We start from the raw sequence: 57288 nt of genomic DNA, 5'->3' as shown, positions 1-57288 counted from the left end.
CCGGAACGAGGCGCATGTGTTCGTCGGCGTCTCCATCGCCAGGCGGGAGGAGGCCGACAAGCTGGCCCGCAGCTTCGAGAAGCACCGTTTCCCGACGGTCGACCTCACCGACGACGAGCTGGCGAAGCAGCATGTACGCCACATGGTCGGCGGCCGGACCGAGCTCGCCGAGAACGAGCGCCTGTTCCGCTTCATCTTCCCCGAGCGGCCCGGCGCGCTGATGCGTTTCCTCTCCAGCATGAGCCCGGACTGGAACATCAGCCTCTTCCATTACCGCAACCAGGGCGCCGACTACGGCCGCATCCTCGTCGGCCTGCAGGTGCCCAAGCGCGACGGCAAGGCGTTCAAGACCTTCCTCGACCAGCTGAACTATCCGTACACCGAGGAAACCGACAACCCGGTCTACCGCCTCTTCCTGCGCTGAACCGGATTGGCGCGTGAAGCGGCCGTGATCGTGCGGGCGGCCGGCCCGCGGCGGTGATGGCTCGACACCACCCGCTGCCCCACGGACAGGGGGCAGGCGACGAGCGGCGGGGCAATTGCCGATGGCCGCCGCGCGACGCGGCCTGAGAATGGCGGTCCCCATGTCCACTCATCAGTCCCTCATCTCGCCGACAGCCAACCCGGAGCTGGAGCGCGCCCTGCGCCAGCGCCTCGAGCGCCGCTGCGCGCTGGCCGGCCGGCTGGGCGAACTCGAGCCGCTCGCCGTGCGGCTGGGCCTGATCCAGGCCACGCAGACGCCCAAGTTCCGTGATCCGACGCTGGTGCTCTTCGCCGCCGACCACGGCCTGGCCGTCGACGGCATCGCCCTGCCCAATGGCCGCAGCACCCGCGAGCAGGCGCTCCTCGCGCTGCAGCACCGGCTACCCGCCACCGTCTTCGCGCGCAACCAGGGCATGCATGTCACCGTCGTCGACTGCGGCATCGCCGAACCGCTGAGCCCGCAGCAGCGCCTGCTGGCGCGCAAGATCGCGCACGGCACCCGCAACTCGCGCGCCGGACCGGCGATGACGCTGGACCAGGCCCATGCGGGCGTGCGCGTCGGCATGGAGATCTCGGACAACCTCGCCGGCAACGTGATCGCGTGCGCGGGCCTCGGACAGGGATCACTGGAAGCCTCGGCGCTGGTGCTGTCCCGCCTGATGGACATGCCGGTGCAGGACTTCGTGATCGCCGGCCCGGACATGCCGCACGAAGAACTCTCCCACCTGATGCTGGTGCTGCAGGGCGCGCAGGCCCGTCACCGGGACGTTCAGGAGCCGATGGCCGTGCTGGCGGCATTCGGCGGCTTTGAACTGGCGGTCATGGTCGGCGCGATGCTGGTCGCCGCCTCCAAGCGCCAACTGATCCTGGTCGATGGCATTCCGGCTTGCGCGGCGCTGAAGGTGGCCTCGATGATCGCGCCGCCGGTGACCGACTACGCCGTCTTCTGTCGCAGCACCACCCATCGCGGGCTGGACGAGGCCTTGCAGCTCTTCCACGCTGCGGCGCTGCTCGAACTGGGCATGGAATGCGGTGACGGGACCGGCGCGACGCTGGCCTGGCCGCTGGTGCGCTGCGCGGCGGCGCTGCTGACGGAAGTGCAGGACCTGCCCGAAGGCTCGATCCACAGCCGGCCGTCCGACCTGCGCGAGACCGGCTCGAGCGCGCCGGGTGCCCTGCCCTCGGGCGCCGGTCGATCGACGCTGGGCAGCAAGTACTGAGCCCCGGCTCGCGCCGGTCCTACTTGGTGGGGTTGGCGCTGCCGTCGCCCGGCGCTGGCTGAGGCAGCGCACCGCCGATGGCCGTCGGCGGCACGATCCCTTCGGGCCCCGGCCCGCCGGCCTGCGGATGACCGGGGTGCGACCCGAATTGCGGCGGCGGCATGGCGCCCGGTGGCATCTGGCCCGGCAGCGCTTCGGCGCCGGCAGCGCCGGGCGCAAGACTCAGTCTCACCGTGACCGCGTCGCCAGCGCCGAGACCGACGTCCCGCCGGTTGATCTCGATCAGCTTGAGGTCGCCATCGACGACCTGTCCCACGCGCACCGGCTTGGGCAAGCCGCCGGCGACGACGATCAGCGCAACGCCTTCGCCTGGATGGCGGGCATTCATCGAGGGCGCCACGACGCCCAGCAACTGGTAGCGCGAGGAGGCGGCTTCGACCGGCGCCTCCGCGGCCTTGGCGGCGGCGAACAGGCGGGTCCAGTCGGCAGGCGCGCCGTCGGCGATCGCCGGACGCGTCATCGCTGGCGCCTGAGGGCCCTTGGCCATCAGCATCAGCGCCCAATACGCGAGGCTGGCCGCCAGCAGCGCCCAGACGACGAAGCTTAACCATCGTGCATGCATCCGACGATTATGATGCAGCGCGATAGGCCGCCGAGGGCGGCTCCGCGAGGATTCCCACACCATGCGCCGACCCCTGTCTCCGCGCCGCGCGCGCGGCTTCACGCTCATCGAACTGATCGTCGCCATCACCATCGTCGCCGTCATGGGCGCGGTGGTCGTTCCCGCGGTGATGAACCACGTCTCCGAAGCCCGCCGCACCGCGGCCCGGTCCGACGTGAACACGCTGATGCAGGCGCTCAAGCTCTACAAGATGGACAACGGCCGCTATCCGAGCAGCGAGCAGGGCCTGGGCGCCCTGGTGACCAAGCCGACCAACGGCCCGGCCGCGCCCAACTGGAAGGTCTACATCGAGAAGCTGCCCAAGGACCCCTGGGGCAATCCTTACCAGTACGACAACCCCGGCCTGAAGGGCGAAGTCGACGTCTACAGCCTGGGCGCCGACGGCAAGGCCGGTGGCGAAGGCAACGACGCCGACGTCGGCTCCTGGGAGTGAGCGCACGGGTCGCCGCGCGTTCCACGTCCCCACCGCCCCGCCTCTCCATCGACCGCTCCGAGCCGTGCGCGCGCGTCCGTCCGGCCGCCCCTCCCAGCGCGGCTTCACGCTGATTGAACTGATCGTGGCGATCACCATCGTGGCGATCGCCAGCGCCACCGTCGCGGTCGCGGTGCGGGACCGCGCCGACGTGCAGCTCGAGCGCGAAGCCCTGCAGCTGGCCTCGGTGCTCGAGACCGCCCGGGCCGAGGCCCGCGCCGCTTCGCTGGACGTGCGCTGGGTGCCGGACTCCGGCAATGACGCCGGCCGCTACCACCTCACTGGCCTGCCCTCGCCGCTCGTCAGGCGGCTGGGCCTGGAGCGGCCTTGGCTGGGCGACACGCCCATCGTCGAGATCCAGGGCGCCGCCGCCAACGGCCGCACGCTACGCCTGGGGCCGGAGCCGCTCATCGGCGCGCAGCGCGTCACGCTGATCCGCGGCGATCACCGGATCACCCTCGCCACCGATGGACTGCGTCCCTTCGCGATCACGAAGGGAGGCGCATGAGCGGCACCCCCAGACCCGGCCGGCACGGCCTGCTTGCGCCTGTCCCCGGGCGCGCCTCGCGTGCTGCCGGCTTCACCCTCATCGAGGTGCTGGTGGCGTTGACGATCGTCGCGTTGTGCCTGGCGGCGGGCTTGCGGGCGGCCGGCGCGATGACCTCGAACTCGGACCGGCTCGCCATCAACTCGCTCGCGCAGTGGTGCGCCGAGAACGAGCTGACCGAGATGCGCCTGACCAAGACCTTCCCCGGCGTCGGCGACAACAGCGCCAGTTGCACCCAGATGGGCCGCGATTTCAACGTCAGGCTGGCGATCCGTTCGACGCCCAATCCCAATTTCCGTCGTGTCGAGGCGCAGGTCTTCGACGACCGCGACCGCCCGCTGCTGACGCTCACCACCATCGTGGGGCGCAACTGATGCGGCGCCCGGGTGGTTCCTCCTTCCGGCGCGCGGCGCGCGGATTCACGCTGATCGAGGTCGTCGTCGCGCTGGTCGTGATGGCGGTGATGTCGGTGATGGCCTGGCGCGCGGTGAGCGCGCTGACCACCAGCCGCGAGCACAACGAGGTCGCGATGGAGCGCGCCGAGACGCTGCAGACGCTGATGCGGCAATGGGAACTGGACCTGCGCGAGGTGCAGGACAGCGGCGTGGTGACGTCGGCGCTGGCCTTCGACGGCGCGACCCTGCGCCTGACCCGGCGCCGCGAGACCGGCCTGCAGCTGGTCGCCTGGCAGCTGAGGGACGGCCGGCTGTCGCGCTGGGAGTCGGCGCCGGTGGTGAACCGGGACGACCTGCAGGACGCCTGGTTCCGCAGCCAGCAGCTGAGCGCCGAGGAGCTGCGCGCGATGCCGGGCCTGGACGGCGTGGTCGGCTGGCAGATGTTCTTCTTCCGCGGCAACGCCTGGTCCAACGCGCAGTCCAGCGGCGAGCTGGTGCCGCAGGATCCGGCCGCCTCGTCGCCGACTGGCCCGAATTCGCCGAAGCAGCGCGTCGCCGTGCCGCAGGGCGTGCGGATGCGACTGCAGTTCGGCGAGGGCAGCGGCTATCGCGGCGAACTGGTTCGCGAAGTCGCGGTGGAAAGCAACGGCTCATGAACGCGCCCGCCCTGCCGTCTCGCCCGACAGCCCTCCCGATTCCGCGCCGGGGGCGGCGCTCGCCTCGCGGCGCCGCCTTGCTGACCGCGCTGCTGATCGTGGTGCTGGTGACGACGCTGTCGGCCGCCATGTTGTGGCGGCAGGCCCGCAGCATCCAGATCGAGGCCGCGGACCGCGGCCGCGCCCAGGCCGACTGGGTGCTTCAGGGCGCGCTGGACTGGGCGCGGCTGATCCTGCGCGAGGACAAGCGCAACAACATGAACTCGCGTGACGGCAAGCCGGCCTCGGATGACCTCACCGAGGTCTGGTCGGTGCCGCTGGCCGAGGCGCGTCTGTCGAGCTTCCTGTCGCAGGACGAGAACAAGTCCGCCGATGCGGGGCCGGATGCCTTCCTGTCCGGTCACATCGAGGACGCGCAATCGCGCTTCAACCTGCGCAACCTGGTGGACAACCGGCCCGAAGAGGTGCGCGCCGCCGCCCAGCTCTTCCAGGCCGCCGGCCTGAGCACCAACCTGGTCGAGCAACTGCGGCTCAGCATGAACTACGCGGCCGTGCCCGCCAGCGCGCCGCCGGGGGAGGTGCCGCTGCTGCCGACGCGGCTGGCGCAACTGCGCTGGCTCGGCCTGAACGACGAACAGATCCGGCGCCTGAGCACGCTGGTGGTGATCCTGCCCAGGCGCACGCCGGTCAATGTGAACACCGCGCCGCGCGAGGTGCTCGCCGCGGTGCTGTTCACCGACACCGGCTCGGCGGACCGCATCGTGCGCCAGCGCCAGGTCAAGCCCTTCCGGAGCTTCGAGGACCTCAAGCCCTTCGTGCCGCAGGAGCCGGCGCTCAGCGCCGAGCGCACCGCCTTCACCAGCGACTTCTTCTTCGTCGAGGGCCAACTGCGCATGGACGATCGGGTGCTGGCGCAGCGCTCCCTGGTCGAGCGCCGCAACCTCGAGATGGTCGTGCTCGACCGCGAACGCCTGCAACGGCTGTCCACGCTGCCCGGCACCGCCGCCGGCTACGGGGCCACGCCTTGAACCCGTCGACGCAGGAGCGGCCGCAGGGCCGCCGCGGTCGGCGCCGACACGACTGGACACAAGAGGGACGGGATGCATGGACTTGTAAAGCCTCGACTACGGGCTTCTTCGGGGGCGTGCGGCGCCGAACCGTCATGCAAGCCCTCCTAGAATCCGCGATCTCATGAGTACCCTGCTCATCCTGTTGCCGGCCCACCCGCCTCAGAGCGGCACCGCGCAAGACTACGAATACTGGTTCAGCCACGACGCGCAAGCGCCGGCCCACGCGCGGGGGCACGGCGAGCGCGCGCCGCTGTCCGCCCTGCCGCGCGCCGACCGGGTGATGGCGCTGATCGGCGACGACCAGCTCAGCTGGCTGCCGGCGCAGTTGCCCAAGGTCAAGGGCGGGAAGCTGCGCGGCGCCGTCGTCGGCGTGATGGAGGACCAGCTGCTCGAGGATCCCGAGCGGCTGCACTTCGCGCTGCTGGACAGTCCCGATGCCGACGGCCGCACCCACTGGGTCGCCGTGACCGCCCGCGAGCCGCTGCGCGCGCACCTGCAGGCGATCGAGGCGGCCGGGCTGCTGGTCGAGTCGCTGCTGCCGCTGTCCTGGCCGCAGCCGGCCTCGGGCAGTGCCGACGGCGGCTATGTCCACGCCGGCGCCGACGGCCGCGCACGGCTGCGGGTGTCCCGCGCCGACGGCGTGGCGACCTTCCCGCTGGACAGCGGCGGCCTGCGCAACTGGCTGGGCGAGGACTGGTGGCAGCAGGCCCCGGTGAGCGCCAGCCCCGCCGCCGCGGCCGAGGCCGAGCAGTGGCTCGGTCGTCCGGTGCGGGTGCTGAGCGACACCGACCGCGCCTGGGCCGCCCGCCAGGCCCCGGTCAACCTGCTGCAGTTCGACCTCACCCCGCGCCAGCGCGGCTGGCAGCGCCTGTACCAGGCCTGGCAGACGCTGCAGACGCCGGCCTGGCGGCCGTTCCGCTGGGGCGTCGTCGGCCTGGTCGCGGTGCAGGTGATCGGCCTGAACGCGATGGCCTGGCAACAGGGCCGCGCCATCGACGCGCGCAAGGCCGAGCAGGAAGCGCTGCTGCGACAGAGCTTCCCGCAGGTGCGCGTGGTCCGCGACGCCCGCGCGCAGATGGTGCGCGAGACCGAGGCGCTGCGCGGCGGTGCCGGTCAGGTCGGCCCGGGCGATCTGGAAGATCTCCTTGCTGCCGTCGCCCGCGCCACGCCGCCGGGCGAACCGCCGCTGCCGGGCCTGCGCTTCGAGCCGGGCCGATTGCAGTTGTCCGGCCTGAGCGCGCCGCAGCGCGCGCAGCTGCGCGACCGGCTTGGCCGCGATCCGGCGCTGCGGGTCGCCGAGGACGGCGACGCGCTCCAACTCAGCCTGCGACCCGAGAACCGATGAACAGCTTCACGACGATGCGCCGGGACCTCGACGCCCGCTGGCAGGCGGCCGCGCCGCGCGAGCGCCTGATCGCGCGCCTGGCCGCGGTCTTCATCGGCCTGCTGCTGCTGTGGCTGATCGCGCTGGCGCCGGCCTGGAGCACGCTGCGCAAGGCGCCCGGCGAACTGGACCGGCTCGACCGCGAGCTGCAGCAGATGCGCGCGATGGCGCTGCAGACGCAGGCGCTGAAGCAGGCGGTGCCCGTCTCCGCCGAGCAGTCGGTGGCGGCCCTGCGCGCCGCGACCGCGCGGCTGGGCCCGGCCGCCGAATTGACGATCACCGGCACCCAGGCGCAACTGCGCTTGCGCGGCGTGCCCGGCGGCGCGCTGGCGATGTGGATCGGCGAAGCGCGCCAGGGCGCGCGCGCCCGACCGCAAGAGGCCGAGCTGCAATCCGGTCCGCAGGGCTACAGCGGCCGCCTGACGCTGCTGCTGCCCGCCGCGGCAGGGAACTGAGCGATGGCCCGACGATCGAGCGCCCGGCTCACGACCTCGACGGCGAACGCCGCCTCGACCACCGGTTTCGTCCGCGCCTTCCGCTGGGCCGAGCTCGGCGCGGTGCTCGGCCTGGTGACGGCGGTTGTGGCCTGGGCCCCGGCGGCCTGGCTGGCCTCGGCGGTGTCCTCGGCGACCAACGAGCGTCTGCTGCTGGCCGACGCCCGCGGCACGCTCTGGAACGGCAGCGCCCGCCTGATCCTGAGTCCCGGTCCCGGCAGCCGTGACGCCAGCGAACTGCCGCAGCGGCTGGGCTGGACGATGCGACCGGGCTGGATCGATGGCGGGCTGGGCCTGCGCCTGACGCTGGACCAGTCCTGCTGCATCAAGCCCGCCGCGCCGCTGACGGCGAGCTTCGGCCTCGACCGCCTCACCGTGCGGCTGCCCGACGCGACGCCGGAGCAGCCGTGGATCCGCTGGCCGGCCGGCTGGCTGTCGGGCCTGGGCACGCCGTGGAACACGCTGGCGCCGGACGGGCTCATCGCGGTCAGCGCGCAGGGCTTCGTCTTCGAGGGCCGCGGGGCCGCGGTCAGCGTGACCGGCGCGGCCCAGGTCGAACTGCGGGACTTCTCCTCCCGCCTGGCGCAGGTGGCGCCGCTGGGCAGCTACCGGATGGGGCTGGTGGGCGGCGGGCAGACGCCGCAGCTGATCCTGACGACGATCCAGGGGCCGCTGCAACTGAGCGGCCAGGGCAGCCTGGGCGCGAAGCGGTCGCAGTTCCGGGGCGAGGCGACGGCCGCCCCGGGGAGCGAGGCCGCCTTGGCCAATTTGTTGAACATCATCGGGCGCCGCGAGGGCGCGCGCTCGATCATCTCGGTGGGATGAGCATGAACAAGCACATGATGCGACCGACGGCGCTGGGCATGGCGATCAGCCTGATCGCGGGCAGCCTGCCCCTGCAGGCCGGCGCACAGTCGAATCAGCAGCAGAACCGCCGACAGCCGGCCGTGCGCGCGAGCACGCCGGTCACGCTGAACTTCGTCAACACCGACATCGAGGCGGTCTCGCGCGCGATGTCCGCCGCGCTGGGCAAGCCGATCCTGGTCGATCCCCGGGTCAAGGGCACGATGACGCTGACCGCCGAGCAGCCGGTGCCGGTGCAGGAGGCCTACCTGAGCTACCTGGCGGCGCTGCGCGGGATGGGCTTCTCGATGGTCGAATCCGGCGGGCTGCTCAAGCTCGTGCCCGAGGCCGAGGCCAAGCTGCAGACCGGCGCGGTCACGATCGCCGGCGAGGCGCGCGCCCGCGGCGACCAGGTCATGACGCAGATCTTCAAGCTCAACCACGAGAACGCGAACAACCTCGTGGCGGTGCTGCGGCCACTGATCACGCCCAACAACACGATCAATGCCAACCCGGGCAACAACAGCCTGGTGATCACCGATTACGCCGAGAACCTGCAGCGCATCAGCCGCATCGTCGCGGCCCTGGACCAGCCGTCCAACACCGACATCGAGGTGATCCCGCTGCGCAACGCGGTGGCCTCGGACATCGTGCAGCTGGTGCAGCGGCTCTCCGACGGCGGCAGCGGCGCGCAGGGCGTGGTGACGCCGCAGGGCGGCGCGGGCGGCGGCAGCAGCAGCGTCATGGCCGATCCGCGCAGCAACGCGCTGATCGTGCGTGCGGCCAATCCGGCCAAGCTGATGCAGCTGCGCGCGATGATCGCCAAGCTCGACCAGCCCAGCACCGACACCGGCGGCAGCATCCGCGTGATCTACCTGAAGAACGCCGACGCGGTGCGCCTGGCCACGGTGCTGCGCGCGGCCTACACGAACAATGCCGGCCCGGGCGCCGGCGGTGGATCGAACAGCAACTCGGGCAGCGGCACCGGCAGCTTCGCCGGCGCGCAGACCGGCAGCGCCGGCACCAGCGGCGGCTTCGCCGGCAACAGCTCGTCCTTCGGCGGCAACTCGTCGAGCTCCGGCAGCAGCGGCTCCTCGGGCAGCGGCAGCGCGTCGACGCAGGTCAGCCAGACGGCGCAGGTCAACACCGGCGGCTTCGTGCAGGCGGACCCCGCGACCAACTCGCTGATCATCACCGCGCCCGAGCCGATGTACCGCCAGATCCGGGCCGTCGTCGAGCAGCTCGACACGCGCCGCGCGCAGATCTACGTCGAGGCGCTGATCGTCAAGGTCGACGCCTCCAAGGCCGGCCAGTTCGGCGTGCAGTTCCAGCAGCTCTTCGGCGAGGGCGCGATCGGCACCAACTTCGGCACCGGCTACGCCAACATCCTCAACCTGACCGCCGCCACGGCCGGCGGCACGACCGGCGTCAGCACCGCGATCCAGAGCGGCCAGATCCCGACCGGCCTGAATGTCGGCATCATCAAGAAGGTCGGCAGCCTGTACACGCTGGGGGCCATTGCCAATGTGCTGGGGTCGGTCAGCGGCACCAACGTGCTGTCGACGCCGTCGATGATCGTCCAGGACAACGAGGAAGCCGACCTGCTGATCGGCAGCAACGTGCCGGTGCTGACCGGCAATTCGACGACCACCTCGGGCACCACCACCAGCCCCTTCCAGACCTTCGAGCGCCGCGACGTCGGCTTGCGGCTGAAGGTGCGCGCGACCGTCGGCGAGAACGGCACGGTGCGCATGAAGGTCTACCAGGAGAATTCCAGCGTCGTCGCCTCGGCCAACTCGGCCACGCAGGGTCCGACCTTCGACAAGAGCGCGGTGGAGACCTCGGTGACGCTGGAGGACGGCCAGGTGCTGGTGCTCGGCGGCCTGCTCAAGGACGAGTACACCGACGGCGAGGACAAGGTGCCGGGCCTGGGCGACATCCCGCTGCTGGGCAACCTGTTCAAGAACCAGACCCGCAAGCGGACCAAGTCCAACCAGATGATCTTCCTGCGGCCGGTGCTGTTGCGCACGCCGGAGAGCGCGATGGCGCTGACGATGGACCGCTACGACGCGATCCGCGCCTACCAGCAGGAATCGCAGCCCAAGCAGTCGATGGTGCTGCCCGACACCGGCGCGCCGATCCTGCCGGAGAAGCCGGCGTCCGCCCCGGGCACGACCAATCCCCAGCAGCTGCCGCTGCCGGTGTATCCCGCCTCCTCGCCGGTGCCGGGCCCGGCCGCGCCGGCCAGCGCGCCGCAGGGCCGCTGAGCCGGGAGCCGCCATGGCCAGCCGACATCCCCTTCCCTACGCCGTCGCCAGGTCGCAGCAACTGCTGCTCGAGGACGACGGCCAGCAGCGCACCCTCTGGGCGACGCCGGCGCTGTCGCTGCCGGTGCTGTCGGAGCTGCAGCGGGTCTACGCGCCCTCGCGCATCGAATGCCTGAGCGTGGCCGAGCTGTCGCAGCGCATCCAGGCGGCCTACGCCGGCGGCGAGGACAGCGCCGCGCTGGTGGTGGGCGAGGTCGAGAGCGCCGTCGACCTGTCGCGCCTGATGCAGGACCTGCCGGCGGTCGAGGACCTGCTCGAGACCGCCGACGACGCGCCCATCATCCGCATGCTCAATGCGCTGCTGACGCAGGCCGCCAACAACGGCGCGAGCGATATCCACATCGAGCCCTATGAGCGCGAGAGCTCGGTGCGCTTCCGCGTCGACGGCACGCTGCGCGAGGTGGTGCGCCCGAACCGCGCGCTGCATGCGGCGCTGATCTCGCGGTTGAAGATCATGGCGGAGCTCGACATCGCCGAGAAGCGCCTGCCGCAGGACGGCCGGATCTCGCTGCGCATCGGCGGCCGCGCGATCGACGTGCGGGTGAGCACCCTGCCCTCGGCGCACGGCGAGCGCGCGGTGCTGCGTCTGCTCGACAAGTCGGAGTCGCGCTTCACCCTGGCGGCGCTGGGCATGGACGGCGAACGGCTGGAGCGCTTCCAGCGCCTGGCGCAGCAGCCGCACGGCATCGTGCTGGTGACCGGTCCGACAGGCTCGGGCAAGACGACGACGCTCTATGCGGCGCTGCAGACGGTCGACACCTCGACGACCAATGTGCTGACCGTCGAGGACCCGATCGAGTACGAGCTGCCCGGCATCGGCCAGACCCAGGTCAACGCGCGCATCGACCTGACCTTCGCCAAGGCGCTGCGGGCGATCCTGCGGCAGGACCCGGACGTGATCATGATCGGCGAGATCCGCGACTACGAGACCGCGCAGATCGCGATCCAGGCTTCGCTGACCGGTCACCTGGTGCTGGCGACGCTGCACACCAACGACGCGGTCAGCGCGGTGACGCGCCTGACCGACATGGGCGTGGAGCCCTTCCTGCTGAGCTCCTCGCTGCTGGGCGTGCTGGCTCAGCGGCTGGTGCGCAAGCTCTGCCCGGTGTGCAAGTCGCCGGAGCCGCTGCCCGAGGGCGGCACGCGCTACCACCCGGTCGGCTGCCCGGCCTGCGCGAGCAGCGGCTACAAGGGCCGGACCGGGGTGTACGAACTGATGGTCTGCGACGACACGATCCGCGGCCTGATCCACAACCAGGCGGCGGAGTCCGAGCTGCTGGCCGCGGCGCGCGCCAACGGCCTGCGCTCGATGCGCGAGGACGGCGACCGGCTGGTGGCCGCCGGCGTGACGTCCGAAGAGGAAGTGCTGCGGGTCACGCGCGAGTGAGCGCGGCGGCTCCCGACCGCGCGCCCTGACGCCGCACGAAGCAGTCAATCACGAGGTTCCCAGCGATGCCCGCCTTCAAGTACGACGCCCTCGACGCGTCCGGCAAGTCCCAGCAGGGTCTGCTGGAGGCCGACACCGCGAAAGCCGCGCGCACGCAGCTGCGCGCGCAGGGGCTGGTGCCGATGGAGGTGAAGCCGGTGGCGGCGCCGGCCGGCAAGCAGTCCCGCTGGTCGCGGCGCGCCTTCAAGCCGGCGACGCTGACGGTGTGGACGCGGCAGCTCGCGGGGCTGGTCTCGGCGGGCCTGCCGCTGGAGCGCTCGCTGTCGGCGCTGGCCGACGAGGCCGAAGACCCGCGGCAGCGCGAGCTGATGTCGCAGCTCAAGTCGGAGGTCAACGCCGGCTCGTCCTTCGCCCGGGCGCTGGCGATCGCGCCGCGCGAATTCGACGACGTCTACCGCGCGGTGGTCGCCGCCGGCGAGCAGAGCGGCGCGCTCGGCCCGGTGCTGGAAAGCCTGGCGGACGACCTCGAGGAGCAGCAGCGGCTGCGCTCGGAGCTGTTCGGCGCGCTGGCCTATCCGGTGATCGTCTGCATCATCGCGGTGCTGGCGGTCAGCTTCCTGCTGACCTACGTCGTGCCGCAGGTGGCGGCGGTCTTCACCCAGACCAAGCAGACGCTGCCGCTGCTGACGCGGATCATGATGGGCCTGTCGGACCTGATGCGGACCTGGGGCCTGGCGATCGTCGCGGTGCTGGCGGCGGTGTTCTTCGGCATGCGCCAGATCCTCAAGCGCGAGGGACCGCGGCAGCGCTTCGACGCCGCCTGGCTGAACCTGCCGCTGCTGGGCCGGCTCTCGCGCGGCTACAACGCGGCGCGCTTCTCGGGGACGCTGGCGATGCTGGCCGGCGCCGGCGTGCCCATCCTGAAGGCGCTGCAGGCGGCGGCCGAGACCCTATCCAACCAGGCGATGCGGGCCGACGCGCTGGACGCGCTGGCGCAGGTCCGGGAAGGCGCGCCGCTGGGCGCGGCGCTGGCCGGGAAGAAGCGCTTCCCGGGGCTGCTGTCGATGTTCGCGCGCCTGGGCGAGCAGACCGGCCAACTGCCCGACATGCTGCAGCGCGCCGCGCGCCAGCTGGGCAACGAGGTCAAGCGCCGCGCGATGACGCTGGCGACACTGCTGGAGCCGCTGCTGATCGTCGCGATGGGCGGCGTGGTGATGCTGATCGTGCTGTCGGTGCTGCTGCCGATCATGGACATGAACAAGCTGGCGGCGCAGTAGGCGACGCGGGCCCCTCGCCGCCTATCATCCGGACCCATGCCAGCCTCCCTCGACGGCCGCCTGGTGGTGGCCCTTTCCTCCCGTGCGCTGTTCGACTTCGAAGAGGAGAACCAGCTCTTCGAGAACAGCGACGACCGCGCCTACATGCGGCTGCAGCAGCAGCGCCTGGACGAGCCGGCCAAGCCCGGCACTGCCTTCTCCCTGGTGCGCAAGCTGCTCGCCTTCAACGCCCTGGGCGAGACGCCCCGCGTCGAGGTCGTCGTCCTGTCCCGCAACGATCCGATCTCCGGCATGCGCGTGTTCCGCTCCGCGCAGCACTACGGACTGACCATCGAGCGCGGCGTCTTCACCCGCGGCCAGAGCCCCTGGCGCTACCTCAAGCCGCTCAAGGCCCAGCTGTTCCTGTCGGCCAACGAGGAAGACGTGCGTTCCGCGCTCGCCGCGGGCGTGGCCGCGGCCCGTGTCTTCCCGCAGTCTGCCCGGGCCTCCGCGGCCTTTCCCGATGAACTCCGCATCGCCTTCGACGGCGACGCGGTGCTGTTCTCCGACGAGGCCGAGCAGATCTACCAGCGCGACGGCCTCGACGCGTTCCAGGCCCATGAGCGCGAACGCAAGCTCACGCCGCTGCCCGCCGGCCCGTTCAAGCAGGTGCTGCACGAGCTGCAGCGCCTGCAGGCCGCGCCCGCCGCGCCGATGCGGCTGCGCACCGCGCTGGTCACCGCCCGCAGCGCGCCCGCCCATGAGCGCGCGATCCGCACGCTGATGGACTGGGAGGTCGAGGTCGACGAGGCGATGTTCCTCGGCGGCCTGGCCAAGGGCGAATTCCTGCGCGAGTTCGAGCCCGATTTCTTCTTCGACGACCAGCATGGCCATGTCCAGAACGCGGTGCCCCATGTGCCGGCCGGGCATGTGGCCATGGGGGTGACGAACCGCTGACGCCCCGCTCGGCGCCAGAATCCGCGCCGCATGACTTCCGGCTGCCGTCCGGCCGGTTCCCTTCACGTTCCGACGCTCCGTCCCCGGACTCCCACAAGGAAGACCTCGATGCGCATCACGCTCCGCCGCCTGGCCATCGCCTCGGCCTGCTCGATGGCCACCCTCGCCATCGCCGCCGAATCCACCGCCACCTCGGCCGCCGTCCTCGGCACCGCCGACGCCGTCGCCCGCGGCGCGGCTGCCCGTCCGGCGGTCGTCGATCCCTCGCTCGGCTTCTACCGCCAGCCGGCGCTGCGCGGTGACCGGCTGGTCTTCGTCGCCGAAGGCGACCTGTGGCAGGCCTCCGCCACCGGCGGCACCGCCCAGCGCCTGACGACCCACGGCGGCGTGGAGACCTATCCCGCCCTGTCCGCCGACGGTCGCTGGATCGCATTCACCGGCCAGCAGGAAAGCGCCAGCGACGTCTTCGTCATGCCGGCCGCCGGCGGCGTGCCCCGCCGCCTGACCTGGGACACCGGCGCGGTCCGGGTCTGGGGCATCACCGCGCAGAACGAGGTGCTCTACACCGGCAACACCGAGCGGGGGGAACCCGGCACGCAGCTGCATCTGGTCGACATCGCCACCGGCAAGCACCGTGCGCTGCCGGTCGGCCAGGCCAGCGACGGCGCGCTGAGCCCCGACGGCAAGACCCTGTACTTCACCCGCAACGGCCTGCGCGGCGACAACGCCCGCCAATACCGTGGCGGCGCCCTGGCCCGGCTGTGGGTGATGGACCTCTCCGGCACCGCCGAGGCCCGGCCGCTGATCCCCGAAGGCGCCAACGACCGCCGGCCGATGCCCTACACCGACGCCGGCGGCAATGCCCGGGTCGCCTTCCTGTCCGACCGCGACGGGACCTTCAACCTCTGGTCGGTCAAGGCCGACGGCTCCGACCTGCGCCAGCACACCCGCCTCAAGGGCTGGGACATCCGCCACGCGAGCCTGGACGGCGCGCAGGCCGTCTTCGCGGTGGGCGCCGACCTCTACCGCCTCGACCTGAACGGCGGCGCCGCCGAGCAGAAGCTGTCCATCGCGCTGGGCGGCGACTTCGACCAGCAGCGCAAGCGCTGGGTCAGCCGCCCGCAGGACTTCCTGACCGGGGTCTCGCTGTCGCCCAATGGCGAGCAGGTCGTGCTGACCGCGCGCGGCCGCCTGGCCACGCAAGGCGTCGGCCCGCTGCGCCGCGCCGAACTGCCGGTGCCGGCAGGCCTGGGTGACGCCGGTCGCTGCCGCGACACCGCCTTCAGCAGCGACAGCCGCGATGTCTTCGCGCTCTGCGACTACAGCGGCGAGCTGGAGATCTGGCGCCTCGCCGCCAACGGTGCCGGCCAGCCGCGGCAGATCACCGAAGGCGCCACCGCGATGCGCCGCAGCCTGTCGCCGTCGCCCGACGGCCGCTGGATCGCCCATACCGACAAGGAAGGCCGCCTCTTCCTCACCGACCTCAAGAACCCCAGCCGCGCCGCGGCGACCCGCGAGGTCGACCATGACACGCTCGGCGACGGCGCCACGTCGCTATCCTGGTCCGCCGACGGCAAGGCGCTGGCCTTCGTCCGCACCACCAGCAACCCCTACCGCGAGCAGCTGATGCTGCTGACCGTCGCGGACGGCAAGGTCCACCAGCTCGGCAGCGATCGCTACGCCGCCACCGCGCCGGCCTTCAGCCCCGACGGCCAGTGGCTGTACTTCCTGTCGCGCCGCACCTTCAACGTGACCGGCAACCCAGGCCCCTGGGGCGACCGCAACATGGGACCGTTCTTCGACAAGGGCTGGAAGGTCTATGCGCTGGCGCTGCAGCCGGGCCTGCGCTTCCCGTTCGCGCAGCCGGATGAGCTCCAGGGCCTGAAGGCGAAGGAGGAGGCCGAGGTCCGCGAGCAGGAGAAGGACAAGCCCGACAACAAGGAATCGAAGCAGAAGGTCGACCAGGCCAAGGCCGCCGCGGTGAAGGAAGAGAAGCCCTCGGCCAAGGACAAGCCCGGCATCCAGATCCCTGGGCTGTCGCTGCGCCTGTTCGAGGTGCCGGTCGCCGCCGGCAACTACAGCGGCCTGGCCGTCGACTCCAAGCGCCTGTACCTGCAGGAAGCCACCACCTTGCGCCAGCTGCCGATCGGCCCGGGCGAGACCAGGATCGAGACCTTCGCCGAACAGGTCACCGCCTTCGACCTGAGCGCCGACGGCAAGAAGCTGCTGATCCGCCGCCCCGCAGCGCCGGGCGCCGCGCCGGAGATCCTGATCGTCGACGCCGGACCGAAGATCCCCGGCGACCTGGACAAGTCGCGCGTGCGCTGGACCGACTGGCAGATCGCCGTCGATCCCAAGGCCGAATGGCGCCAGATGTTCAACGACGCCTGGCGCATGCAGCGCGACTTCTTCTACGACAAGGACATGCACGGCGTGGACTGGACCGCGATGCGCGCCAAGTACGCGCCGCTGGTGGAGCGCGTCACCGAGCGCAGCGAACTGGCCGAGGTCATGGCGCAGATGGTCGGCGAACTGAGCCTGCTGCACAGCCAGGTCGCGCCGGGCGAACTCCGCAAGGGCGCCGAAGAACCGGGTTTCGCCGGCCTGGGCGCGCAGCTCGAGCGCGACACCAAGGGCTGGAAGATCGCCCGCATCTTCAGCGGCGATCCGGAGCTGCCGTCCGAAGCCGGCCCGCTGGCCGCGCCCGGACTGAACATCCCGGTGGGCAGCGTGATCACGCAGATCAACGGCCGCGACGCGACCCAGGTCCCCGATCCGAGCGAGCTGATGCGCGGCCAGGCCGGCAAGCAGGTGCTGCTGCAGCTGCGCGAGCCCTCGGGCAAGGAACGCCCCGTCGTCGTCACGCCGGTCGACCTGCGCCGCGAAGGCCAGTTGCGCGTCAACGACTGGCGCTACGGCCGCGCCCGGATCGTCGATACCGCCAGCAACGGCAAGATCGGCTACCTGCACCTGCGCGCGATGACCCGCGACGACATCGGCGACTTCGCCCGCGAGTTCTACGCGCAGAGCGAGCGCGAGGGCCTGATCATCGACGTCCGCCACAACAACGGCGGCAACATCGACAGCTGGATCCTGCAGACGCTGCTGCGCCGCGCCTGGGCCTTCTGGCAGCCGCGCTCGCCGTACGGCAGCAAGCCCTATCCCAACATGCAGCAGGTGTTCCGCGGCAAGGTGGTGGTGCTGGCCAACGAGGAAACCTACTCCGACGGCGAGACCTTCTCCGAAGGCTTCAAGCGCCTGGGCCTGGGGCCCGTCATCGGCAAGACGACCTCGGGCGCCGGGGTGTGGCTGTCCGACCAGAACCGGTTGATGGACAACGGCCTGATGCGCGCCGCGGAGAACGGACAGATCACCGTCGACGGCCAGTTCCTCGTCGAGGGCAAGGGCGTGACGCCGGACATCGAGGTCGACAACCCACCGCGCGCGACCGCCAATGGCCAGGATGCGCAGCTGGACGCCGCGATCGCCTGGCTCAAGGACGCGATCGCGAAGGATCCCGTCAAGATGCCGAAGCCGGGGCCGTATCTGCGGCCGATCAAGCAGTAAGCGCTGCTTGGCGCCGCCGTGGCCGCGGCCGGCGCTGCGCGACTGCGCGGCCGCCAGCGCGGCCCATCACAGGGTAGGAGGCCTCGCGTCCGCGAACCTCCCACCCTGTTCCGGGCCCAGGGACACTCGCTGACTGCAAGCAAAACGGGAGGCCTTGGCCTCCCGTTCTTCGTGGCGCGATGTCGCGCTGCGCGGTGCGCGGTGCGCGGTGCGGATCAGGTCAGCGTGACGCGGGCGAACTGGCGCTTGCCGACCTGCAGCACCATCGTGCCGGCCTCGACCTTCAACGCCTTGTCGCTGATCGTCACGCCGTCGATCTTGACGCCGCCCTGGTCGATCTTGCGGTTGCCCTCGCTGGTCGAGGGCACCAGGTTCGCCGCCTTCAGCAGCGCGGCGACGCCGATCGGCGCACCGCCCAGCGCGATCTCGGGAATGTCGTCCGGAATGCCGCCCTTGGCGCGGTTGTTGAAGTCGGCCTCGGCCTCGTCCGCCGCCTGCGCGCTGTGGAAACGCGCGGTGATCTCCTTGGCGAGCATCACCTTCGCTTCCTTCGGATTGCGGCCGCCCTCGATCTCGCGCTTCAGCGCCGCGATCTCCTCGATCGACTTGAAGCTCAGCAGGTCGAACCACTTCCACATCTGCACGTCGCTGATCGACAGGATCTTGGCGAACATGCCGTTGGCCGGCTCGGTGATGCCCACGTAGTTGTTCTTGGACTTGGACATCTTCTCGACGCCGTCCAGCCCCTCAAGCAGCGGCATCGTCAGGATGCACTGGGGCTCCTGTCCGTACTCGGCCTGCAGGTGGCGCCCCATCAGCAGGTTGAACTTCTGGTCGGTGCCGCCCAGTTCCAGGTCGGCCTTCAGCGCCACCGAGTCGTAGCCCTGCATCAGCGGGTAGAGGAACTCGTGCACCGAGATCGGCGTGCCGGCGGCGTAGCGCTTGGTGAAGTCGTCGCGCTCCATCATGCGGGCCACCGTGTACTTCGCCGCCAGCTGGATCAGGCCCCGCGCGCCCAGCGGGTCGGACCATTCGCTGTTGTAGCGGATCTCGGTCCGCGCCGGATCCAGCACCAGGCTGGCCTGCTTGTAATAGGTCTCGGCGTTGTGCTTGATCTGTTCCGGCGTCAGCGGCGGGCGCGTGGCGTTGCGGCCGGAGGGGTCGCCGATCATCGAGGTGAAGTCGCCGATCAGGAAGATCACCTGGTGCCCCAGGTCCTGCAGCTGGCGCATCTTGTTCAGCACCACCGTGTGGCCGACGTGGATGTCCGGCGCCGTCGGGTCCAGGCCCAGCTTGATCCGCAGCGGCTGGCCGGTCGCCTCGGAACGGGCCAGCTTTTTCAGCCATTCATCCTGCGGGAGCAGCTCTTCGCAGCCGCGCAGCGATTGCTGCATCGCATGACGGACCCGGTCGGTGATCGGAAATTCGGGGGCCGACGGGGACTGGGTTCGAATGTCAGACATGGCACTTCGGAGCCCGCACGGGCTTACGTAAAGTCTTGATTTATCGGGTTTTCTAGCACTCTCAACCCGGGCACGCCGGTATACTGCCGGCTGTTTTTGCGGGGCGCCAAGAGGGCAATTGACATGCCTGACGGGACGCTGCAACGCAAGACGGCGATTCTAGTGGACGCTCCCCCCAGCATCAGGACGCCTCCGGGCGTCCTTCGCTTGCCGGCGCGTCGAATCGCCGGCCCGGGCCGCCCGGGCCACGCCCTGCGGCGTGGTGACAGGCGGCGCTCCTCAGGCTCCAGAAAGAAGGTCTTCGGCGCGTGATGAATTGGACTGACGAATGGCAGCGCGTGCAGCGCACGCTCGCTCGCGCCGAATCCTTCGCGGCCAAGCACCCGCGTACCCTGACCGGCACCGTCGTCGGTGTCCTGAGCTGCTTCGCGGTGACCGCCTTCGGCGTCGCCCCGATGGCCCCTGATGCCGCGGACCTGCCGCAACGCATCGTTTCCGAATCCATCCCGCTGCAGTCGCTGGACGAGCAACTGGCCGAGCTGGCCGCGTTCGATCCGGGCCTGTCGCGCAGCGACGTCACCCGCGCCGCCGACACCGCCGACTCGCTGCTCAAGCGCATGGGCGCGGCCGACGTTGCCGCCGCCGCCTTCCTGCGCAGCGACGACACCGCCAAGAAGCTGCTGACCGGCCGCGTCGGCAAGCGGGTGCAGGTCGTCGCGACCGCCAGCGGCGAGGTGCAGTCCATCGTCGCCCGCTACGCCGCCGAAGCCAGCGAGCAGCAGGACACCCACTTCACCCGCCTCAGCATCACCCGCGAGGGCGACAAGTTCGTCTCGAAGCTGGAGACCGTGCCGTTCGAGACCCAGACCCGCCTGGGCAGCGGCTCGATCCAATCCTCGCTGTTCGCCGCGACCGACGAGGCCAACGTCCCCGACGCGATCGCCACCCAGCTGGCGGACATGTTCTCCGGCGACATCGACTTCCACCGCGAACTGCGCAAGGGCGACCGCTTCTCGCTGGTCTACGAAACCCTGACCGCCGACGGCGAACCGATCACCTGGGGCAACCGCGCCGGCCGCCTGCTGGCCGCGGAGTTCGTCAACAACGGCAAGAGCTACCAGTCGGTGCTGTTCCGCGACCCGACCAGCGGCAAGAGCAACTATTACGGCTTCGATGGCGAGAGCAAGCGCCGCTCGTTCCTGGCCAGCCCGATGGAGTTCTCCCGCGTGACCTCCGGTTTCGCGATGCGCTTCCATCCGATCCTGCAGACCTGGCGGCAGCACCAGGGCATCGACTACGGCGCCCCCACCGGCACCCCGGTGCGCAGCGTCGGCGATGGCAATGTCGAATTCGCCGGCTGGCAGAACGGTTTCGGCAACGTGGTCCAGCTCAAGCACAGCGGCAACCGCATGACGGTCTACGCCCACCTGAGCCGCATCGACGTCAAGAAGGGCCAGAAGGTCGACCAGGGCCAGAAGATCGGCGCGGTCGGCTCGACCGGCTGGGCCACCGGCCCGCACCTGCACTTCGAGTTCCGGGTGAACGGCAAGCAGCAGGACCCGCGCGTGATCGCGCGCGCCTCGGAAGCCGTCACGCTGCCCGCGACCGCCAAGGCCGCGTTCAAGGCCCAGGTTGCCAGCGCGAAGATCGCGCTCGACGCCGCCTCGTCCATCCACGAGGGTGTCGTCGGCGAATGAGCCGACGGTCGCCCGCGAGCTTCGACAGGCCACGCGGCGATGACGATGTCTGGTGCGGAGCTCTACATCGGCTTGATGTCCGGCACCTCGCTGGATGGCGTCGACGCGGTCCTGCTGCGCGCCGACCCGGCGGGGCAGGTCCAGGCCCTTGCACATGAATACCAGCCCTTCGGCGCCGAGTTGCGTGCCGAACTGCTGGCGCTGAACAGCCCCGGCGAGAACGAACTGCAACGCGCCGCCCTCGCCGGCAACGCGATCGCGCGGGTGTATGCGACGGCTTGCCGCGCGTTGCTCAATGCACAGCGCCGGGTCCCGCAGGAGATTCGCGCACTCGGTGCGCATGGCCAGACGGTCCGACATCGCCCCGGCGACTTCGACGGCACCGGCTTCACCTTGCAGCTGCTGAATGCGGCGTTGCTCGCCGAACTCACGGGCATCGCCGTCGTCCACGACCTGCGCAGCCGAGACCTCGCTGTCGGCGGTCAGGGCGCACCGCTGGTGCCGGCGTTCCATCGGGCGGCGCTGGCCCAGCCGGGGAGCGATATCGTCGTGCTGAATGTCGGCGGCATCAGCAACGTCAGCCTGCTCTGGGCCGACGGCCGCTGCGGGGGTTTCGACTGTGGTCCTGGCAACTGCCTGATGGACGGTTGGATCCATCGGCATCAGGGCGCGAGCTACGACGCCGGCGGCCAATGGGCCGCGCAGGGGCAGGTGCATGCCGGATTGCTCGCCGCGCTGCTCGCCGAGCCCTACTTCCATCAGGCGCCACCGCGCAGCACCGGGCGCGACCTCTTCCATCTCGGATGGCTGGATGAGCGCATTGCGGCGCATGCGCCGGAAGCCTCCGCGGTCGACGTGCAGGCCACGCTGCTCGAGTTGAGCGCGCGCTGCGTCGCCGACAGCCTGGCCGCCCATGCGCCGGGCCGCTGGCAAGAGCTGCTGGTCTGCGGCGGCGGTGCATTCAACGACGCGCTGCTTGGACGCCTGCACGCGCTGCTGCCCGGCGTGACGGTGGCGACCACCGATCACCGCGGACTGCCGCCGATGCAGGTCGAGGGCGCCGCATTCGCCTGGCTGGCCATGCGCCACGTGCGCGGGCTGCCGGGCAACCTTCCTGCCGCGACCGGCGGCACCGGTTTCCGCGTGCTGGGCAGCTACACGCCTGCCTGAGCCAGAAACGACAAGACCGCCCGAAGGCGGTCCTGGTCTTGGGGCCCGACACGTGCGTCGGGCGGTGAAGGGATTGGCGGGCGATCAGACCGAGAAGCTGGAACCGCAACCGCAGGTGGTTTGCGCGTTCGGGTTCTTGATCACGAACTGGGCGCCTTGCAGGTCTTCCTTGTAGTCGATCTCGGCGCCGACCAGGTATTGCAGGCTCATCGCGTCGATCAGCAGCGTCACGCCGTTCTTGGCCATCTGCGTGTCGTCGTCGTTGACAGCCTCATCGAAGGTGAAGCCGTACTGGAAGCCGGAGCAGCCGCCGCCCTGGACGAACACGCGCAGCTTCAGGTCGGGATTGCCTTCTTCCAGCACCAGCTCACGCACCTTTTCAGCCGCGCTGTCGGTGAAGACCAGCGGAGCCGGCATGTCGCCCATGCCGGTGGTTTGGGTTTCGAGGACTGCGCTCATCGTGGATCCTGTTGTGTCGGAGGAATGGCGGGAATTATCTCAAAGCCCCCGCCGGGTGGGCAGGCACTTGGAGATAGCCCCTTCGGCAGGATGTGCAGCCCGCCAGATAAAAAACAAGGCCGCTGAAAACAGCGGCCTTGCCTTGCTTTCGCCGTTGGCGGAACCCCAACCCGGATTCCACCAGCGAACGGAAGTCGATCAGCGCTTGCTGAACTGCTTCCGGCGACGGGCGCCGTGCAGACCGACCTTCTTACGCTCGACTTCACGCGCGTCACGCGTGACGAAGCCAGCGCGGCTCAGTTCGGGCTTCAGGGCCGCGTCGTAGTCGATCAGCGCGCGGGTGATGCCCAGACGCACCGCGCCGGCCTGGCCGGACTCGCCGCCGCCGTGCACGTTGATCTTGATGTCGAAGGCCTCGCCATTGTTCGTCAGCAGCAGGGGCTGGCGCGAAATCATGATCGAGGTCTGACGGCCGAAGTACTGCTCGATCGAGCGGCCGTTCACCGTGATTTGGCCGGTGCCCTTCTTGATGAAGACACGTGCCACCGACGACTTGCGACGGCCGGTACCGTAGTTCCAGTTTCCGATCATCACGGCTCCTTAGATTTCCAGCGCCTTGGGCTGCTGGGCGGTGTGCGGATGCGTGTCGCCCGCGTACACCTTCAGCTTCTTGATCATCGCGTAGCCCAGCGGACCCTTGGGCAGCATGCCCTTGACGGCCTTCTCCAGGGCACGGCCCGGATGCTTGGCTTGCATGTCCTTGAACTTGGTGGCGTAGATGCCGCCCGGGAAGCCCGAGTGACGGTAGTACACCTTGTCCGTGGCCTTGTTGCCGGTGACACGCAGCTTCTCGGCGTTGATGATGACGATGAAGTCACCGGTGTCGACGTGAGGCGTGTAGATGGCCTTGTGCTTGCCGCGCAAACGGAGTGCCACTTCGCTGGCAACACGTCCGAGCACCTTGTCGGTGGCGTCAATCACAAACCACTCGTGCGTCACTTCGGCCGGCTTGGCGCTGAAGGTCTTCATGAGATTCTTTCAAAAGGCTGAACTTCGGGCGATCTGCCCCCGTACGTTCGGTGCACGCTTGTCGGCGACGTGAATCGCGCGGCCTCTCACGGACGTTCCCCCGCTGCCTTGGAAACGGGAAAGCCGGCGAGTCTAGCAGAACCGGCTGAAAAGGCCAAATCCAGGCGCCCGCCGGCCCGGCGCATGCGCTGCAGCGCCGGCTTTCCACCTCGGTTCCGGGACGAATTCGGCCCCGGGCGGAAGCCCCGCCACCCGCTTTCCCCGCTAGCATCCGAGCCCATCCGCCGCCGCGCCATGACCACTCCGCCAGATTCCCGGCCCGCCCCGACGCCCGACCCCACGCCGGACGAGGCACCGCGCTCGCGCTGGCATCCCCGCGCGATGCTGGCGCGCTGGACCGGCTGGGTGCCGATCCGCTCGCTGGGACGGCGCCATCGCAAGCGCATCCTGCAGCACCTGCTGGCGCTGGGCGAACGCGACCGCTACCTGCGCTTCGGCTACCCGGCGCGTGACGAGCAGATCCAGAAATACGTGGCCGGCCTGGATTTCGTCCGCGACGAGGTCCTGGGCATCTTCAACCGCCGGCTGCAGCTGATCGCGGTGGCCCACCTGGCCTACGCGCCGGCGCCGCAGATCAAGGGGCGGCCGGCGATGGCCGAGTTCGGCGTCTCGGTCGCCACCACCGCGCGCGGCAAGGGTTTCGGCGGCCGCCTGTTCGAGCGCGCCGCGCTGCACGCCCGCAACCGCGGCATCGACACGCTGTTCATCCACGCCCTCAGCGAGAACGCCCCGATGCTGAAGATCGCCCGCAACGCCGGCGCGACCGTCGAACGCGACGGCGGCGAATCCGAAGCCTGGCTGCGCCTGCCGCCGGACTCGGTGTCCTCCCATGTGGACGAGGCGCTCGAGCGCCACATGGCCGAATGGGACTTCCAGTTCAAGCGTCACATGCGCACCGTCGGCGAATTCCTGGACGGCGTGGCCGAGGTGAAGTCCCGCATCCGCAAGGTCCGTGACCGGTCGGACGACCAGTCCGCCGACCCCGGATCGAAACGCTGATCGCACAGTCGGCGGCGGAATTCCGCTGCGGCCCACCCGATTCCAGGGGGGCGTCCGGATGCATTTTGTAACGCCTTTCCGCTACATTCGCCCGATTCGCCGGTCCGCTGCGCGCTGTCCTCGCCGCCTCCGAGCGACCCTCGGCGCCCCGTTGCGCCATCCGTCCGGTCCGTCCAGTTCGTTGGGATATGCAGAACCTGCTTCCGTGGATCATCGCGGGACTGTCGGCGCTGGCGGTCCTGGGACTGCTCGCCGCGCTGCTGCTGCGGCGCCCCCGGCGCGAGCGCAAGCCCCTGCCCACCGAGTGGTCGCTGAGCCCGCGCCCGGTCTTCAGCGCGGACGAACGCCGCGTCTTCCGCCTGCTGCGCGAAGCCCTGCCGCACCACGTCGTGATGTGCAAGCTGCCGATGGTGCGCTTCTGCCAGCCGACCGAGGCCCGCGATGTGCGCTACTGGTATGAACTGCTGGGCGGCATCAGCGTGAATTTCGCGATCTGCAGCCCCAATGGCCGCGTCCTGGCGGCGATCGACCTGGAAACCGACCGTCCCGGCTCGTCCCGCAGCCTGCAGATCAAGCAGGCGGTGCTGGCCGCGTGCCGGATCCGCTACCTGCGCACCTCGGTCGACCACCTCCCGAGCGCGACCGAGCTGCAGTTGCTCGTGCCCTACAGCAACCAGGGCAGCCGCGCCAGCATGGCGCCGATGCCGCGCGCCAGCTCGCATCCGCCCGTCACGAGCGCCGCCGCACCGCGCCGCGCCGCGCCGGTGGCGCCGGCCGCGCGCAACACGCTGTGGAACGACTCGCCGGTCTTCAGCGATTCCTTCTTCGCACCCGACAGCCGCTATGACGCCTTCGGCGGCGGCGAGTCGATGCAGGCGCCGCTGTCGTCGATGCCCGCGCCGATGTCGACCACGATGGCGCCGCTGCCGCCGGCCGAGCCCCGGGCCCGCGGCTACCGGCCGCGCGCCGGCATGCAGGAGGCCAGCGGCTTCCGCGACTCCCAGCTCGGCCGGGATTCCCAGTTCGGCCACGACTTCCCGCCCCTGCCCGGCGAAGCGCCGGACGCCGACATCGGCGGGGTGGTCGTCGATTCGCCGCGCTACGGGCGGCGCTAAGCTACGCGCCTGCTCCGCTTCCTCGAGGACACACGACGGCGCTCCGGCGCCGTTTTCGTTGCCTCCGCGACTCCATGACTGACACGACGGCCGGTTTCGGCCTCCTGACGCCCGAGCTGATGCTCGATGCCCTCGAGCATGCCGGCCTGCGGCCCGACGGCCGCCTGCTGCAGCTCAATTCCTACGAGAACCGCGTGCTGCTGGCGCATCTGGAGGACGGCACGGCGGTGGTGGCGAAGTTCTACCGGCCCGGCCGCTGGACCGACGCGCAGATCCTGGAGGAGCACGCCTTCGCGCGGGCGCTGGCGGCGGCAGAAGTGCCGGTCGTCGCGCCGCTGACGCTGACCACCGACGGTGCCGTGGGCACGCTAGGCCATTTCCAGGGTCAGCGCTTCGCGGTCACGCCGCGCCAGGGCGGCCGTGCGCCGGAGCTCGAGGATCCGGAGGTGCTGCGCTGGATCGGCCGTTTCCTCGCGCGGATGCACGACGTCGGCCAGGCCGAGCCGTTCCATGCGCGACTCGCCTGGAACAGCGCCGCGCCGGCCCGCGATGCCCGCGACTGGCTGCGCGCCCAGGACACCCTGCCGCCGGAACTCTCGGCCAACTGGCACGATGCCGCCGCGCGCTGCATCGACGCGATCGACGCTGCCTTCGACAGCCTGCCGGACCGGCGCTCGCTGCGGCTGCACGGCGACTGCCACCCCGGCAACATCCTGTGGACGCCGGACCGTGGCCCGCACTTCGTCGACCTCGACGACGCGGCCCAGGGGCCGGCGGTGCAGGACCTGTGGATGCTGCTGTCCGGCGACCCGGACGCGGCGCGGATCCAGCGCGACGCGTTGCTGGACGGCTACGAGAGCGTGCGCGAGTTCGACTGGCGCGAGCTGCGCCTGGTGGAAGCGCTGCGCACGCAGCGCATGATCCACCACAGCGCCTGGCTCGCGCGGCGCTGGGACGACCCGGCCTTCCCGCTGGCCTTCCCGTGGTTCGGGACGCCCAACTACTGGAGCGACCAGGTCGTCAAGCTGCGCGAGCAGCTCGAGGCCATGCAGTCGGCTGCGGAGCGCTTCTGACGACGCTCAGCCCAGCAGCAGCGCGTTGACGCGGCGCACGTAGGCGGCCGGGTCCTCCAGCACGCCGCCCTCGGCCAGCAGCGCCTGGTCGAACAGCACCTGCGCCAGATCGCCGAAGCGCGGTTCGTCGCCCTCGATGGCGCCGAGCTTCTTCACCAGCGCGTGGTCGGGGTTGATCTCCAGCGTCGGCAGCGCGGTCGGCGCGTTCTGGCCGGCCTGCTTGAGCATGCGGGCCAGGTGGCCGCTGATGTCGCCTTCCTCGACCACGACGCAGGCCGGCGAGTCGACCAGGCGGGTGGTCACGCGCACATCCTTGGCGCGGCCCTCGAGCGCCGTCTTCAGACGGTCCAGCACCGGCTTGAACTGCTCGGCGGCCTCCTCGGCCTTCTTCTTCTCTTCCTCGTCCTGGAGCTGGCCCAGGTCGACGGCGCCCTTGGCGACCGACTGGAGCGACTTGCCTTCGAACTCGTAGAGGTGGGACAGCATCCACTCGTCGACGCGCTCGGTCAGCAGCAGCACCTCGATGCCCTTCTTGCGGAAGATCTCCAGCTGCGGGCTGTTCTTCGCGGCGGCCAGGCTGTCGGCGGTGATGTAGTAGATGGCCTCCTGGCCCTCCTTCATGCGCGACACGTAGTCGGCGAAGGAGACGTTCTGGTCGGCATGCGTCGACGCGAAGCGCAGCAGCTTGACCAGGCGTTCCTGGTTGGCGTGGTCCTCGCCGACGCCCTCCTTCAGCACCTGGCCGAAGTCGGTCCAGAAGCGGGCGTACTTGTCGCGCTCGGTGGCGTCCTCGCTGTTGGCCAGCGACTCGAGCATCGACAGCACCCGCTTGGTCGACCCCTCGCGGATGGCCTTCACGTCGCGGCTCTCCTGCAGCAGCTCGCGGCTGACGTTCAGCGGCAGGTCGGCCGAGTCGATCACGCCCTTGACGAAGCGCAGGTAGACCGGCATCAGCGCCTCGGCGTCGTCCATGATGAAGACGCGCTTGACGTACAGCTTCACGCCGCCGCGCTTGTCGCGGTTCCACAGGTCGAAGGGCGCCTTGGCCGGGATGTAGAGCAGCTGGGTGTACTCGCTGCGGCCCTCGACGCGGTTGTGGGTGAAGGCCAGCGGCGGCTCGGTGTCGTAGCTGATCTGCTGGTAGAACGCGTCGTACTCGGCCTGCGTGATGTCGCTCTTGGCGCGGGTCCACAGCGCGGAAGCCTTGTTCACCGGCTCCCACTCGTCCTTCAGGACCTGCGTCGCCTTGTCGGCATCCCACTCCTCCTTGCGCATCAGGATCGGCAGCGAGATGTGATCGGAGTACTTGGCGATCGTCGACTTCAGCCGCCAGGTCTTGAGGAACTCCTCCTCGCCCTCGCGCAGGTGGAGGATGACGTCGGTGCCGCGGCCCGGCTTGGTGATGGTCTCGACCTCGAAGTCGCCGGTGCCCTCGGAGCTCCAGCGCACGCCCTGGTCGGCCGGCAGGCCGGCGCGGCGCGATTCGACGGTGATGCGGTCGGCGACGATGAAGCCGGAGTAGAAGCCCACCCCGAACTGGCCGATCAGGTGGGCATCCTTCTTCTGGTCGCCCTCGAGCTTGGCCATGAACTCGCGGGTGCCGCTCTTGGCGATGGTGCCCAGGTGGGCGATGGCCTCTTCCGCCGACAGGCCGATGCCGTTGTCGCTGATGGTGACGGTGCGGGCCTCGGCGTCGAAGGAGACGCGGACCTCGAGATTGGGCTGGTCTTCCAGGAACTGGGGATGGTCCAGGGCCTCGAAACGCAGCTTGTCGCAGGCGTCGGAGGCATTGCTGACCAGCTCGCGCAGGAAGATTTCCTTGTTCGAGTAGAGCGAGTGCGTCACCAGATGCAGGATCTGCTTGACCTCGGCCTGGAAGGAATGGGTTTGCTTGTCCATCGTTCGAAAGAAGGGTGGATGAGAGAAACGGGTGGAGAGCCACCCCGATTGGGGGCGGATTATCGCGGCGGGGCACATGGGCGCGGCCGCGCCGATTTCAAGGGGCCGCCTCTACACTCCCGGCCCTATGCCGATGATCTACTGGTTCGATTTGCTGGGCGTGGCGGTCTTCGCCGTCAGCGGGGCGCTGGCCGCGATGCAGGCCGGGCTGGACCTGTTCGGGCTGCTGGTCATCGCGGCGATGACGGCGGTCGGCGGCGGCACCTTGCGCGACCTGCTGCTGAACCGGCATCCGGTGTTCTGGATGAAGGACACGCGCTACCTGCTGGTGATCGTGGCCAGCGCGCTGGCGGCGCTGATGGTCGGCCCCTTCCCGGGGCACGCGATCGCGGTGCTCAAGATCGCGGACGCGCTGGGCCTGGCGCTGTTCGCGCTCTGCGGCACGGAGATCGCCGAGGAGCACGGCGTGAAGCCGATGCCCGCGCTGCTGATGGGCACGCTGACCGCCTGCGGCGGCGGCGTGCTGCGCGACGTGTTGAGCGGCCAGGCGCCACTGCTGCTGCGCAAGGACATCTACGCGACCGCCGCGATCGGCGGCATCGCGCTGTACTTCGCGCTCAAGGCGATGGGCCTGCCGATGCGCTGGGCCTTCGTGCTGGGCATGGTCGGCGTGGCCGCGCTGCGCCTGGCGGCGCTGTACTTCGGCTGGCAGCTGCCGGCGCTGCAGATGCTGCAGCTTCACTGACGGCGGTCGCCGCCGTCCTCGTCCGCCTCGTCGTCGGCCAGTCCTTCGTCGTCCTCGTCCTCGTCAGCGTCGTCGAGCGCGTACTCGTCGCGCGTGCCACGCTTGGCCAGCGCGGCGCGGGCTTCCTTCTCGGCGAGCCTGGCCGCCTCGGCGGCCTCGGCCGCCTCGGTCCACTCGGCGAATTCCGCCGGCGTCTCCAGCGTGATCCGGCCGAGCTGTCCCTGGCGCAGGTCGTACAGCAGGATCTCGGCGGCCTTCTGCGTGTTGATGCGGCCGCCAGACAGCACCGCGCCGCGCCGCTTGCCGATCAGCGCCAGCACCTCGCCGTCCAGCAACGCGGCGTCCGGCTCCAGCTGGTAGCGGCTCTTGAGCGACTGCGGATAGTGCCGGCGCAGGTAGCCCAGCAGGTCCAGCGCCACCACCTCCTCCTCGAAGGCATTGCGGCCGACCGCGCCGCTGGCGGCCAGGTTGATGCCGGCCTCGGGCACGCGGATCTTGGGCCAGAGCATGCCCGGCGTGTCGAAGAGGTAGACGCCCTTGTCGAGCAGGATCTTCTGCTCGATCTTGGTGATGCCCGGCTCGTCGCCGGTGGCTGCGGCCCGCTTGCCGACGATCGTGTTGATCAGCGTCGACTTGCCGACGTTCGGGATCCCGCAGATCAGCACCCGCAGCGGCTTGTCCAGCCCGCCCCGGTGCGGCGCGAGCGCACGGCATTCGGCCGCCATCAGCTTGGCCAGGCCCGGCTGGCCCTGGTGGATCGCCACCGCGTGGGTGTTCGGCTGCGCGCGGTAGAAGGCCAGCCACTCCGCCGTGCGGGCGGGATCGGCCAGATCCTGCTTGTTGAGCAGCTTCAGCGCCGGCCGGCCAGCGGTCAGCTGCGCGATCAGCGGATTGGCGCTGCTCGCGGGCACGCGGGCATCGAGCATCTCGATGACCACGTCGATGCCGCTTTTCATGCGCTCGCGGATCGCGCCCCGGGTCTTGTGCATGTGCCCGGGAAACCATTGAATCGCCATGGGGCGGGATTGTCGGCGATCTGGGCGGGCGTCTTCCAGCGACGAAGGCCGCTCGCGCGGCCTTCGTTGGTGGCGGTCATCCGCTCGCGCCACGCGGAGCGGCGCCGGCGGGAGGCTCCCGGCTCAGTCTTCGTTCTTGAAGACCAGCTTGACCTCGTGCGTCTCCTTCTGGCCGCTCGGCTCGAACTTCCAGTCCATCAGCGCGCGGGTGACGGCCTTGTCGAAGACCTTGCGCGGCTCGGCCTCCAGGATCTCGACGCCCGACACCTTGCCGTCCGGGTCGATGTTCATCTTGGCGCGCACCGACCCCTGCGAGATCGACTGGCGGGCGGCCTCGGCCGGGAACTCCGGCGGCACCTTCTTGACGATCTTGGGGGTGGCGTGGGCGCCGGCGGCCAGCAGCAGCGCGGCGGCCAGGCCCAGCAGGGTGCGGGACAGGGCGGGGGTCAGGTTCTTGCTCATCTTGGGACCTCGTACGTCTTGGGTGAGGAAAGCGGTGTTTCCGGTAGGAACTGGGGCGACTCGGGGCGCGGTCGGGGCTTCAGGTCGCCGAGCGCGCGGTGCTGAAGAAGCCGACGGCCTGCACCAGGCGCGAGCTGCTGTCGCGCAGCGAGTCGGTGGAGCGGGTCAGCTCGTCCACCAGCGTCGTGTTCTGCTGCGTCGCGCGGTCCAGCTCGTTCATCGCGTTGTTCACGACGCCGACGCCAGCCGCCTGCTCCTGGGCCGAATGCGAGATCTCCTCGATCAGCTGGCCCATGTTGTTGACCTCGTCCACGACCGAGCGGATGGTCGCGCCGGCGTTGTTGACCAGGGCGGTGCCGTTCTCGACCTTCACCGACGACTCCTGGATCAGCACCTTGATCTCCTTGGCCGCCTGCGCGGAGCGCGAGGCCAGGGCGCGCACTTCCGATGCGACCACCGCGAAGCCCTTGCCGTGCTCGCCGGCCCGGGCCGCTTCCACCGCGGCATTCAGCGCCAGGATGTTGGTCTGGAAGGCGATGCCGTCGATGACGCCGATGATGTCGCCGATCTTGCGCGAGCTCGCGCTGATCTCCTCCATCGTCGACACGACCTGGCTCACCACCGTGCCGCCGGCCGAGGCCGACTGGCGCGCCTTGCTGGCGATGCTGGCGGCCTTGCGGGTCAGCTCGCTGGCGCCGTTCAGGTTGGAGGCGATCTGCTCCACCGACGCGGCGGTGTTCTGCAGGCTCTCGGCGGAACGCGCGGTGCGGTCCGAGAGATCGACATTGCTGCCGGCGATCTCGTTGGAGTTCTGGGCGACCTCGCCCGCCGCGGCGCTCACGCTGGCCACCACGCCGGACAGCGCGGTCTGCATGTCGCGCATCGCGTGCAGCATCTGCGCCAGTTCGTCCGAACCCTGCACATCGATGTGCTGCGACAGGTCGCCGGAGCTGATCGCCTGCGCCGCGTCCTTGGCCTTGCGCGCCGGCACGATGATCGAGCGGGCGATCGTCAGGCCGCCGACACCGCCGATGACCACGGCGATCACCACCAGCACGCCGGTGATGACGATCGACTGGTTCGCCAGCTTCGCGCCGCCTTCGGCCAGCGCGCGGCCACCGGCGAACTGCAGCTCGACCAGGCTCTTGAGCGTGTCCTGGTAGTCCTTCTGCGCGGGACGCACGTCCTTGATCAGGGTCTCGCGGGCCTCGTCCGGGCTGCCGTCCTGCTGCACCGCCAGGAACTTGGAGACCGAGGCGGCGAACTTGGCCTGATGCTCGCGCACCTTGGCCACGACGTCCTTGTCTTCCTTGACGTCGGCGACCTTGGCCTCGAGCTCGGTCAGCTGCTGCTGGCCTTCCTCGAGCGCCGCGGCGATGTCGGCCTTCTGGCGCTTGATCGCATTGGCGGTGTCCAGCAGCAGCAGGTCGCGGGAGGCGCGCGCGATGATGTTGACGTCGCTCTCCAGCGTATTGGCCAGGGCGATCTTCACCAGGCTGGAGTTGGCCGTCGTACTCAGGTCATGGGAGAGGCGGCTGGCGTTGTGGGCGCCGAAAGCGCCGATCACGACCAGCAGCAGGATCAGCAGCGCATAGCTCAGCGTCAGGCGCTGGCCGATACGCAGGCGGGACAGAAACGACATCGATTCCCTCGCAACGATTGAGTTGTTGTTGATTGGCCGGACCGTCGCGGACACGTCGGCGCTCATGGCGCCGGCGCTGCGGTCCGACCATCGGATTCGGCGCGATCATCGTTGGACTTGATCCGGCGCTCCCATGCCGGTTCCGAGGGCTCGTGAAATCTGACGCGGCACTTGCAACTGAATGCAAACAGCGTTTTCACCGGCTCGGTAGAAGCCCTAATGCGGCGCTCGGCACGGTTTCACGATTCCTGCCGATTCCTGCGCGAGTCGCTGGCGTCATGCCCGTATCCGGCCGGTAACCAGCTGCGCGAGCGACGCCTGTCAGCGCGTCGGAGGGTCAGACCTTGCCCGATCCGCGCAGCACGTCCGAGGGTCAGGACTTGTCAGGCACGGACGGCCCCGACGACGCAGCAGCGGTGTCCTCGACGTCCAGCTCGACGCGATTGCGCCCGCCCTGCTTGGCGCGGTACATCGCCGCGTCGGCGCGTCGCAGCGAGTCCTCGACGCCGGCATCGTCGGCGCGCAGCAGCGTCACCCCGATGCTGACGGTGTACGAGATCGTCGCCGCGCCGCCGTCCTTCCCGTCGAGGGTCACCGGCGTGGTGGCGATGCGTTCGCGCAGACGCTCGGCGAAGCGGCGCGCGCCGGCCAGGTCGGTGTGGGCGAGGCCGATGACGAACTCCTCGCCGCCGAAGCGCCCGGGCAGGTCGACGTCCCGCGAGGCGTCCTTCAGCACCTGGGCCAGCGCGCGGATCACCGCATCGCCGGCGGCATGGCCGTGGCGATCGTTGACCTGCTTGAAGTGGTCGATGTCCAGCATCAGCAGCGCGGATGGCGTGCGGTAGCGCCGCACCGTGCGCAGCAGCGCGCGCAGGCCCTCCTCGGTCGCCATCCGGTTGGCCAAGCCGGTGAGACCATCGGTGCGCGAGCGCTGCTCGAGTTCCGCGTTGACCCGGGCGAGCTGCGTCACCAGCGCCTCGGTCGAGCGCAGCCAGCGCGACAGCGCCTGGTAACCGAACTGCGCCACGAAGAGCACGATCAGCGTGAACACCCAGAAGAACACCCAGGCGGTGCTCAGCATCACCCGCGACGCTTCCTCCAGCCGGCTCCAGTCCCCGCTGGCCAGCGCCGCGCGCAGCTGCAGCGAGCCCAGTCCGAGGCTCACCAGTCCATACCCCTGCACCGCCAGCACGATCGCGAACAGCAGGCCCAGGCCCATCGCGCGGCGACCACTGGGCGGCGGCGTGAACAGCGCCGGCCGGCGTGCGATCCAGCGCGAGAGCCGGGGCCAGGTCAGCGCCATCAGCGGCCCGCCGAGCAGCACGCTCTGCAGGAAGGCGCCCAGCCACCAGCCCTGCCAGATCGGCAGCTGGCGCTCGGCCGCCAGGTCCTGGCTGAAGTTCCAGATCAGCGCGCCGGCGGAGCTGAACACCGCGCCGACGAAGCACAGGGGCACGAAGAACAGCCAGGCGCGCAGGCTGCGCAGCCCGCGCGCCGCGCCGACGGCCCGGTAGCCCAGCGCGAGCACACCCAGCCCGAGCGGGTTGGCGCAGGCGAACACCGCCGCCCAGGCGGGCGCCATGCCTGCGTCGATCGCCAGCACGAAGGTCGCCGCCCAGGCGGGCACCGCGCCCCAGCGCCAGCCGAAGCACAGCGTCCACCACAGGCACAGCGGGATAGGCGGGTAGAAGGTCAGGAAGGCGGCCGCGCCGCCCAGGTCGACGGGAATCCCGGACCAGCCCTCGCGGACCGTGAGCAGGCCCAGCACGATGCAGGCGGCGACGGTCGCCAGCCAGCCGCCGAGCAGCCAGCGCCGCTCGATCGCCCGGCCCTCGCGCCACAGCGCCCGGACCGACAGGCTGCCCGGGGTCTCGGGCATCAGATCGGCCAGGCGCTGCAGCGGTTCCATTCAGCCCTCTGGCGAGGTCGGGCGGGTCCGCGCGCCGAAGATCGCCGAACCGACGCGCACCATCGTGGCGCCCTCCAGGATCGCGGCATCCATGTCGGCGCTCATGCCCATGCTCAGGGTGTCCATGGCCAGTCCGAGGTCCCGGTTGAGCGTGGCCAGCAGCCCGGCCAGCGCCCGGTGCGGCACCCGCTGCGCCTCCAGCGTGGCGGCCGGTTCCGGGATCGCCATCAGGCCGCGCAGCCGCAGCCGCGGCAGCGCGGCCACCGCGCGCGCCACCTCGGCCACCTCCGCCGGCGCCAGGCCGCTCTTGGACGCCTCGCCGCTGATGTTGACCTGCAGGCAGATGTCCAGGGGCGGCAGCGCCGCCGGCCGCTGCTCCGCCAGCCGCTGGGCGATCTTGAGCCGGTCGACGCTGTGCACCCAGTCGAAGCGCTCCGCCACCACCCGTGTCTTGTTGCTCTGCAGCGGCCCGATCAGGTGCCACTCGACGCAGTCGCGCAGGTCGGCCAGCGCCTCGATCTTGTCGACGCCTTCCTGCACGTAGTTCTCGCCGAAGCGGCGCTCCCCGGCCTCGAACGCTTCTCTCACATCCGTGGCGGGGAAAGTCTTTGTTACCACCAGCAGCGTGACGCTGTGCACGGGCCGCGACGCCTGCAGGCAAGCTCTCTCAATGCGGCCATGGAGCTGTTGTATGTTCTCGGAGATCGTCGCCATAATCGCCAACGCTTTTCCCTATCCCATGGACATCACCCAACTGCTGGCATTCTCGGTCAAGAACAAGGCCTCCGACCTTCACTTGTCCGCCGGTCTGCCCCCCATGATCCGCGTCCATGGCGACGTGCGCCGCATCAACGTCGAGGCCCTCGAGCACCGCCAGGTGCACGACATGGTCTACGACATCATGAGCGACGCCCAGCGCAAGACCTACGAGGAGACGCTGGAGTGCGACTTCTCGTTCGAGATCCAGGGCCTGGCGCGCTTCCGCGTCAACGCCTTCAACCAGAACCGCGGCGCCGGCGCCGTGTTCCGGACCATCCCGAGCAAGATCCTGACGCTGGAGCAGCTCAACTGCCCCAAGGTCTTCGCGGAGCTGGCGATGAAGCCGCGCGGCATGGTGCTGGTCACCGGCCCGACCGGCTCGGGCAAGTCGACGACGCTCGCCGCGATGATCAACCACCTCAACGAGAACGAGTACGGCCACATCCTGACCGTCGAGGACCCGATCGAGTTCGTGCATGAGTCCAAGAAGTGCCTGGTCAACCAGCGCGAGGTGGGCCCGCACACGATGAGCTTCTCCAACGCGCTGCGCTCGGCGCTGCGCGAGGACCCGGACTGCATCCTGGTGGGCGAAATGCGGGACCTGGAGACCATCCGCCTGGCGCTGACCGCCGCGGAGACGGGCCACCTGGTCTTCGGCACGCTGCACACCTCGTCGGCCGCCAAGACGGTGGACCGGATCGTCGACGTGTTCCCGGCGGCGGAGAAGGAAATGGTCCGCGCGATGCTGTCGGAATCGCTGCAGGCGGTGATCTCGCAGACGCTGTGCAAGACCAAGGACGGCAACGGCCGCCTTGCGGCGCACGAGATCATGCTGGGCACCTCGGCGATCCGGAACCTGATCCGCGAGAACAAGATCGCGCAGATGTACTCCTCGATCCAGACCGGCAACAACCTGGGCATGCAGACGCTGGACCAGAACCTCACCGACCTGGTCCGCCGCAACATGATCAGCCCGGCCGAGGCCCGGCTGAAGGCCAAGTTCCCCGAGAACTTCCCCGGCTGACCCGACCCCAACGACAGACAAGACCGGGACCCGGGCGGCTGACCGACGGCGCCCCGGCATACAGGACAGGACCTCGCCATGGAACGCGATCAGGCCACCAAGTTCATCAACGACCTGCTGCGCCTGATGGTGTCGCGCAAGGGCTCCGACCTGTTCCTGACGGCGGAGTTCCCGCCGGCGGTCAAGGTCGACGGCAAGGTGACCAAGGTGTCGCCCCAGCCGCTGACCGGCCAGCACACGCTGCAGCTGGCGCGGGCGATCATGAACGACAAGCAGGCGGCCGATTTCGAGCGCACCAAGGAGTGCAACTTCGCGATCTCGCCGCAGGGCATCGGGCGCTTCCGCGTCAACGCCTACATCCAGCAGGGCCATGTCGCGCTGGTGCTGCGGACCATCCCGCAGACGCTGCCGACCGTCGAGTCGCTGGAGCTGCCCCCCATCCTCAAGGACGTGGTGCAGACCAAGCGCGGCCTGGTGATCCTGGTCGGCGCGACCGGCTCGGGCAAGAGCACCTCGCTGGCGGCGATGGTCGACCATCGCAACCAGACGACCTACGGCCACATCATCACGATCGAGGACCCGGTCGAGTTCGTCCACCCGCACAAGAACTGCATCGTCAGCCAGCGCGAGGTCGGCCTGGACACCGAGGGCTGGGAGCAGGCGCTGAAGAACACGCTGCGCCAGGCGCCGGACGTGATCCTGATGGGCGAGATCCGCGACCGCGAGACGATGGAACACGCCGTCGCCTTCGCCGAGACCGGCCACCTGTGCATGGCCACGCTGCACGCCAACAGCGCCAACCAGGCGCTGGACCGGATCATCAACTTCTTCCCGGAAGAACGCCGCGCCCAGCTGCTGATGGACCTGTCGCTCAACCTCAAGGCGCTGATCTCGCAGCGCCTGCTGCCGCGCCAGGAAGGCAAGGGCCGGATCGCGGCGGTCGAGATCCTGCTGAACACACCGCTGATCAGCGACCTGATCTTCAAGGGCGAGGTGGGCGAGATCAAGGAAATCATGAAGCGCTCGCGCGAGCTCGGCATGCAGACCTTCGACCAGGCGCTGTTCGACCTCTATGAGTTCGGCAAGGTCACCTACGAGGACGCCCTGCGCAATGCCGACTCGGTCAACGACCTGCGGCTGCAGATCAAGCTCAACAGCGAGCGGGCGCGCAGCGGCGATCTGGCGTCGGGCACCGAACACCTGACGATCGTCTGAGCGCGCGGGAGGGACACAATCGGCGGGTCTTCATCCACCCACCGACAGGTCCCTCCATGAGCAGCATCGGCCAGCGTTCCTACGAATCGACCCCTCCCCTGCGCGTCGCCTTCCTTGGCCTCGGCGTCATGGGCTTCCCGATGGCGGGCCATCTCGCCAAGGCGGGGCACGGGGTCGTCGTATACAACCGCACGCCCGCAAAGGCGCAGGCCTGGGTGGCCGAGTTCGGCGGGCAATCGGCCGCGACGCCTCGTGAGGCGGCCCAGGGCGCCGACATCGTCTTCTGCTGCGTCGGCAATGACGCCGACCTGCGCTCCGTCGTGCTGGGCGCCGACGGCGCCTTCGCCGGGATGAAGCCGGGCGCCGTCTTCGTCGACCACACCACCGCCTCGGCGGAAGTCGCCCGCGAGCTCGCGGCGGAAGCGACGCAGCGGGGCCTGCACTTCATCGACGCCCCGGTCTCCGGCGGCCAGGCCGGCGCGGTGAACGGCGCGCTGACCGTCATGTGCGGCGGCGACGAGGCGGTCTTCGGACGCATCCAGCCGATCGCGATGCACTTCGCCAAGGCGGTGACCCGCGTCGGCGAGGCCGGTGCCGGGCAGCTCGCCAAGATGGTCAACCAGATCTGCATCGCCGGCATCGTCCAGGGCCTGTCCGAGGCGATCGCCTTCGGCCAGAAGAGCGGGCTGCCGATGTCGCTGGTACTCGACGTGATCGGCAAGGGCGCCGCCCAGAGCTGGCAGATGGACAACCGCGGCAAGACCATGGTCGAGGACAAGTTCGACTTCGGCTTCGCGGTGGACTGGATGCGCAAGGACCTCGGGCTGGTGCTCGACGAGGCGCGTCGCAATGGCGCACGCCTGCCGCTGACCGCCCTGGTGGACCAGTTCTACGCGGACGTGCAGGCCGAAGGCGGCGGCCGCCTCGACACCTCCAGCCTGATCAAGCGGCTGCGCTGAACGGCGCTGAAGCGCCCCGGACCTCCCGCCGATCGGCGATCGGCGGCCGGCACGACGCAGCCGCCTCGCCCCGCTACGCCTCGCCCAGCGCGCGGGCGACCAGCTCGACCTGCTCCAGTTGATGGATGGCGTGCGATGAAGTCGCGCCCGAGCCGTTCGGCCGACGCGCGACGCAGCGCAGACGGACGTGCGACGGCAGCAGCTCGTCCATCTGCTCGCGGATGAAGGACCACGCGCCCTGCTGGCGGTGCTCCTCCTGCACCCAGGTGATCTCCACCAGCGACGGATAACGCGCCAGCAAGGTCGCCAGCGCCTCCTCCGGGAACGGATAGAACTGCTCGATCCGCGCCAGCGCCAGGTCCGCCCGGGCGACCGACCGCCGCCCGCGGTCCAGGTCGTAATACACCTTGCCGCTGCACAGCAGCAGGCGCTCGACCTGGCGCGGGTCCTCGACCGTCGTGTCGTCGATGACCGTCTGGAAGCTCCCTCCGGTCAGCTCGCCAATCTCGGCGTGCGAGTCTTTCTCCCAATAGAGCGTGCCCTTGGGCGACATCACGATCAGCGGCTTGCGCAGCGTGTCGAAGGCCTGCCGGCGCAGCAGATGGAACCATTGCGCCGCGGTCGACGGGCAGGCCACGCGCAGGTTGTCCTCGCCGCAGAGTTGCAGGAAGCGGCTCAGGTAACCGCTCGAGTGGTCCGGCCCGATGCCTTCGTTGCCGTGCGGCAGCAACACCGCCAGCGAGGAGGTATCGCCCCATTTCTCCTCGCCCGAGCTGATGTACTGGTCGACGAAGACCTGCGCCCCGTTGACGAAGTCGCCGAACTGCGCCTCCCAGATCGTCAGCGTGCGCCCCGCGCCGACGCTGTAGCCGTATTCGAAGCCGAGCACCGCCTCCTCGGACAGCGGCGAGTTGTGGATGTCGAAGCGGCCGCTGCGGCCGTCGCCGGCCGCCACCTGGCGCAGCGGCACGAACTCCGCCGCCACGGCGCCCTCGCCCGGACTGCCCCCGTCCTGCGAGGTCCAGACCGCCTGGCGGTGCAGGAAGGTGCCCCGGCGCACGTCCATGCCGGAGATCCGCACGTTCAACCCGCCCTGCAGGATGGTGGCGTAGGCGAGGTTCTCGGCGAAGCACCAGTCGGCGCGCAGCGGCGGCTCGGCTAGGCCCGCCATCCGCCGCCAGTGGTCGACCAGCGTGCGCACCATCGCATGCGGCTCGAAGCCGTCGGGCAGCCGCGTCATCGGGTCGATCAGCGCCTGCACGCCGGCCGCGTCGATGGCCGGCACCGTGCCGGGCCGCCGCAGCGGCGACGGCGTCTCGTCCTCCGCCGGCAGCGCGGGATCGGAGAACGCCTGGTGGGCCCGCACCCGGCTGTGCGTCACATGCGAGGCCATGTCGGTATCCGGCGGCACGACGCGGTCCGCGCGCAGCGCGGCGGCATAGCGGTCGACGATGGTCGGATGCGACTGCATCAGCGCATGGATGCGAGGCCGCGTCAGCGCCGGCACGTCGCTCTCCGAATGGCCGAGCCGGCGGTAGCCGATCAGGTCGATGACGATGTCGGAGCCGAAGCGCGCGCGCCAGGCCATCGCGATCGCGGCGGCACGCAGCGCCTGCTCGGGCTCATCCGCGTTCACGCGCAGGACCGGCGCGTCGATCATGCGGGTGACGTCGGTGCAGTACTGCGCGGGCCAGGCGCTCATCGGGTTGGGCTCGGTGAAGCCGACCTGGTTGTTGATGATCACATGCACCGTGCCGCCGACGGTGTAGCCCGGCTTGCCGCCCAGCATCAGCGTCTCCATCACCACGCCCTGCCCCACGAACGCGGCGTCGCCATGCAGCATCAGCGGCAGCACCAGGCGCCGGCCATCCTGGTCGGCGCGCTCGCGGCTCAGCGCATCCTGGCAGGCGCGCGCCAGACCGGTCAGCACCGGATGCACGCTCTGCAGATGGGACGGGTTGTGCGCCAGCGTCAGCGTCAGGCGGCCGCGCGGCGTGTCCAGTTCGCGTTCGCCGCCCAGGTGATAGACCAGGTCGGTATGGCGTTCCGGATGCGGCGACTTCGGGTCGAAGTGGTCGAGCACCCGCGCCGGCGGGAAGCCCATTAGGTTGACCAGCACGTTGACCCGCCCGCGGTGCGGCATGCCGAGGAAGATCCGCCGCACGCCGTGGCCGGCCGCCTCGGCGCAGAGCGCGTCCAGCAACGGGATCAGCGTCTCGTTGCCTTCCAGCGAGAAGCGCTTCGCATGCGGGAAGGCCTGGGCGACATGCTCCTCCCAGCCCTGCGCGCGGATCAGCCGGTCGAGCAGCGCGAGCCGCTCGGCCGCGCCGCCCGGCACCGGCGGCGAAGCCTCCATCTCGTGGTACAGCCAGTCGCGCCGAGATGCATCGCGCACCGCGCTCGCGTCCAGGGCCAGCCCGCCGCAGTAGATCGCCTTGAGCGCGCGGTCCAGGTCGCCGACGGTGCGTGCGCTCCACAGCGGTGCGCCGGCCGGCGACAGCCACTCGCCCGGCTGCAGGCCGAAGCACTGCGGATCGAGCAGCCCCGGGTCGGCGGGCCGCGACAGGCCCAGCGGGTCGAGCCGCGCGCTGCGGTGACCGTCACGACGGTGCGCCTCGATGAAGGCCAGCACCTCGGGCCGCCAGCGGGTGCCCGCCGAGGCGGATGGCGAGGCGGAAATGGATGCGGGCGCCGCCGCGCCCTCCTGGATCCTGTCGTTCATGCGAGTCGCTCCCTGGTGAGTCGACGAAGACGGCGCGGCGATGACAGTGCCGCGGGCACGGGGCGCGCCAGCGCTACAGCACGAAGGCGCGGACCGCGTTGTTCAGATGGGCGGCCTCGTCCTCCAGCGCCTTGGCCGAGGCGGTGCTCTGCTCGACCATCGCCGCGTTCTTCTGCGTGGTGTCGTCCATCTGCATGATGGCCATGTTGACCTGCTCGATGCCCATGCTCTGCTCCCGGCTCGATGCGCTGATCTCGGCGACGACGCCGCTGACCTGCTGGATGCCGGAGACGACCTGGTTCATCGTGGCGCCCGCCTGCTCGACCAACCGGCTGCCGGCGCCGACCTGCTCGCTGGACGCGACGATCAGGTCCTTGATCTCCCGCGCGGCGCTGGCCGAGCGCTGCGCCAGGGCGCGGACCTCCGAGGCGACGACCGCGAAGCCGCGCCCGTGCTCGCCGGCCCGGGCCGCCTCCACCGCGGCGTTCAGGGCCAGGATGTTGGTCTGGAAGGCGATGCCGTCGATCGTGCCGATGATCTCGCCGATGCGCTGCGAGGAGGCGGAGATCGAGCTCATCGTCGCGACCACCTCGCCGACCGCCTTGCCGCCCGCGCTGGCCACCTGCGACGCGGACGCGGCGCTGGCATTGGCCTGGTCCGCGTTGTCGGCGCTCATGCGCACCGCGGCGGTGAGCTGCTCCATCGCGGAAGCGGTCTGCTGCAGCGCGCTGGCCTGCGCCTCGGTGCGCGCCGACAGGTCGGCATTGCCCTGCGCCACTTCGCGAGCGGCGGCCGAGATCGTGTCCGCGCCCTGGCGCACCTCGGAGACGATCCGGTGCAGGCTGCGCACCATGTGCTGCAGCGCGGCGATCAGCCGGCCGATCTCGTCGCTGCTCTGGGGCAGCGGACGCAGCGTGAGGTCGCCCTTGGCGACGTCCTCCGCCAGCGCGATGGCGCCATGGATGCGCTGCGTGATCGAGCGCGTGATGCTGTACGCGGTGCCCACGCCCAGCAGCACGGCGACAGCGGCCACCACGCCCATCCACATCTTGGAGCGCTGCGCATCCGCCTTGGCCCGGGCGACGTCGTCGGCCATGGCCTTGGCCTGGTAATCGACCATCTTGTCGATCAGCGCGTAGTAGCGCACCTGCAACTGCGCCATGTCGCCCTGGTAGACGGCCATGGCCTCCTCGCGCTGGCCCGCCGCGACCAGGTCGAAGAGCTTGCGCACCGCCGCCCCGTAGGCTTTGCGGGCCTCCGACTGCTCGGCGAAGATCGCCTTCGCCTCGTCGGTGTTCAGCATCTTCTCGAAGCGCGCGAAGTTCTCGGTGTTGGCGGCGCGGACGAGGGCGTACTCGTCCATGTAGCGCTTGGCCTGCGCGGCGTCGGTGGCCATCAGCAGCCGGCCGATCACGATCACGCCGCGGTCGCCGACATTCTTGATGTCGTCGCTCACGGCGATCTGGGCGTAACGGTCATCGACCACCCGATCCATCGTGCCGCTGGTGCGATTGAGCACCGAAACGGCGACGGCCAGCACCAGCAGCAGCAAGGCGATCACGATCGCGAACGCGGCGGCCAGGCGCGTGCCGATCTTGAAGTTGGACAACGTCGGCATGTTCTTTTCTCCCTGAAAGCCCACGGTGAGTCCTGGACGGGGCAATGCGCAGGCCGGCAAGCGGCCGGATGGACCGGCACCGGACCCATGGGCGGAGCGGCGTGGGCAAGCCTCATGCCCACGGACCCGTGGCCCGCGTCATTGCGCGCGCCGCATCCTCAGGAAGGGCCGGCGCGACGCGCGTGTCCGCGCCAGAGCCTTCGGACGCGCGGCGCCGAGGCCGGGCATGCGGCTTGGCGGAGCGGGCGACTCGCGTGTTTGCTCACGCTTGTTCCGCAAAGGTGGCGATGTACTGGCAGGCCACGCGATCGGCATGGGCCACGGCCTCGTCGGGCGACGGAAACTCGTCCTCCAGCTCATGCCAGGCGGTGACGCCTGGCCGTCCGTCCTCCTCGCCCTTGACGACGAAGCGTCCCCGCCACGGCCCGGCTCCCTGCCCGAGCGCATCGAGAACATAGGTGCGGCCCCTGTGCTGGCGGACGGAATGCGTGGTCGTCATGGTCGGCAACGGTCGGACGGACGCTGGAATGCCGGGTCGACGGGCGCGAAGGGAGGCGCGCACGGACTCGGGTGACGCGGTGTCCGTGGTTGTACACCCTTGCTCGCTTCCCGGGAATGAAATCCTTGCGGTCGACCGGGCCCGCATCCCCTTGGCAGAGGAGGTCCGGCCGCCAGCGCATCTCGCGGAGCGTGCCGCGCCGCCTCAGCGCACCCGGTTCCGCCCGTCGCGCTTGGCGGCGTAGAGCGCGTCGTCGGCCTCGGCGATGAGGCTCTCCAGTCCGCGCTCGTCATCGGGCACGCAGGCGGCGACGCCCAGGCTGACGGTGATCACCGGCCCCACCGGCGAGGCCGGATGCGCGATCGCCAGCGACTCGATGCCGGCGCGGATGTGCTCGGCCACCCGATGCGCGGCGTCGCGGTCGGCGCCGGGCAGGAGCACGACGAACTCCTCGCCGCCGTAGCGCGCCGCGAGGTCGCCCGCGCGCCCGATCGAGGCCCCCAGCACGGCGCCGACCGCTGCCAGGCATTCGTCGCCCTTGAGGTGGCCCAGCTGGTCGTTGTAGCGCTTGAAGGCATCGACGTCCGCCAGCACCAGCGCCAGGGAAGTGCGGGCGCGGCGCGCGCGGCGCCATTCCTCCTCGGCCGCCTCGTTGAAGCGGCGGCGGTTGGGCAGGCCGGTGACGGCGTCGAGGAAAGACAGCTGCTTCAGATGCTCATTGGCCTGGCGCAGTTCCTCGGTGCGCTGGGCCACCAGGCGTTCCATCTCGACCTGGCGCCGGCGCAGCTGGCGCATCCGCAGCATCACGGCGCCGGCGAAGCCGCCGATCGCCGCCAGGCCCACCAGCAGGTGGAACCAGCCGGTTTCGTGGAAGCGCGGCCGCACGGTGACGGGCAGCGGCCGCTCCGCCTCGCGCCAGCGCTGGCCGTCGGCGGAGGCAGCCAGCCGCAGCCGGTATTCACCGTGCGACAGCGCGGGGAAGGTCAGCTCGCGATCCTGGCCCACGTCGGTCCAGCCGCGCGACAGGCCTTCCATCCAGAAGCGGAAGCGCACCCGGTCGGCTTCGCGCAGCGTGGAGGCCGCCAGGCTGACCGACAGCGCCACCGGGCCGGGCGGCAGGTCCAGCGGTCGGCCGTCCAGCGGCATCGGCACGCCGTCGACCTTGATCTGCTCGATGCGCACCGCCGGCGGCGTGCCGCCGCCGGGCAGGCGCTCCGGATCGACGACGACCAGGCCCGAGGACGACGGCAGCCAGGCGCGTCCCGCCGCGTCGATCGCGCCGGCGGCCTGCAGGTTGCCGGCGAAGCTGGTCGCGCGCAGTGCGTCGCCCGGGCCGAAGCCGACCGAGCGGACCTGCTTGAGCCGGCCGTCGATCAGGCCGTCCAGGTCGTCGCGCGCGACGCGGTAGAAGCCGCGGTTGCAGGTGATCCAGAAGTAGCCCGCGCGGTCCTCGAGCAGGACCTGCGCCAGCCCGTCCCAGAGGCCGTCGGCCGGACGGACCGCGCCGATCTTCCCGTCCTTGAGGCGATTGATGCCCTCGCCGTTCGTGCCGATCCAGAGCGCGCCGCTGGCGTCCTCCTTGAGCGCGATGACCCAGTCGGACAGCAGGCCGTCGGCGGTGCTGAAGTGCCGGGCCTGGCCGTCGCGCCAGCGCACCAGCCCCTGGCCGGTGGTGCCGAACCACAGCGTGCCGGCGCGGTCCTGCAGGATCGCGGCGACGCCCTCGTCGGGCAGCCCGCGAGCGCGGATCTGCTCGAAGCCGCGGCCATTGAAGCGGGCCAGCGCCGAGCGGGTGCCGACCCACACGGTGCCGTCGCGGTCCTCGTAGACGGCACGCACCTCGACGCCGGGCAGGCCGCTGTCCGGGCCGAAGCGCTCGATCCGGCCATCGGGCAGCCGTCGCGCGACGCCGGCGGTGTAGGTGCCGATCCACAGCGTGCCGTCGCGCGCCTCGTGCATCGTCGAGACCTCGTCGGACGGCAGGCCGTCGGCCTGGCGCAGCGTCGTGATGCGGCCGCCCTGCAGGCGGTTGATGCCGCCGCCGGCGGTCGCGGCCCAGATCGCGCCGTCGCGCGCGGCGACGACGGAACGGACGTTGTCGTGGCTCAACCCCTCGGGCGTGCCGATCGGGGTGAAGGCCCGGTTGCGCAACCGGTTCAGGCCGTCGACCCAGGTGCCGACCCAGAGGCTGCCCTCGCGATCCGCCATCAGCGACCAGATCTGGGCACCGGCGAGGCCGCCGGCCGGGCCCGGCCCCGCGGAGATGGTGCTGAAGCGCCCGTCGTGGAAGCGACTGACGCCGGCCCCCCAGCTGCCGATCCACAAGTCGCCGCGGAGGTCGCGGGCGAGCGCGGTGAGGTGGTCGCTGGGCAGGCCGTCGGCGGTGGTGTAGACACGCATGTCCGGCCGATCGACCGCCTGCAGGCGCACCAGCCCGCCGCCGGCGGTCGCGGCCCAGATGCCGCCGGCCGGATCCGGCAACACGAAGCGCACCTGCGGATGCGGGAAACCGGTCGACGCGTCGAAGACGTGGAACTTGCCGTCCGGTGTCATCGCGAACAGGCCGGCGCCGGTGGTCGCGATCCAGAGCGTGCCGGCGCGATCGAAGGCGACGGTGCGCAGCCGCGCGGCGGGCAGGCCGTCGGCGGCACCGAAGGTCTTGACCACGCCGTCCTTCCAGCGGACCAGCGCGCCGTCGCCCGCGGCCCAGATCGCGCCGGACGGGTCTTCGGCAAGCGACCAGATCCGTCGGCCGCCCGCCTGCGTCTTGGAGATCGCCGCGCTGAAGCGTCCCTGCGCATAGACGGCGACGCCACCGGGATGCCCGATCCACAACCGGCCCTGGCGGTCCTCCAGCAGCGCGAAGACCGGCTGCGAGGCGACGTCCGGTGCCTGCGCGGCATCGAAGCTGACGAAGCGCTTGCCGTCGAAACGGGCCAGCCCGCCGGCGGTACCGATCCACAGGCCGCCGTCACGCGATTGCAGCAACGCCTGGACCGTGTTGAGCGGCAGGCCCTGCTCGGTCTGCCAGAGATCGATCTTGTATTGGCTGACCTCGCGGACCGGATCCGCCAGGTCGCCGGGGACGATCGCGCTGGCGGCGGCAGCCGGATGGCTCGCCGCGCTCGCTGCCGCGACCGGCGCCGCAGCCGCCGGGGCAAGCGCGGCAGCCAACAGCAGCGCCACCGCCGCGACCGCGCGTCGCAGAGACGCGGACGGCACGGAATCGGCGGGGACGGTGGGGGCGGACCGGTCGGATGTCATGGGCGGAATCGCCGATTGTGACTGTTACTGGCGTTTCCACCGCGCCGGCGCGTGCGGCACCGCGCGGTTTGTGTGAAGCCGTGCCGGGCGCCAGGTGAGCACCCGGGCCGCTGCGGCGGCCATGCTCATCGCGCGGCCACGATACGGTCCCACGACAGCCCGAACTTCAGCAAGTACTTGCGCAACCGGTCGGCGTCGTTCACCACGCTGCGGGCCTGGCGGCTGGCCTGGAACAACTGCCGCCCGGCCTCGGACAGCGACGACGACGACGCGCACACGCCCAGGACGGCGCTGAGCTGCAGGCGGTCGAACAGGTCCATCGCCGTCAGCCGGTCCGCATCGAACAGCGCCGCCAGCAGCGCTTCTCCCGCGCTCTCCGTGCTGCCGCGCGCCACACCGCCTTCCCGTTCCCACAGCCACTCGAGCCGCTGGATCTCGGCCTCCACCAGCGGCAACCCGATGCGCCCGCCCTCGGCCAGCGTCACCAGGCGGGTCACCGAGGCGGACAGGTCGCGGAAATTGCCGCTCCACGGCGCCTGCGGCGATTGCGCGAAGCCGAGGTACCGCGCCTTCGCCTCCGCGTTGAAGCGCACCGCGCGGCCGCTTTCCCGGCCGATCTGCTGCACCAGGTGATCGACATGAGGCTCGAGGTCCTCGGGCCGGTCGCGCAGGCCGGGCAGGCTGTAGGTCCACAGATTGATCCGCGCGAATAGGTCGTCGCGGAAGCGCCCGGCGGCCACTTCGGCCCGCAGGTCGCGGTTGGTGCCGGCAATCAGCTGGAAATCGCTTGCCACCTCGCGATCCGCGCCCACGGGCAGGAAGCGCTTCTCCTCGATCGCCTTGAGCAGCATGGCCTGCTCGTCCAGGCCCAGCTCGCCGATCTCGTCCAGGAACAGCAGCCCGCCGTCGGCGGTGCGCAGCAGCCCGGCGCGGTCGGCCATCGCGCCGGTGAAGGAACCCTTCTTGTGGCCGAACAGCGTCGACGCCGCGCCGTCGCCACGCAGCGTCGCGCAGTTGACCTCGACGAAGGGCCCTTCGAGCTGATGCCGCGACTGTTTGAGTTCGTACATCCGCCGCGCGAGGAAGGACTTGCCAGCGCCGGTCGGCCCCGCCAGCAGCATCGGCGCCCGCGACTGCATCGCCACGCGCTCAATCTCCTCGATCAGCTGGTTGAAGCGGGCGTTGCGGGTGGCGATGCCGCTCTTGAGGAAGGCGACGGCATCATGCTGCTCGGCCTGGAAGCGCTGCGCGATGCGGTCGTAGCGGGAGAGGTCCAGGTCGATCAGCGTCATCGAGCCCATTTCGCCCTCGCGCTGCTTGCGCGGCGGCGAGGTCTGCAGCAGCACGCCGGGGATGAAGCGGGCCTCGACCATCAGGAACAGGCAGATCTGCGCCACATGCGTGCCGGTGGTGATGTGCGCCCAGTACTCCTCGCGCGTGGTGTCGAAGCGGTAGCCGCGCACCCAGTCATAGAGCGTCGCGTAGACCTCGCCGAAATCCCACGGGTCGTCCAGCGGCATCGGGATCAGGCGCACTTCGGTCTCGGGCGAGAGCTTGGCGATGTCCTCGCTGAGCAGCCGCGCCAGGGACAGATGCTGGGGGGCGTGGAAGAGCTCCAGCCGATGCACCACCACGTCCGGCTGCGCCACCAGCGAGATGGTCGGCCGCCACTTTTCCCACCGTCCCGCCCCTAGCCCGCCATCCAGTTGCGAGCCGATGTACCCGATCACCACATGCTTCTTGGCCATGCGACGAAGTGTAGTCGCGACCTGACCTCGCACTATCTTTTCGGATATCCGTTTATCCAAATATCTAAATCACGCCGGCTCATCGGATGAATGCAGGCCGGCAGCAGGACCGCGTCAAGAAGGGAATTTTCCTTTTCATTCAATGGCTTGCATCGCTCTGAAACGCTGCGTGGCAAGACCTGGCACAGGCGTTGCAATGAAGAAGGTGCGGCGCCTGTGTGCCGCCCCCGGGGAGCCGTGGCGGGGCTCGAAAAAGACCGCCGTGAGAATCGATCACCGAAGAGAACGCAAGGAGCCTGGCCTGGGCCGGCTCAAGGAGAGCAGCATGAAGAACTACAACGAGATGGAAGTCGCCGGCGGCGTGCCGGTGAAGATGTGGACGCAGGGCGTGCCTGTCGAGGACGAGGCCCGCCAGCAGCTGGCCAACGCGGCCAGGCTCCCGGTCGTCTTCAAGCACATCGCGGCGATGCCCGACGTGCACCTGGGCATCGGCGCGACGGTGGGCTCGGTGATTCCGACGCTGAAGGCCATCATCCCGGCCGCGGTCGGCGTCGACATCGGCTGCGGGATGATGGCCTGCAAGACGACGCTGCGCGCCGAGGACCTGCCCGACAACCTGGCGCCCCTGCGCTCGGCGATCGAAGCCGCCGTGCCGCACGGCCGCAATCCCAAGGGTCGCGACCAGGGCGCGTGGGAGAACCCGCCCGACATGGTCGACGACGCCTGGGCGGACCTCGCGCCCGAATTCGCCGAGTTGTGCCGCGACTATCCCAAGCTCAGGAACACCAACAACCACAAGCACCTGGGCACGCTGGGCACCGGCAACCACTTCATCGAGGTCTGCCTCGACGAGCTGGGCTTCGTCTGGTTCATGCTGCACTCGGGCTCGCGCGGCGTGGGCAACGCGATCGGGACGATGTTCATCGAACTGGCGAAGAAGGACGCGATGCAGCATCAGGCCAACCTGCCGGATGTGAACCTCGCCTACTTCGAGGAAGGCGCGAAGTACTTCGGCGACTACGTGCGCGCGGTGAGCTGGGCGCAGAAGTTCGCCGAGACCAATCGCGAGGTCATGATGCGCCGCGTCATCGCGGCCGCGAAGAAGGTGATCGGCAAGCGTTTCGAGAGCCACATCGAGGCGGTCAACTGCCACCACAACTACGTGCAGAAGGAGACCCACTTCGGCCAGGACGTGTTCGTGACCCGCAAGGGCGCGGTGAGCGCGAAGAAGGGCCAGATGGGGATCATCCCCGGCAGCATGGGCGCGCGCAGCTACATCGTGCGCGGCAAGGGCAATGCGGAGAGCTTCGAAAGCTGCTCCCACGGCGCCGGCCGCACGATGAGCCGCACCGAGGCCAAGCGCCGCTTCACGCTGAAGGACCAGCGCGCCGCCACCGAGGGCGTCGAGTGCCGCAAGGACAAGGACGTCATCGACGAGATCCCGATGGCCTACAAGGACATCGACGCGGTCATGGCGGCCCAGCAAGACCTGGTGGAGGTGGTGCACACGCTGAAGCAGGTGGTGTGCGTGAAGGGGTGAACGGACGGCATGGGCGGCTTCCACCGCGCGTGCCGGACCGTCCAGGAGAACACGATGAACTGGAAGCACTGGTACCAAACGCTGAGGGAGAGGCCCGCCGACACCTGGGACGCCTCTGCCTGGATGACCCACCTCGACGCGCCGAGCGGCTTCGAGCGTGAGGAAGCGACTCGCGCGCTGATGCGACTGCGCGCGCCGGAGGCCCTACCCGGTCTGATGAAGCGGCTCAATGACTGGGTGCCGCAGGTGCGCGCCGCGGCGCGCGAGGCGATCCATGTCTATCTGGACGATGCGTTGCTGGCCGCATGGCCCGCGGCGTTGCCAGGGCTGGCTCATCTGCTGCGCGCACGGCGTGCCGATCACGGACCCATGCTGTCGGCGATCGGCGATTTCCTCAGCCAACCGCATCGCGTGCGCGTCCTGCTCGCGCATCGACAAGCTGCGGCCATGCGGGAGCCGCTGGTCCTGCGCTGGCTCACCACGCTCGAATGGAACGCGGCGGACACCGCCACGCGCCAGGCGATGCTCTCGCTGCGCGTGGATGGCGCCGACATTGTCGACGCGCTGTGGGCTGTCCGGAACATTGACAGCCTGGACGGGCCTGCTGCGCGGACTGCCCTCTGGCTCAAGGCGCTCGACAGCCCCCACGGCCTGGTGCGCGCGCACGCGCTTCGCCGTCTGTGCGACGCCGCGTCGGACGTCGGCGCGGCGATGGCCATCCGATTCGCGCTTGACGGCAACCCAGGCGTCCGCGCCGTCGCACTGGCACAACTGCGCAAGTCCGGCGGCACCGAGGTCGTCAGCGACCTCGCGTTGACCCAACTGCAGGATCCATCGCGCGCGCCGCGCGGCGCCGTACCGGCCTTCCACTTCATGGCCGCCATCGACCACGACGGGACGCTCGCGCGCGCCGAGCAGTTGATGTCGCGCATCGGAGCAGACCGTCCGCGCGCGGCCTTGCGCGCGATCGCGCTGCAGCATCTGATCGGCTTCGCCAAGGGCGCCGCGAAAGATGCCTGGCTGCTGCGCGCGCTGCAGGATCCGTCGACGACGGTCCAGCGGGTGGCCGTGGCTGCGGTGGAGAACGGCGCCGACGCGCCCGCGCCTGAGGTGCTGTGGCCAGTGATGCTGCATCACGGCACGCCGAGTGCCTTCCAGCGGGGACTCCGCATCCAGCGGCATTGGGGCATCTGGGTGCAGTTCGCGGCCTTGCTGAAGCTCCTGGGGACGATCCCGCCCGGCGTGTACCACGAGCGCCTGCCCCTGGCGCTGGAGCGATGGATGGACCTGACACGGCGCGGCGTCATGCCGCCGCCCGAGCCGCAAGCCTCCGAACTGCGCTCGCTGTGGGCGGCCAGCGCGGATGCCATGCCGCGGCGGCTGCGGCGCCGGATGGACTTCGAGCTGAGCGGCATCGGCCTGCTGCCCGCGCCGCGTTGAGCCGTACGTGCCGCACCGGCGGCGATGCGCGCGACCTCGACAGGAACAACGAGAACACGAGAGCAACAAGGACCAGGGCGCCCTGGGGTGTCCGGAAAGATGATGACGACGAGGAGAACATGATTGAACTGGATGGCGCGCACGGCGAAGGCGGCGGGCAGATCCTGCGCACGGCGCTGGCGCTGTCCATGTGCACCGGCACGCCGCTGCGCATCGACCGCATCCGCGCCAAGCGGCCCAAGCCCGGCCTGATGCGCCAGCACCTGACCTGCGTGCTGGCGGCGCAGGAGGTGTGCGGCGCGACTGTCGTCGGCGCCGAACTCGGCGCGCAGACGCTCGAGTTCCGCCCCGGCCGCGTCCATGCGGGCGACTACCGCTTCGCCGTGGGCACCGCCGGCAGCTGCACGCTGGTCCTGCAGACCGTGCTGCCGCCGTTGATGCTGGCCGACGGTCAGAGCCGCCTGCATCTGTCCGGCGGCACGCACAACCCGATGGCGCCGCCCTTCCACTTCCTGCAGCGCAGCTTCGCGCCGATGGTGCGGCGCACCGGCGCGCAGCTGGACCTGATGCTGCGCCGCCATGGCTTCTTCCCCGCCGGCGGTGGCGAGATCGAAGCCGTGATCACGCCCGCCGACGGCGGCCTGCGCCCCTTCGACCTGCTGGAGCGCGGCGCGTTGCTGGAAGCCTTCGGCGAGGCGCTCGCGCCGGCGCTGCCGCGTGGTGTCCCCGGGCGGGAGCTCGAGGCCCTCGGGCGCCTGACCGGCTGGGACGTGCAGCAGCTGCGCGTCGTGTCGGCGCGTCAGAACGAGGGACCGGGCAACGCGCTGATGCTCACGCTGGCGCACGAGTTGGTGACCGAGGTCTTCGTCGCCTTCGGCGAACGGGGTCTGTCGGCTGAGGACGTCGCGCGCCAGGCCTTCGCCGAGATGCGTGCCTATCAGGCCTCCGCGGGCGCGGCAGGCCCGCATCTGGCGGACCAGCTCGCGCTGCCACTGGCCCTGGCCGTCGCGGGGTCTGGCCAGCCGGCCGCGTACACCTGCACCGAGCTGACCGAGCACAGTCGCACCAATTTCGCGGTCATCGAGCGCTTCCTCGATGTGCGCTTCGACACGCGGCTCGAAGTCTCGCGCGCCGGCAACCAGTGGCGCGTAGACGTGCTGCCTGGAGTGGCCTGAACGCGGCGCCGGTACACCGCCGGCCCATGAACCCGCGACGACACGCGAAGCGCGCGTCGCGTCACAATCCCGCACCGCGCCCGACGAAGGCGCCGCCATCGCATCGCGCCCTCCCGGGCGCGATGTCCGTTTCCGACACAACGCAGGTCCCCGCGATGAGCCCAATGAGCCCCGCCCTTCCGCTGCAGCAGCACCTCCCGATGACCAGCCGCCTCGCCTACGGCTGCATGGGCCTGGGCGGCGGCTGGGATCGGCGCCCCTGGACCGAAGCCGACGTCGACCACGCCCAGGCCTGCGTCGAGGCCGCGCTGGACATCGGCGTCACCCTGTTCGATCACGCCGACATCTACACCTTCGGCAAGGCCGAATCGGTCTTCGGCGCGCTGTTCAAGCGTCAGCCCTCGCTGCGCGAGCGCGTCGTGCTGCAGAGCAAGTGCGGCATCCGTTTCGCCGATGCCGACGGCCCCAAGCGCTACGACCTGTCCGGCGGCTACATCGTCGAGGCGGTCGAGGCCAGCCTGAAACGGCTGGGGACCGAGCGCCTGGACATCCTGCTGCTGCATCGCCCCGATCCGCTGATGCAGCCCGACGAGATCGCCGAGGCCTTCCGGCTGCTGCGCGATGCGGGCAAGGTCGCCCACTTCGGCGTGTCCAACATGAATGCCGGCCAGATGGCCTGGCTGGGCCACGCGCTGGCGCAGCCGCTGGTGGTCAACCAGCTGGAGCTGGGCCTGGGTCATCTGGAGCCGCTGGACGCGGCCACCTGCTTCAACGACCGCCAGGCCGGCGCCCGCCCGGGCGCGCTGGCCTGGGCCGGCACGATGGAACATTGCCAGCAGCACGGCATCCAGCTGCAGGCCTGGAGCGCGCTGGCTCGCGGCCGCTTCAGCGGCGAGACCGCGCAGGACCCCGCCGATGAAGCGGCGCGCACCCTGGTTCGGGAACTCGCCCAGCGACACGGCGTCAGCACCGAAGGCATCCTGCTCGCCTGGCTGATGAAGCACCCGGCGCGGATCCAGCCCGTCATCGGCAGTGCCAATCCCGAGCGCATCCGTGCCTGCGGCGATGCGCTGCGCGTGCAGCTCAGCCGCGGCGAGTGGTACGCGCTCTACGAAGCGGCCCGCGGCGCGCCGCTGCCTTGATCGGACCGCCTCGGGCTCGGGCGCTCAGAAAGCCGCGCTGAGCTCGGTCACCAGCGCGGCGGCGCCGATCTCGCGCAGCGAGGCGAAGTTCTGTCCCGCCCACAGCGGCGAGAAGTCGCCACTGCCCTGGGCCTCCGCCTTCGCCCGCAGTGGCGCGATGCTCGCCGTCGCCAGCGGGAACCGGGGCGCCGCCTCGTTCAGCGGACCGACCTCGCGCATGACGCGATTGACGATGCCGCGCGCCGGACGTCCGGTGAAGAGGTTGGTCACCGCCGTGTGGTGGTGCGCGGGATCGCGCAGCACCGCGCGATGGACGGCGCTGGTGGTGGCCTCCTCGCACAGCAGGAAGGCGGTCCCCAGTTGCACCGCCGACGCGCCCAGCGCCAGCGCGGCGCGGATGCCGCGGACATCGGCGATGCCGCCGGCCGCGATGACCGGCACCTGCACCGCGCGCACGATCTGCGGCAGCAGCGCCATCGTGCCGGGCTGGCACGTCAGGTCGTCGCTGAGGAAATGCCCGCGATGGCCGCCGGCCTCCCAGCCCTGCGCGATCACGCCGTCGACGCCGTGGGCCTCGAGCCAGCGCGCCTCATCGACGGTCGTGGCGCTGCCCAGCACCAGGCTGCCCCATCCCTTCACGCGCGCGACCAGCTCCGGCGCCGGCAGACCGAAATGGAAGCTCACCACCGGCGGCTTGAACGGCTCGACCAGATCGGCGATCTCCGGGGTGAAGGGCTGCCGGCCGGGCCCTGCCGGAATCTGCGCGGCATCGATGCCGAATTCGGCGTAGTAGGGGCCGAGCCGATCGCGCCAGCGCGTCTCGCGGGCCTCGTCCGGCGATGGCGGCGTATGGGCGAAGAAGTTGACGTTGAACGGCTTGTCGGTGCCGTCGCGCAGCGTCTGCAGTTCCTGGCGCAGCGCCTCCGGCGTCAGCATCGCCGCGGGCAGCGAGCCCAGTCCGCCGGCGTTGCTGACCGCGATCGCCAGCCGCGCGTCCTGCACGCCGGCCATCGGCGCCTGGATCAGCGGCAGGCGGGTGCCGAGGAAGAACGGGGCGAAGGGCGCGCTGGAGGTGGGCATGGCGGCGGGTCCTGGAGTCGACGGAACGAGCCGCGATGATCGCGCAAGGGCAATCCCCCTGTCAGCCCTCGCCCAACTCGAAGGGCGGAATGCGGCGACCGTCGATGTCGGTGAAGCCGTACTCGGCGGCCAGATCGCCGACACGCCAGACGCGGCCGCTGCGCGCCATCACCGCCGGGTCCGTCGCCAGCGCGACGACCGCGCGGCCGACATAGCGCGGCGACTCGGTGCCCGCCAGCTCGGGCCGCTCGCGCCAGTGGTCCTCGTCGGTGCGATGGCCGGCGAGCACGAACTCGGTGCGCATCCAGCCCGGCGACACCGCCACCGATGCCACCCCGTGCGGCTTCAGGTCCTGCGCCATCGCACCCGCCAGCCGCGTCATCGTCGCCTTGGCCAGGTCATAGATCAGGTTGCCCTTGAGGAAGCGGTCGCGGTCCCAGAAGGTGGTCGTGACGATCAGGCCGGTGCCGCGCGCGATCATCAGCGGCGCCGCGGCGCGGCTCGCCAGCAGGTGGTTGCGCGCGCCGCGGTCCAGCATCGCGTCCCACTCGTCCATCGAGCGCTCCCAGAACGGCGCGTCGAAGACGCCGCTGAAGACCTCATGCCCGCCCCAGGCGTTGTTGACCAGCAGGTCCAGCCGGCCCTGCTCCGCCTGCACGCGCTCGAACAGCGCCCGCACCTGCGCCTCGTCGGTGTGATCGCAGCGCGCGGCGATGCCGCGGCCGCCGAGCGCCGTGAGTTCGTCGGCGGTGTCGTCGACGCTGCCCGGGATGCGGTCCAGGCCCGACAGCGCCTGGATCCGGCCGTACTGCGTCGCCGGTTCGGCCCGGGTGCTGCGGCCGGTGACGTAGACCGTCGCGCCGGCGGCGCCCAGTTCCAGTGCGATGCCCCGGCCGGCGCCCCGGCTCCCGCCGGTCACCACGGCCACGCGGCCGGCCAGCGGCCGATCGGTCCGTCCTGTGCTCATGTCGTCTCCCGTTGCTGCGAGCGGAAACGATACGCGGCCCTCGAAGGGCCACGTGTCCGGTCTTGTCAGCAGACAGGGCGCGAACGCCCGGCCAACTCGCGCCATGGCGCCCAAAAAGGGCCAAAGGCGCCCGGGCGTCGTCGGGGGTTCGGGGGCTTCCCCCGGCTCACTTGCAGGTGAAGCTCTTGGCGTTCACTTCCTTGACGTTGCCCGTGCCGCAGGTAGCAGTGGCCTGGTCGCTCATCCTGCGGACGTCGTCCATGCGCTGGGTGCTGGCCTCCGTCGAGTTGGGCGCGATCACGCAGCCGGTGCTGAGCACGGCGGCCGCGGCGGCCAGCAGCAGGGTCAGGGGACGGATGGCGGAAGCGGTCATGACAGGGTTTCCCTCTCAGGTGTTGGAATCGGGCGCAGTCTAGGGACCCGCCGCCGTCGCCCAAGGCGCGACCGACAGGCCGTCGTGCGGGACGGACGAACTGCGCCGCCGCGCGACAGGCCGGGGAACCGGTCTCACGGTCGCGCCAACGCCTCCACCGGATCCAGCCGCGCCGCGCTGCGCGCGGGCAGGAAACCGAAGACCACGCCGATCAGCGAGGACACCGCGAAGGCGCCGGCGATCGCCGTCATCGAGACGATCATCCGGAAACCCGCGGCCGCGGCGAAGTGGTTGAACAGCAGGCTCGCCCCGATCGCCAGCGCCACGCCCAGCCCGCCGCCGATCAGGCAGACCAGCACCGCCTCGATCAGGAACTGGCGCAGGATGTCGCTCTGCCGCGCGCCGACGGCCATGCGCACGCCGATCTCGCCGGTGCGCTCGGTCACCGACACCAGCATGATGTTCATCACCCCGATGCCGCCGACCAGCAGCGAGATCAGCGCGATCGACGAGATCAGCAGGGTGATCGTCGCCGTCGTCTGCTCCACCGTCTGGCGGATGCTGTCGGTGTTGAACAGGAAGAAGTCGGTCGCGCCATGGCGCTGCGTCAGCAGCGTCCGGATGCCCTGCTCCGCCGCCGCGTTGGGCACCGCGTCGCTGACCCGCACGGTGATGCTGCGCAGGTAGTCCTGGCCGGTCATGCGGCTCATCGCCGTCGTGTAGGGCACCCAGACATTGATCGCGTCGTCGTTGCCGAAGGCGCTCGCCTTCCTGGCGGTGACGCCGACGATGCGTACCGGCACGTTGCCCAGCAGGATGACCTCGCCCAGCGCCGGCTCGCCGTTGGGGAACAGCGTCTTGCGCGCGTTCTCGTCGATCACCGCGTCCTGGGCCCGCGAGCGCACCGCCGCCGCGTCGAAGGCCCGGCCCTGGGCCATCGTGTAGCCGCGCACGCGGAAGAACTGCTCGCCGACGCCGGTGACGGTCGCGCTGACGTCGACGTTGCGATAGCGCAGGCCCGCGGCCACGCCCACCGACGGCGTCACGCTGTCCACGTAGTCGAGCTGGGCCAGCGCGTCGGCGTCGCCTGCCCGCAGCGTCCGGATCGCACCGGCCCGCCGGTCGCCGAAACCCTCGCCTGGCATGACGTCGATGGTGTTGGTGCCCATCGCGCTGATGTCGGCCAGCACCTTCTCGCGGGTGCCTTGCCCCAGCCCGACGACCGACACCACCGAGGCGATGCCGATGATGATCCCCAGCATCGTCAGCAGCGTGCGCAGGCGAT

Annotated in this window: 48 protein-coding genes (1 of these 48 only partly in view); 28 read left to right on the top strand and 20 right to left on the bottom strand. The window is 70.4% G+C overall.

Going from position 1 to position 57288, the window contains the following annotated elements:
- On the top strand, nt 1-424 hold the end of the coding sequence (gene ilvA, locus CS062_RS03230; protein ID WP_099860027.1) for a threonine ammonia-lyase, biosynthetic. The gene continues 1163 nt to the left of window position 1, outside the view; only the last 424 of its 1587 coding nucleotides appear in the window; its start codon lies off the left edge, out of view; it ends in the stop codon at nt 422-424.
- 160 nt (nt 425-584) lie between these two features.
- The gene (locus CS062_RS03225; RefSeq protein ID WP_099860026.1) at nt 585-1703 is read left to right on the top strand and encodes a nicotinate-nucleotide--dimethylbenzimidazole phosphoribosyltransferase; all 1119 of its coding nucleotides are present in this window, start codon (nt 585-587) and stop codon (nt 1701-1703) included.
- Between the two features lie 19 nt (nt 1704-1722).
- Here the strand turns inward: CS062_RS03225 and CS062_RS03220 are convergent, their stop codons facing one another.
- Nucleotides 1723-2325, bottom strand: coding sequence for a hypothetical protein (locus CS062_RS03220; RefSeq protein ID WP_099860025.1), 603 nt, complete (start codon nt 2323-2325; stop codon nt 1723-1725).
- A gap of 61 nt (nt 2326-2386) precedes the next feature.
- Between CS062_RS03220 and gspG the strand changes: the two genes are divergently transcribed.
- The 13 genes from gspG to CS062_RS03155 all read left to right on the top strand — a co-directional run bounded on the left by gspG (nt 2387) and on the right by CS062_RS03155 (nt 17740).
- Nucleotides 2387-2818 (top strand): type II secretion system major pseudopilin GspG, encoded by a 432-nt coding sequence (gene gspG, locus CS062_RS03215; protein ID WP_099860024.1) that lies wholly within the window; start codon nt 2387-2389, stop codon nt 2816-2818.
- 64 nt (nt 2819-2882) lie between these two features.
- Complete coding sequence (locus tag CS062_RS03210; protein WP_099860023.1) at nt 2883-3365, top strand: type II secretion system protein; 483 nt, start codon at nt 2883-2885, stop codon at nt 3363-3365.
- Entirely contained in the window at nt 3362-3778 is a 417-nt protein-coding gene (gene gspI, locus CS062_RS03205; protein ID WP_099860022.1) for a type II secretion system minor pseudopilin GspI, read from the top strand. The genes CS062_RS03210 and gspI overlap by 4 nt, the downstream gene beginning before the upstream one ends.
- On the top strand, nt 3778-4455 hold the full coding sequence (locus CS062_RS03200; RefSeq protein ID WP_099860021.1) for a prepilin-type N-terminal cleavage/methylation domain-containing protein: 678 nt from the start codon (nt 3778-3780) through the stop codon (nt 4453-4455). The genes gspI and CS062_RS03200 overlap by 1 nt, the downstream gene beginning before the upstream one ends.
- Nucleotides 4452-5483, top strand: coding sequence for a type II secretion system minor pseudopilin GspK (gene gspK / locus CS062_RS03195; RefSeq protein WP_233217887.1), 1032 nt, complete (start codon nt 4452-4454; stop codon nt 5481-5483). Before CS062_RS03200 ends, gspK begins: the two co-directional genes overlap by 4 nt.
- A 163-nt stretch (nt 5484-5646) precedes the next feature.
- On the top strand, nt 5647-6870 hold the full coding sequence (gspL, locus tag CS062_RS03190) for a type II secretion system protein GspL (RefSeq protein ID WP_099860019.1): 1224 nt from the start codon (nt 5647-5649) through the stop codon (nt 6868-6870).
- Nucleotides 6867-7364 (top strand): type II secretion system protein M, encoded by a 498-nt coding sequence (locus CS062_RS03185; RefSeq protein ID WP_099860018.1) that lies wholly within the window; start codon nt 6867-6869, stop codon nt 7362-7364. Before gspL ends, CS062_RS03185 begins: the two co-directional genes overlap by 4 nt.
- 3 nt (nt 7365-7367) lie before the next feature.
- Complete coding sequence (gene gspN / locus CS062_RS03180; protein ID WP_099860017.1) at nt 7368-8228, top strand: type II secretion system protein N; 861 nt, start codon at nt 7368-7370, stop codon at nt 8226-8228.
- Nucleotides 8229-8230: 2 nt separating this feature from the next.
- Complete coding sequence (gene gspD, locus CS062_RS03175; protein ID WP_233217886.1) at nt 8231-10513, top strand: type II secretion system secretin GspD; 2283 nt, start codon at nt 8231-8233, stop codon at nt 10511-10513.
- 13 nt (nt 10514-10526) lie between these two features.
- A complete protein-coding gene (gspE, locus tag CS062_RS03170; RefSeq protein WP_099860015.1) occupies nt 10527-11960 on the top strand; it encodes a type II secretion system ATPase GspE in 1434 nt (477 codons plus the stop codon).
- Nucleotides 11961-12025: 65 nt separating this feature from the next.
- Complete coding sequence (gspF, locus tag CS062_RS03165; RefSeq protein ID WP_099860014.1) at nt 12026-13237, top strand: type II secretion system inner membrane protein GspF; 1212 nt, start codon at nt 12026-12028, stop codon at nt 13235-13237.
- A gap of 36 nt (nt 13238-13273) precedes the next feature.
- Nucleotides 13274-14173, top strand: coding sequence for a 5'-nucleotidase (locus CS062_RS03160; protein WP_099860013.1), 900 nt, complete (start codon nt 13274-13276; stop codon nt 14171-14173).
- Between the two features lie 108 nt (nt 14174-14281).
- Nucleotides 14282-17740, top strand: coding sequence for a S41 family peptidase (locus CS062_RS03155; RefSeq protein ID WP_158238652.1), 3459 nt, complete (start codon nt 14282-14284; stop codon nt 17738-17740).
- Between the two features lie 215 nt (nt 17741-17955).
- Here the strand turns inward: CS062_RS03155 and tyrS are convergent, their stop codons facing one another.
- A complete protein-coding gene (gene tyrS, locus CS062_RS03150; RefSeq protein ID WP_438270450.1) occupies nt 17956-19134 on the bottom strand; it encodes a tyrosine--tRNA ligase in 1179 nt (392 codons plus the stop codon).
- 380 nt (nt 19135-19514) lie between these two features.
- Between tyrS and CS062_RS03145 the strand changes: the two genes are divergently transcribed.
- Together CS062_RS03145 and CS062_RS03140 are read left to right on the top strand one after the other, a co-directional pair.
- A complete protein-coding gene (locus CS062_RS03145) occupies nt 19515-20900 on the top strand; it encodes a M23 family metallopeptidase (RefSeq protein WP_099860010.1) in 1386 nt (461 codons plus the stop codon).
- Between the two features lie 39 nt (nt 20901-20939).
- Entirely contained in the window at nt 20940-22070 is a 1131-nt protein-coding gene (locus CS062_RS03140) for an anhydro-N-acetylmuramic acid kinase (protein ID WP_099860009.1), read from the top strand.
- 84 nt (nt 22071-22154) lie between these two features.
- Here the strand turns inward: CS062_RS03140 and erpA are convergent, their stop codons facing one another.
- From erpA to rplM, 3 genes are all read right to left on the bottom strand, one after another.
- Nucleotides 22155-22529: an iron-sulfur cluster insertion protein ErpA gene (gene erpA / locus CS062_RS03135; protein WP_091727353.1), complete on the bottom strand. Its 375-nt coding sequence runs from the start codon at nt 22527-22529 to the stop codon at nt 22155-22157.
- 198 nt (nt 22530-22727) lie between these two features.
- Nucleotides 22728-23120 carry a 30S ribosomal protein S9 gene (gene rpsI, locus CS062_RS03130; RefSeq protein ID WP_091727356.1) on the bottom strand — a complete coding sequence of 131 codons (393 nt, stop codon included), beginning with the start codon at nt 23118-23120 and terminating at the stop codon, nt 22728-22730.
- A 9-nt stretch (nt 23121-23129) separates the two neighbouring features.
- Complete coding sequence (gene rplM / locus CS062_RS03125) at nt 23130-23558, bottom strand: 50S ribosomal protein L13 (RefSeq protein WP_067065533.1); 429 nt, start codon at nt 23556-23558, stop codon at nt 23130-23132.
- 294 nt (nt 23559-23852) lie between these two features.
- Here rplM and CS062_RS03120 point away from each other — a divergent pair, with 294 nt between their 5' ends.
- From CS062_RS03120 to CS062_RS03110, 3 genes are all read left to right on the top strand, one after another.
- Nucleotides 23853-24617 (top strand): GNAT family N-acetyltransferase, encoded by a 765-nt coding sequence (locus CS062_RS03120; RefSeq protein WP_368372845.1) that lies wholly within the window; start codon nt 23853-23855, stop codon nt 24615-24617.
- 188 nt (nt 24618-24805) lie between these two features.
- Nucleotides 24806-25732 carry a DUF2726 domain-containing protein gene (locus CS062_RS03115; RefSeq protein ID WP_099860007.1) on the top strand — a complete coding sequence of 309 codons (927 nt, stop codon included), beginning with the start codon at nt 24806-24808 and terminating at the stop codon, nt 25730-25732.
- Between the two features lie 74 nt (nt 25733-25806).
- Nucleotides 25807-26805 carry a serine/threonine protein kinase gene (locus CS062_RS03110; protein ID WP_099860006.1) on the top strand — a complete coding sequence of 333 codons (999 nt, stop codon included), beginning with the start codon at nt 25807-25809 and terminating at the stop codon, nt 26803-26805.
- 6 nt (nt 26806-26811) lie between these two features.
- Here the strand turns inward: CS062_RS03110 and htpG are convergent, their stop codons facing one another.
- Nucleotides 26812-28704, bottom strand: coding sequence for a molecular chaperone HtpG (htpG, locus tag CS062_RS03105; RefSeq protein WP_099860005.1), 1893 nt, complete (start codon nt 28702-28704; stop codon nt 26812-26814).
- Nucleotides 28705-28831: 127 nt separating this feature from the next.
- On the opposite strand from htpG, the gene CS062_RS03100 reads away from it, so the two are divergent.
- Entirely contained in the window at nt 28832-29449 is a 618-nt protein-coding gene (locus CS062_RS03100; protein WP_233217885.1) for a trimeric intracellular cation channel family protein, read from the top strand.
- Here CS062_RS03100 and ylqF read toward each other — a convergent pair.
- The 5 genes from ylqF to CS062_RS03075 all read right to left on the bottom strand — a co-directional run bounded on the left by ylqF (nt 29443) and on the right by CS062_RS03075 (nt 35192).
- A complete protein-coding gene (gene ylqF / locus CS062_RS03095; protein ID WP_099860004.1) occupies nt 29443-30465 on the bottom strand; it encodes a ribosome biogenesis GTPase YlqF in 1023 nt (340 codons plus the stop codon). The two genes, CS062_RS03100 and ylqF, sit on opposite strands and share 7 nt — an antisense overlap.
- Nucleotides 30466-30588: 123 nt before the next feature.
- On the bottom strand, nt 30589-30927 hold the full coding sequence (locus CS062_RS03090; protein WP_099860003.1) for an energy transducer TonB: 339 nt from the start codon (nt 30925-30927) through the stop codon (nt 30589-30591).
- A 79-nt stretch (nt 30928-31006) separates the two neighbouring features.
- The gene (locus tag CS062_RS03085) at nt 31007-32569 is read right to left on the bottom strand and encodes a methyl-accepting chemotaxis protein (protein WP_158238651.1); all 1563 of its coding nucleotides are present in this window, start codon (nt 32567-32569) and stop codon (nt 31007-31009) included.
- Between the two features lie 373 nt (nt 32570-32942).
- Entirely contained in the window at nt 32943-34478 is a 1536-nt protein-coding gene (locus CS062_RS03080) for a sensor domain-containing diguanylate cyclase (RefSeq protein WP_099860001.1), read from the bottom strand.
- Nucleotides 34479-35192, bottom strand: coding sequence for a YggS family pyridoxal phosphate-dependent enzyme (locus CS062_RS03075; RefSeq protein WP_099860000.1), 714 nt, complete (start codon nt 35190-35192; stop codon nt 34479-34481).
- Between the two features lie 25 nt (nt 35193-35217).
- Between CS062_RS03075 and CS062_RS03070 the strand changes: the two genes are divergently transcribed.
- The 3 genes from CS062_RS03070 (at nt 35218) to CS062_RS03060 (ending at nt 38435) form a co-directional block, all read left to right on the top strand.
- Nucleotides 35218-36261 (top strand): type IV pilus twitching motility protein PilT, encoded by a 1044-nt coding sequence (locus tag CS062_RS03070; RefSeq protein ID WP_099859999.1) that lies wholly within the window; start codon nt 35218-35220, stop codon nt 36259-36261.
- 78 nt (nt 36262-36339) lie between these two features.
- The gene (locus tag CS062_RS03065) at nt 36340-37476 is read left to right on the top strand and encodes a PilT/PilU family type 4a pilus ATPase (protein WP_099859998.1); all 1137 of its coding nucleotides are present in this window, start codon (nt 36340-36342) and stop codon (nt 37474-37476) included.
- A gap of 56 nt (nt 37477-37532) precedes the next feature.
- Nucleotides 37533-38435 carry an NAD(P)-dependent oxidoreductase gene (locus CS062_RS03060; protein WP_099859997.1) on the top strand — a complete coding sequence of 301 codons (903 nt, stop codon included), beginning with the start codon at nt 37533-37535 and terminating at the stop codon, nt 38433-38435.
- Nucleotides 38436-38508: 73 nt separating this feature from the next.
- Here CS062_RS03060 and CS062_RS03055 read toward each other — a convergent pair whose 3' ends face one another.
- From CS062_RS03055 to rtcR, 5 genes are all read right to left on the bottom strand, one after another.
- Nucleotides 38509-41157: a 2-oxoglutarate dehydrogenase E1 component gene (locus CS062_RS03055; protein ID WP_099859996.1), complete on the bottom strand. Its 2649-nt coding sequence runs from the start codon at nt 41155-41157 to the stop codon at nt 38509-38511.
- Nucleotides 41158-41230: 73 nt separating this feature from the next.
- On the bottom strand, nt 41231-42775 hold the full coding sequence (locus CS062_RS27245; protein ID WP_099859995.1) for a methyl-accepting chemotaxis protein: 1545 nt from the start codon (nt 42773-42775) through the stop codon (nt 41231-41233).
- 262 nt (nt 42776-43037) lie between these two features.
- Nucleotides 43038-43274, bottom strand: a complete 237-nt coding sequence (locus tag CS062_RS03045) for a hypothetical protein (RefSeq protein ID WP_099859994.1) — start codon at nt 43272-43274, stop codon at nt 43038-43040.
- Nucleotides 43275-43478: 204 nt separating this feature from the next.
- Nucleotides 43479-46496, bottom strand: coding sequence for a two-component regulator propeller domain-containing protein (locus tag CS062_RS03040; RefSeq protein WP_143742238.1), 3018 nt, complete (start codon nt 46494-46496; stop codon nt 43479-43481).
- Between the two features lie 167 nt (nt 46497-46663).
- On the bottom strand, nt 46664-48286 hold the full coding sequence (gene rtcR, locus CS062_RS03035; RefSeq protein WP_099859992.1) for an RNA repair transcriptional activator RtcR: 1623 nt from the start codon (nt 48284-48286) through the stop codon (nt 46664-46666).
- A 325-nt stretch (nt 48287-48611) separates the two neighbouring features.
- Between rtcR and CS062_RS03030 the strand changes: the two genes are divergently transcribed.
- The 4 genes from CS062_RS03030 (at nt 48612) to CS062_RS03015 (ending at nt 53583) form a co-directional block, all read left to right on the top strand.
- A complete protein-coding gene (locus tag CS062_RS03030) occupies nt 48612-49826 on the top strand; it encodes an RtcB family protein (protein ID WP_099859991.1) in 1215 nt (404 codons plus the stop codon).
- A gap of 54 nt (nt 49827-49880) precedes the next feature.
- Entirely contained in the window at nt 49881-51266 is a 1386-nt protein-coding gene (locus tag CS062_RS03025; protein ID WP_143742237.1) for a hypothetical protein, read from the top strand.
- A gap of 119 nt (nt 51267-51385) precedes the next feature.
- On the top strand, nt 51386-52441 hold the full coding sequence (gene rtcA / locus CS062_RS03020) for an RNA 3'-terminal phosphate cyclase (RefSeq protein WP_099859989.1): 1056 nt from the start codon (nt 51386-51388) through the stop codon (nt 52439-52441).
- A 164-nt stretch (nt 52442-52605) separates the two neighbouring features.
- A complete protein-coding gene (locus tag CS062_RS03015) occupies nt 52606-53583 on the top strand; it encodes an aldo/keto reductase (protein WP_099859988.1) in 978 nt (325 codons plus the stop codon).
- 24 nt (nt 53584-53607) lie between these two features.
- Here CS062_RS03015 and CS062_RS03010 read toward each other — a convergent pair whose 3' ends face one another.
- The 4 genes from CS062_RS03010 to CS062_RS02995 form a co-directional block, all read right to left on the bottom strand.
- Complete coding sequence (locus CS062_RS03010) at nt 53608-54663, bottom strand: NAD(P)H-dependent flavin oxidoreductase (RefSeq protein ID WP_099859987.1); 1056 nt, start codon at nt 54661-54663, stop codon at nt 53608-53610.
- Between the two features lie 61 nt (nt 54664-54724).
- Nucleotides 54725-55630, bottom strand: coding sequence for an SDR family NAD(P)-dependent oxidoreductase (locus tag CS062_RS03005; RefSeq protein ID WP_099859986.1), 906 nt, complete (start codon nt 55628-55630; stop codon nt 54725-54727).
- A 166-nt stretch (nt 55631-55796) separates the two neighbouring features.
- A complete protein-coding gene (locus CS062_RS03000) occupies nt 55797-56003 on the bottom strand; it encodes a hypothetical protein (protein ID WP_099859985.1) in 207 nt (68 codons plus the stop codon).
- A 134-nt stretch (nt 56004-56137) separates the two neighbouring features.
- On the bottom strand, nt 56138-57288 hold a 1151-nt coding region (locus tag CS062_RS02995; protein WP_143742236.1), incomplete at its 5' end, for an ABC transporter permease.

It is taken from the genome of Roseateles chitinivorans, assembly GCF_002761755.1.
Classification (GTDB): domain Bacteria; phylum Pseudomonadota; class Gammaproteobacteria; order Burkholderiales; family Burkholderiaceae_C; genus Roseateles; species Roseateles chitinivorans.
Note: the sequence above shows the minus strand (reverse complement) of the source record. Positions and strands in the feature narration are given on the sequence as shown.

Bases quoted from the DNA above. Each gene is read 5' to 3' on its own strand.
- CS062_RS03185 (WP_099860018.1), top strand. From the start codon at position 6,867: ATGAACAGCTTCACGACGATGCGCCGGGACCTCGACGCCCGCTGGCAG.
- CS062_RS03045 (WP_099859994.1), bottom strand. From the start codon at position 43,274: ATGACGACCACGCATTCCGTCCGCCAGCACAGGGGCCGCACCTATGTT.
- rtcR (WP_099859992.1), bottom strand. From the start codon at position 48,286: ATGGCCAAGAAGCATGTGGTGATCGGGTACATCGGCTCGCAACTGGAT.
- CS062_RS03005 (WP_099859986.1), bottom strand. From the start codon at position 55,630: ATGAGCACAGGACGGACCGATCGGCCGCTGGCCGGCCGCGTGGCCGTG.
- CS062_RS03225 (WP_099860026.1), top strand. From the start codon at position 585: ATGTCCACTCATCAGTCCCTCATCTCGCCGACAGCCAACCCGGAGCTG.
- gspE (WP_099860015.1), top strand. From the start codon at position 10,527: ATGGCCAGCCGACATCCCCTTCCCTACGCCGTCGCCAGGTCGCAGCAA.
- CS062_RS03025 (WP_143742237.1), top strand. From the start codon at position 49,881: ATGAACTGGAAGCACTGGTACCAAACGCTGAGGGAGAGGCCCGCCGAC.
- CS062_RS03070 (WP_099859999.1), top strand. From the start codon at position 35,218: ATGGACATCACCCAACTGCTGGCATTCTCGGTCAAGAACAAGGCCTCC.
- CS062_RS03085 (WP_158238651.1), bottom strand. From the start codon at position 32,569: ATGTCGTTTCTGTCCCGCCTGCGTATCGGCCAGCGCCTGACGCTGAGC.
- CS062_RS03000 (WP_099859985.1), bottom strand. From the start codon at position 56,003: ATGACCGCTTCCGCCATCCGTCCCCTGACCCTGCTGCTGGCCGCCGCG.
- CS062_RS03115 (WP_099860007.1), top strand. From the start codon at position 24,806: ATGCAGAACCTGCTTCCGTGGATCATCGCGGGACTGTCGGCGCTGGCG.
- CS062_RS03060 (WP_099859997.1), top strand. From the start codon at position 37,533: ATGAGCAGCATCGGCCAGCGTTCCTACGAATCGACCCCTCCCCTGCGC.
- rpsI (WP_091727356.1), bottom strand. From the start codon at position 23,120: ATGATCGGAAACTGGAACTACGGTACCGGCCGTCGCAAGTCGTCGGTG.
- CS062_RS03090 (WP_099860003.1), bottom strand. From the start codon at position 30,927: ATGAGCAAGAACCTGACCCCCGCCCTGTCCCGCACCCTGCTGGGCCTG.
- CS062_RS03080 (WP_099860001.1), bottom strand. From the start codon at position 34,478: ATGGAACCGCTGCAGCGCCTGGCCGATCTGATGCCCGAGACCCCGGGC.
- gspG (WP_099860024.1), top strand. From the start codon at position 2,387: ATGCGCCGACCCCTGTCTCCGCGCCGCGCGCGCGGCTTCACGCTCATC.
- ylqF (WP_099860004.1), bottom strand. From the start codon at position 30,465: ATGGCGATTCAATGGTTTCCCGGGCACATGCACAAGACCCGGGGCGCG.
- CS062_RS03220 (WP_099860025.1), bottom strand. From the start codon at position 2,325: ATGCATGCACGATGGTTAAGCTTCGTCGTCTGGGCGCTGCTGGCGGCC.
- CS062_RS03145 (WP_099860010.1), top strand. From the start codon at position 19,515: ATGAATTGGACTGACGAATGGCAGCGCGTGCAGCGCACGCTCGCTCGC.
- CS062_RS03200 (WP_099860021.1), top strand. From the start codon at position 3,778: ATGCGGCGCCCGGGTGGTTCCTCCTTCCGGCGCGCGGCGCGCGGATTC.
- gspF (WP_099860014.1), top strand. From the start codon at position 12,026: ATGCCCGCCTTCAAGTACGACGCCCTCGACGCGTCCGGCAAGTCCCAG.
- CS062_RS03140 (WP_099860009.1), top strand. From the start codon at position 20,940: ATGACGATGTCTGGTGCGGAGCTCTACATCGGCTTGATGTCCGGCACC.
- CS062_RS27245 (WP_099859995.1), bottom strand. From the start codon at position 42,775: ATGCCGACGTTGTCCAACTTCAAGATCGGCACGCGCCTGGCCGCCGCG.
- tyrS (WP_438270450.1), bottom strand. From the start codon at position 19,134: ATGCAGCAATCGCTGCGCGGCTGCGAAGAGCTGCTCCCGCAGGATGAA.
- gspN (WP_099860017.1), top strand. From the start codon at position 7,368: ATGGCCCGACGATCGAGCGCCCGGCTCACGACCTCGACGGCGAACGCC.
- erpA (WP_091727353.1), bottom strand. From the start codon at position 22,529: ATGAGCGCAGTCCTCGAAACCCAAACCACCGGCATGGGCGACATGCCG.
- htpG (WP_099860005.1), bottom strand. From the start codon at position 28,704: ATGGACAAGCAAACCCATTCCTTCCAGGCCGAGGTCAAGCAGATCCTG.
- CS062_RS03015 (WP_099859988.1), top strand. From the start codon at position 52,606: ATGAGCCCCGCCCTTCCGCTGCAGCAGCACCTCCCGATGACCAGCCGC.
- gspL (WP_099860019.1), top strand. From the start codon at position 5,647: ATGAGTACCCTGCTCATCCTGTTGCCGGCCCACCCGCCTCAGAGCGGC.
- CS062_RS03055 (WP_099859996.1), bottom strand. From the start codon at position 41,157: ATGAACGACAGGATCCAGGAGGGCGCGGCGGCGCCCGCATCCATTTCC.
- gspD (WP_233217886.1), top strand. From the start codon at position 8,231: ATGAACAAGCACATGATGCGACCGACGGCGCTGGGCATGGCGATCAGC.
- gspK (WP_233217887.1), top strand. From the start codon at position 4,452: ATGAACGCGCCCGCCCTGCCGTCTCGCCCGACAGCCCTCCCGATTCCG.
- CS062_RS03010 (WP_099859987.1), bottom strand. From the start codon at position 54,663: ATGCCCACCTCCAGCGCGCCCTTCGCCCCGTTCTTCCTCGGCACCCGC.
- CS062_RS03120 (WP_368372845.1), top strand. From the start codon at position 23,853: ATGACCACTCCGCCAGATTCCCGGCCCGCCCCGACGCCCGACCCCACG.
- CS062_RS03030 (WP_099859991.1), top strand. From the start codon at position 48,612: ATGAAGAACTACAACGAGATGGAAGTCGCCGGCGGCGTGCCGGTGAAG.
- CS062_RS03065 (WP_099859998.1), top strand. From the start codon at position 36,340: ATGGAACGCGATCAGGCCACCAAGTTCATCAACGACCTGCTGCGCCTG.
- CS062_RS03110 (WP_099860006.1), top strand. From the start codon at position 25,807: ATGACTGACACGACGGCCGGTTTCGGCCTCCTGACGCCCGAGCTGATG.
- CS062_RS03160 (WP_099860013.1), top strand. From the start codon at position 13,274: ATGCCAGCCTCCCTCGACGGCCGCCTGGTGGTGGCCCTTTCCTCCCGT.
- CS062_RS03155 (WP_158238652.1), top strand. From the start codon at position 14,282: ATGCGCATCACGCTCCGCCGCCTGGCCATCGCCTCGGCCTGCTCGATG.
- rplM (WP_067065533.1), bottom strand. From the start codon at position 23,558: ATGAAGACCTTCAGCGCCAAGCCGGCCGAAGTGACGCACGAGTGGTTT.
- rtcA (WP_099859989.1), top strand. From the start codon at position 51,386: ATGATTGAACTGGATGGCGCGCACGGCGAAGGCGGCGGGCAGATCCTG.
- gspI (WP_099860022.1), top strand. From the start codon at position 3,362: ATGAGCGGCACCCCCAGACCCGGCCGGCACGGCCTGCTTGCGCCTGTC.
- CS062_RS03100 (WP_233217885.1), top strand. From the start codon at position 28,832: ATGCCGATGATCTACTGGTTCGATTTGCTGGGCGTGGCGGTCTTCGCC.
- CS062_RS03075 (WP_099860000.1), bottom strand. From the start codon at position 35,192: ATGGCGACGATCTCCGAGAACATACAACAGCTCCATGGCCGCATTGAG.